Source organism: Bradyrhizobium ferriligni (assembly GCF_056837965.1).
The window spans coordinates 1-57,671 of sequence record NZ_JBXEJO010000033.1 but is presented as its reverse complement, the minus strand read 5'-3'; the positions used below and the strand labels follow the sequence as shown (position 1 = coordinate 57,671).

The 57,671-nt window shown below is 62.6% G+C and carries 42 protein-coding genes and 1 tRNA gene (1 of these 43 running past the window's edge); 24 read left to right on the top strand and 19 right to left on the bottom strand.

The features are described 5' to 3' along the window. Both AC1VNY_RS20595 and AC1VNY_RS20590 read left to right on the top strand, forming a co-directional pair. Positions 1–1,339 carry the 3' portion of a non-ribosomal peptide synthetase gene (locus AC1VNY_RS20595; protein ID WP_482406561.1) on the top strand. It extends 677 nt beyond the left edge of the window, so the window shows 1,339 of its 2,016 coding nt (coding positions 678–2,016); the start codon falls outside the window, past its left edge; the stop codon is at positions 1,337–1,339. A 67-nt stretch (positions 1,340–1,406) separates the two neighbouring features. After that, on the top strand, positions 1,407–2,585 hold the full coding sequence (locus tag AC1VNY_RS20590; protein WP_482406560.1) for an acyl-CoA dehydrogenase family protein: 1,179 nt from the start codon (positions 1,407–1,409) through the stop codon (positions 2,583–2,585). 180 nt (positions 2,586–2,765) lie between these two features. On the opposite strand, the gene asnB is transcribed toward AC1VNY_RS20590, so the two are convergent. Next, on the bottom strand, positions 2,766–4,505 hold the full coding sequence (gene asnB, locus AC1VNY_RS20585; RefSeq protein ID WP_482406559.1) for an asparagine synthase B: 1,740 nt from the start codon (positions 4,503–4,505) through the stop codon (positions 2,766–2,768). 278 nt (positions 4,506–4,783) lie between these two features. Beyond that, a complete protein-coding gene (locus tag AC1VNY_RS20580; RefSeq protein WP_482406558.1) occupies positions 4,784–6,163 on the bottom strand; it encodes a polysaccharide biosynthesis/export family protein in 1,380 nt (459 codons plus the stop codon). A 180-nt stretch (positions 6,164–6,343) separates the two neighbouring features. On the opposite strand from AC1VNY_RS20580, the gene AC1VNY_RS20575 reads away from it, so the two are divergent. From AC1VNY_RS20575 to AC1VNY_RS20560, 4 genes are all read left to right on the top strand, one after another. Beyond that, on the top strand, positions 6,344–7,825 hold the full coding sequence (locus AC1VNY_RS20575; RefSeq protein WP_482406557.1) for an undecaprenyl-phosphate glucose phosphotransferase: 1,482 nt from the start codon (positions 6,344–6,346) through the stop codon (positions 7,823–7,825). A gap of 122 nt (positions 7,826–7,947) precedes the next feature. After that, a complete protein-coding gene (locus AC1VNY_RS20570) occupies positions 7,948–9,111 on the top strand; it encodes a Wzz/FepE/Etk N-terminal domain-containing protein (protein ID WP_482406556.1) in 1,164 nt (387 codons plus the stop codon). 389 nt (positions 9,112–9,500) lie between these two features. After that, entirely contained in the window at positions 9,501–10,925 is a 1,425-nt protein-coding gene (locus tag AC1VNY_RS20565; protein WP_482406555.1) for an oligosaccharide flippase family protein, read from the top strand. Between the two features lie 17 nt (positions 10,926–10,942). Beyond that, positions 10,943–11,950, top strand: a complete 1,008-nt coding sequence (locus AC1VNY_RS20560; RefSeq protein ID WP_482406554.1) for an FkbM family methyltransferase — start codon at positions 10,943–10,945, stop codon at positions 11,948–11,950. Positions 11,951–12,065: 115 nt separating this feature from the next. Here the strand turns inward: AC1VNY_RS20560 and AC1VNY_RS20555 are convergent, their stop codons facing one another. Beyond that, positions 12,066–13,079 carry a polysaccharide deacetylase family protein gene (locus AC1VNY_RS20555; RefSeq protein WP_482406553.1) on the bottom strand — a complete coding sequence of 338 codons (1,014 nt, stop codon included), beginning with the start codon at positions 13,077–13,079 and terminating at the stop codon, positions 12,066–12,068. 336 nt (positions 13,080–13,415) lie between these two features. On the opposite strand from AC1VNY_RS20555, the gene AC1VNY_RS20550 reads away from it, so the two are divergent. The 8 genes from AC1VNY_RS20550 to AC1VNY_RS20515 all read left to right on the top strand — a co-directional run bounded on the left by AC1VNY_RS20550 (position 13,416) and on the right by AC1VNY_RS20515 (position 26,158). Next, a complete protein-coding gene (locus AC1VNY_RS20550; RefSeq protein ID WP_482406552.1) occupies positions 13,416–14,636 on the top strand; it encodes a glycosyltransferase family 4 protein in 1,221 nt (406 codons plus the stop codon). Positions 14,637–14,645: 9 nt separating this feature from the next. Continuing rightward, a complete protein-coding gene (locus tag AC1VNY_RS20545) occupies positions 14,646–15,779 on the top strand; it encodes a radical SAM protein (protein ID WP_038385697.1) in 1,134 nt (377 codons plus the stop codon). Between the two features lie 17 nt (positions 15,780–15,796). Further along, positions 15,797–16,978, top strand: coding sequence for a glycosyltransferase family 4 protein (locus AC1VNY_RS20540; protein ID WP_482406551.1), 1,182 nt, complete (start codon positions 15,797–15,799; stop codon positions 16,976–16,978). 183 nt (positions 16,979–17,161) lie between these two features. Then, positions 17,162–18,421 carry an O-antigen ligase family protein gene (locus tag AC1VNY_RS20535; RefSeq protein ID WP_482406550.1) on the top strand — a complete coding sequence of 420 codons (1,260 nt, stop codon included), beginning with the start codon at positions 17,162–17,164 and terminating at the stop codon, positions 18,419–18,421. A gap of 64 nt (positions 18,422–18,485) precedes the next feature. Continuing rightward, complete coding sequence (locus tag AC1VNY_RS20530; protein ID WP_482406549.1) at positions 18,486–19,700, top strand: glycoside hydrolase family 5 protein; 1,215 nt, start codon at positions 18,486–18,488, stop codon at positions 19,698–19,700. 371 nt (positions 19,701–20,071) lie between these two features. Then, a complete protein-coding gene (locus AC1VNY_RS20525; RefSeq protein ID WP_482406548.1) occupies positions 20,072–21,517 on the top strand; it encodes a hypothetical protein in 1,446 nt (481 codons plus the stop codon). A gap of 578 nt (positions 21,518–22,095) precedes the next feature. Next, the gene (locus AC1VNY_RS20520; RefSeq protein WP_482406547.1) at positions 22,096–24,744 is read left to right on the top strand and encodes a type I secretion system permease/ATPase; all 2,649 of its coding nucleotides are present in this window, start codon (positions 22,096–22,098) and stop codon (positions 24,742–24,744) included. Then, the gene (locus AC1VNY_RS20515) at positions 24,731–26,158 is read left to right on the top strand and encodes an HlyD family type I secretion periplasmic adaptor subunit (RefSeq protein WP_092079172.1); all 1,428 of its coding nucleotides are present in this window, start codon (positions 24,731–24,733) and stop codon (positions 26,156–26,158) included. The genes AC1VNY_RS20520 and AC1VNY_RS20515 overlap by 14 nt, the downstream gene beginning before the upstream one ends. A 124-nt stretch (positions 26,159–26,282) precedes the next feature. Here AC1VNY_RS20515 and AC1VNY_RS20510 read toward each other — a convergent pair whose 3' ends face one another. The 5 genes from AC1VNY_RS20510 to AC1VNY_RS20490 form a co-directional block, all read right to left on the bottom strand. Continuing rightward, positions 26,283–28,985 carry a coiled-coil domain-containing protein gene (locus tag AC1VNY_RS20510; RefSeq protein ID WP_482406546.1) on the bottom strand — a complete coding sequence of 901 codons (2,703 nt, stop codon included), beginning with the start codon at positions 28,983–28,985 and terminating at the stop codon, positions 26,283–26,285. A gap of 134 nt (positions 28,986–29,119) precedes the next feature. Continuing rightward, positions 29,120–29,734: a DsrE family protein gene (locus tag AC1VNY_RS20505; RefSeq protein WP_482406545.1), complete on the bottom strand. Its 615-nt coding sequence runs from the start codon at positions 29,732–29,734 to the stop codon at positions 29,120–29,122. Between the two features lie 37 nt (positions 29,735–29,771). Continuing rightward, the gene (locus AC1VNY_RS20500; RefSeq protein ID WP_038385703.1) at positions 29,772–30,401 is read right to left on the bottom strand and encodes a hypothetical protein; all 630 of its coding nucleotides are present in this window, start codon (positions 30,399–30,401) and stop codon (positions 29,772–29,774) included. Continuing rightward, on the bottom strand, positions 30,398–31,402 hold the full coding sequence (locus tag AC1VNY_RS20495) for a TAXI family TRAP transporter solute-binding subunit (RefSeq protein ID WP_482406544.1): 1,005 nt from the start codon (positions 31,400–31,402) through the stop codon (positions 30,398–30,400). Before AC1VNY_RS20495 ends, AC1VNY_RS20500 begins: the two co-directional genes overlap by 4 nt. A gap of 415 nt (positions 31,403–31,817) precedes the next feature. Continuing rightward, a tRNA-Ser gene (locus AC1VNY_RS20490) sits at positions 31,818–31,907 on the bottom strand. 707 nt (positions 31,908–32,614) lie between these two features. Between AC1VNY_RS20490 and AC1VNY_RS20485 the strand changes: the two genes are divergently transcribed. After that, the gene (locus AC1VNY_RS20485; protein ID WP_155258562.1) at positions 32,615–32,767 is read left to right on the top strand and encodes a hypothetical protein; all 153 of its coding nucleotides are present in this window, start codon (positions 32,615–32,617) and stop codon (positions 32,765–32,767) included. A gap of 33 nt (positions 32,768–32,800) precedes the next feature. Here the strand turns inward: AC1VNY_RS20485 and AC1VNY_RS20480 are convergent, their stop codons facing one another. The 4 genes from AC1VNY_RS20480 to AC1VNY_RS20465 form a co-directional block, all read right to left on the bottom strand. Beyond that, positions 32,801–32,956: a hypothetical protein gene (locus AC1VNY_RS20480; protein WP_482406543.1), complete on the bottom strand. Its 156-nt coding sequence runs from the start codon at positions 32,954–32,956 to the stop codon at positions 32,801–32,803. Between the two features lie 799 nt (positions 32,957–33,755). Next, positions 33,756–35,207 (bottom strand): trehalose-6-phosphate synthase, encoded by a 1,452-nt coding sequence (locus AC1VNY_RS20475; protein WP_482406542.1) that lies wholly within the window; start codon positions 35,205–35,207, stop codon positions 33,756–33,758. A gap of 202 nt (positions 35,208–35,409) precedes the next feature. Next, positions 35,410–36,243, bottom strand: coding sequence for a trehalose-phosphatase (gene otsB, locus AC1VNY_RS20470; protein WP_028341580.1), 834 nt, complete (start codon positions 36,241–36,243; stop codon positions 35,410–35,412). A gap of 3 nt (positions 36,244–36,246) precedes the next feature. Beyond that, positions 36,247–37,737 carry an MFS transporter gene (locus tag AC1VNY_RS20465; RefSeq protein WP_482406541.1) on the bottom strand — a complete coding sequence of 497 codons (1,491 nt, stop codon included), beginning with the start codon at positions 37,735–37,737 and terminating at the stop codon, positions 36,247–36,249. 184 nt (positions 37,738–37,921) lie between these two features. Here AC1VNY_RS20465 and AC1VNY_RS20460 point away from each other — a divergent pair, with 184 nt between their 5' ends. Next, positions 37,922–38,290 (top strand): DUF3175 domain-containing protein, encoded by a 369-nt coding sequence (locus tag AC1VNY_RS20460; protein WP_482406540.1) that lies wholly within the window; start codon positions 37,922–37,924, stop codon positions 38,288–38,290. 146 nt (positions 38,291–38,436) lie between these two features. Here the strand turns inward: AC1VNY_RS20460 and AC1VNY_RS20455 are convergent, their stop codons facing one another. Further along, positions 38,437–40,470, bottom strand: a complete 2,034-nt coding sequence (locus AC1VNY_RS20455; protein ID WP_482406587.1) for a methyl-accepting chemotaxis protein — start codon at positions 40,468–40,470, stop codon at positions 38,437–38,439. Positions 40,471–40,932: 462 nt separating this feature from the next. Between AC1VNY_RS20455 and AC1VNY_RS20450 the strand changes: the two genes are divergently transcribed. Beyond that, positions 40,933–42,105: an FIST N-terminal domain-containing protein gene (locus AC1VNY_RS20450; protein WP_482406539.1), complete on the top strand. Its 1,173-nt coding sequence runs from the start codon at positions 40,933–40,935 to the stop codon at positions 42,103–42,105. After that, positions 42,102–43,475 carry an ATP-binding response regulator gene (locus AC1VNY_RS20445; protein WP_482406538.1) on the top strand — a complete coding sequence of 458 codons (1,374 nt, stop codon included), beginning with the start codon at positions 42,102–42,104 and terminating at the stop codon, positions 43,473–43,475. Before AC1VNY_RS20450 ends, AC1VNY_RS20445 begins: the two co-directional genes overlap by 4 nt. Before the next feature lie 102 nt (positions 43,476–43,577). On the opposite strand, the gene AC1VNY_RS20440 is transcribed toward AC1VNY_RS20445, so the two are convergent. The 4 genes from AC1VNY_RS20440 to AC1VNY_RS20425 form a co-directional block, all read right to left on the bottom strand. Beyond that, complete coding sequence (locus AC1VNY_RS20440) at positions 43,578–44,318, bottom strand: LuxR C-terminal-related transcriptional regulator (protein WP_069278684.1); 741 nt, start codon at positions 44,316–44,318, stop codon at positions 43,578–43,580. Positions 44,319–44,439: 121 nt separating this feature from the next. Next, the gene (locus AC1VNY_RS20435) at positions 44,440–45,120 is read right to left on the bottom strand and encodes a response regulator (RefSeq protein WP_016843264.1); all 681 of its coding nucleotides are present in this window, start codon (positions 45,118–45,120) and stop codon (positions 44,440–44,442) included. A 135-nt stretch (positions 45,121–45,255) separates the two neighbouring features. Beyond that, positions 45,256–46,419 (bottom strand): c-type cytochrome, encoded by a 1,164-nt coding sequence (locus AC1VNY_RS20430; protein WP_482406537.1) that lies wholly within the window; start codon positions 46,417–46,419, stop codon positions 45,256–45,258. Between the two features lie 78 nt (positions 46,420–46,497). Further along, the gene (locus tag AC1VNY_RS20425; RefSeq protein ID WP_482406536.1) at positions 46,498–48,213 is read right to left on the bottom strand and encodes a PQQ-dependent methanol/ethanol family dehydrogenase; all 1,716 of its coding nucleotides are present in this window, start codon (positions 48,211–48,213) and stop codon (positions 46,498–46,500) included. Between the two features lie 404 nt (positions 48,214–48,617). Between AC1VNY_RS20425 and AC1VNY_RS20420 the strand changes: the two genes are divergently transcribed. The 4 genes from AC1VNY_RS20420 (at position 48,618) to AC1VNY_RS20405 (ending at position 53,692) form a co-directional block, all read left to right on the top strand. After that, entirely contained in the window at positions 48,618–49,103 is a 486-nt protein-coding gene (locus AC1VNY_RS20420) for a (2Fe-2S)-binding protein (protein WP_482406535.1), read from the top strand. Positions 49,104–49,193: 90 nt separating this feature from the next. Then, on the top strand, positions 49,194–51,533 hold the full coding sequence (locus tag AC1VNY_RS20415) for a xanthine dehydrogenase family protein molybdopterin-binding subunit (protein WP_038385733.1): 2,340 nt from the start codon (positions 49,194–49,196) through the stop codon (positions 51,531–51,533). 13 nt (positions 51,534–51,546) lie between these two features. Then, complete coding sequence (locus AC1VNY_RS20410; RefSeq protein ID WP_482406534.1) at positions 51,547–52,347, top strand: FAD binding domain-containing protein; 801 nt, start codon at positions 51,547–51,549, stop codon at positions 52,345–52,347. 232 nt (positions 52,348–52,579) lie between these two features. Then, positions 52,580–53,692, top strand: coding sequence for a CaiB/BaiF CoA transferase family protein (locus AC1VNY_RS20405; protein WP_482406533.1), 1,113 nt, complete (start codon positions 52,580–52,582; stop codon positions 53,690–53,692). A 166-nt stretch (positions 53,693–53,858) separates the two neighbouring features. Here AC1VNY_RS20405 and hppD read toward each other — a convergent pair whose 3' ends face one another. Next, complete coding sequence (gene hppD, locus AC1VNY_RS20400; RefSeq protein ID WP_482406532.1) at positions 53,859–54,977, bottom strand: 4-hydroxyphenylpyruvate dioxygenase; 1,119 nt, start codon at positions 54,975–54,977, stop codon at positions 53,859–53,861. Between the two features lie 123 nt (positions 54,978–55,100). On the opposite strand from hppD, the gene AC1VNY_RS20395 reads away from it, so the two are divergent. Continuing rightward, positions 55,101–55,577, top strand: a complete 477-nt coding sequence (locus tag AC1VNY_RS20395) for an Lrp/AsnC family transcriptional regulator (RefSeq protein WP_482406531.1) — start codon at positions 55,101–55,103, stop codon at positions 55,575–55,577. A gap of 81 nt (positions 55,578–55,658) precedes the next feature. Beyond that, positions 55,659–55,970, top strand: a complete 312-nt coding sequence (locus AC1VNY_RS20390; protein ID WP_482406530.1) for a DUF1272 domain-containing protein — start codon at positions 55,659–55,661, stop codon at positions 55,968–55,970. Positions 55,971–56,224: 254 nt separating this feature from the next. Here the strand turns inward: AC1VNY_RS20390 and fahA are convergent, their stop codons facing one another. Further along, a complete protein-coding gene (gene fahA, locus AC1VNY_RS20385) occupies positions 56,225–57,496 on the bottom strand; it encodes a fumarylacetoacetase (RefSeq protein ID WP_482406529.1) in 1,272 nt (423 codons plus the stop codon). Positions 57,497–57,671: the final 175 nt, after the last annotated feature.

The window sequence follows — 57,671 nt, the reverse complement described above, 5'->3', positions numbered from 1 at the left end:
TTCCGGCGAAAGTCTGGCATGGCCCCTTTTCTCATCCCTCGCATTTGACCTGACCGTCACAACGCTCTTTACGCCACTCATCACCGGCGGCCGCATCGTGGTCTATCTCGGCGATCCCGGAGTGCAGAGCATGGTCGCGCTCAAGGTGATCGACGACAATGCGGTGGATATCATCAAGCTGACGCCGGCGCATCTCGCGATGATCCGCGACCGCAATCTTGAGACCACAAGACTGCGCAAGTTCATCGTGGGCGGTGAGGACTTCAAGGCCGCGCTGGCTCGCGACATCACCAACGCTATTCCCCATCCTATCGAAATCTACAACGAGTATGGACCAACCGAAGCCACGGTGGGCTGCATGATTCACCGTTTCGACACCGACCGGGATCAATCCGCATCGGTGCCGATCGGCGTTCCGGCCGCGAATGCGGGAATCTACGTCCTCAGCAAGGAATATCAGCCCACCGGGCCCGGGATCATCGGTGAGATGTTCATTGCCGGCGACGGTCTCGCGAGAGGTTATTTCAATCGCCCTGATCTGACCGACGAACGTTTCCGCACGGTCGCCGATCCCCGAGATGGGCGCTCGAAGCTGCGGCTCTACAAGACGGGCGATCTCGCCCGCTGGAACTCGGAAGGACGCCTGGAATTTCTCGGCCGCGCCGATCATCAGGTGAAAGTCGGTGGCACCCGTATCGAGCTGGGCGAGATCGAAGCACGGCTGCTCAAGCACCCGGACGTTCAGGAATGCGCCGTCGTCGCCATCGCCACCCCGATGACGAAAGCGGCGACACAAAAAACGAACGGCCATCTCGAACCGTCGACGACCGAAGACGGCATCGCACGGCTTGTGGCCTACTATGTCTCGTCGAAACCTCCGACCGTGGCGGACCTGCGCGCGCACCTCGCCGAAGAACTCCTGGAGTCGATGATTCCGACGCACTACGTTCGCCTCGAGCGGATGCCGCTCACGTCCAATGGCAAGGTCGACCGCTCATCGCTTCCCGAGCCGACTGCGGAAAACATCCAGCCGGCGCAAGTCTTCGCCGCCCCCTCGACAGAGACCGAGAAGACCCTGGCCGCCCTATGGTGCCAACTCCTGAAACTCGAGTCGATCGGACGCCACGACAACTTCTTCGACCTCGGCGGGGAGTCGCTCCTGGTGGTGCGTGCGGTGTCGCGTATGCGAAAGATCTTCGGCGTCGACGTGCAGCTTCGCAACCTCTTTGAGCGCCCGACACTGGCCGAGCTGGCGGAAGTCATCGACGGCATGCGCTGGGTGGCCGGTTCCAATACCCCTTCCCTCTCGGAGGGACCGAGAGAGGAGGTCGAACTCTAGCCGGAAGGTCTCCGCCCGGTCCTGGGCGTCAGGACAGGAGCCTTTGAGTCAGCTCGTAGCAGATCGGATGAAGACGATGGACAAAGCTTGGATGTCGGCGCGAGAGCCGGAGCTGCCTTGGATGGCGGCGGAGTATGAGCTCTTACGGGACCAGGTCCGCCGGTTCGTCAAGGAGGAAATCAAGCCCCACGCGGATCAGTGGGAAGAGAACGGGTTCATTCCGCGTTCGATCCTGCGCCGCATGGGCGAACTCGGTTTCTTCGGCATCCGCTATCCGGCTGAGTATGGCGGCGCCGAAATGGACTCCGTCGCGTCAACGGTCTTCGCCGAGGAGCTCGGGCGCTCGACCTATGGCGGCGTCGCCGACGCGATGCTCGTCCATGCCGACATGGCTTCCTTGTATGTCTTTCACGACGGGACCAAAGCCCAGCGGGCCCGCTGGATGCCGGGCATTGTCAGCGGCGAGGTGATCACCGCGGTCGCCATCACGGAGCCGGATGCGGGCTCGGACGTGAAGGCCATCCGCACGCGCGCGGTTCGAGACGGCGACTCCTACGTGCTCGACGGCACGAAGCTCTACATCACGAACGGCGTCCACGCAGATCTCTACTGCGTCGCGGCCAAGACGGATCCCGCGGCAGGAACCAACGGGATCACGATGTTCCTCGTCGAGAAGGGGACGCCAGGTTTCAGCGTCGCGCGCGAACTGGACAAGCTCGGCTGGCGCTCCTCCGACACGGCGGAACTTGTCTTCGACGGTTGCCGTATCTCCGCAGAGAACGTGCTCGGCGCGGAGGGACAAGGCTTCTATTCAATCATGCGCAACTTGCAGAACGAGCGCCTCGTCCTCGCCGCCATGTCGATAGGGATGGCCGAGGCGGCGATCGATATGACCGTCACCTACGTGAAGACCCGCCGCGCATTCGGGGGCGTCCTTTGGGACATGCAGGCGATCCGTCAACGTCTCGCGATGCTCTCCGCGAAAGTGGAGGCAAGCCGTCAGTTTCTCTATGCCACCGCCTGGCGCATGGCGGCCGACGACGATTGCCTGCGCGAGACCTCGATGCTGAAGGCCATCTGCGGCGAACTCGTCAACGAGGTCGCGTATGATTGCGTGCAGTTCCACGGCGCCATGGGCGTCATGCGCGAGAGCGCGATCGAGCGCGTAGCGCGTGACGCCCGCGTCCTCTCCATCGCCGGCGGCGCGACGGAAGTGATGCTTGAGGTGGTCGCGTCGATGTCATGATCCTGATGCGGCGCTGACGACGTCGCTCTGGCGTTGGTTGCAGGAACGCTGAGTGCCGGCTCTTCGGGCGGCGGGCCGGGCTTGAATAGTCTCGGCATCCGGGCCGGTCGCGGCGACCGACGCAGCAAACGGCGCGCCGGATTCACCCACAACGGCAGGCGATCCGCTTCAAGGAGGATTTCACTCCGCCGCCGCAACCCGTTCGCTCGATGGGGCCTCCGAACTGCCGAGGCTTCCAGCTGATTGAACATGATCAATGGCTTGAACGTGTATCCCTTTCACTGCCCTTCCAGACGGGTCATTCATGCTCGCAAATTGCTGAGACCAGAGAAACGCGGTCGGCGTGGAGCATGCGATCGAAGGACCGACGGGGACAGTTAGGCAGGCTGTCGGGTTGTTGAAAATGCCATCAAAGATGGTCCTGTAGAAATATCCTTCCTTGGACGTCGGCGTTTGCCGCGGAAAGCGCTTGCTCGCCTCTGCGAGCATCTGATCCGAGACTTTATTCTCGGCTTGATGCTTCAAGCTCTCAATCCAGCTATACCCTACCCCGTCGGAAAACTGCTCCTTCTGACGCCACAAGATTGCTTGCGGCAACAGATCGGTAAATGCTTCCCGCAATATGCCCTTCTCGATTTTCTCGCCAGGGCACATTTTCTCGGCGGGGTTTATCGACATTGCGTAGTCCAGGAATTCCTTGTCCAGGAAGGGCACACGAGCTTCGACCCCCCAGGCCGCCATTGCCTTGTTCGCGCGACAGCAATCATACTTGCTGAGTGCAAAGATCTTCCGGACAGTCTCCTCATGGAATTCTTCTGCTGATGGTGCCATGTGGAAGTAGAGATAGCCGCCAAATACCTCGTCAGCGCCTTCTCCGGACAACACCATCTTGATGCCCATCGATTTTATCTTACGCGCCATGAGGTACATCGGCGTGCCGGCACGAATGGTGGTAACATCAAAGGTCTCCAGGTGCCGGATCACGTCCGGCAATGCGTCCAACCCTTCCTGCACGGTAAAGACAATTTCATGATGGACCGTGCCGACGTGAGCCGCCACGGCTCGCGCATGCTTCATGTCGGGTGAGTTTTCCAGGCCGACGGAGAACGAGTGCAGCCTCGGCCACCATGCTTCTTCGGTTTCTCCCGACTCGATCCGCTTGAAGCGGTGGCGCGCCGCGAGCGCCGCGATAAGCGAAGAGTCGAGCCCCCCGGAAATAAGCACCCCGTAAGGCACATCGCACATCATTTGCTGCTTGACCGCAGCTTCGAGCGACGTTCGGAGCTCCTGCAGGGACACCTTCCTCGTTGGAAGAGTATGCGCCCACTGTGGATCATACCACTTGACGAACTGTCCGGCCTTTCCGCTGTAATGATGTCCCGGAGGGAACTCCCGGATCGTCTCGCATACGCCATCGAGAGCCTTCATTTCGCTCGCAACGTAAGTCGTGCCGTCGCTGCCCCATCCGATGTAAAGCGGAACGATGCCGATGTGGTCTCGGGCGACGAAGAAATCGCCACTGCGCTCGTCGAAGAGGGCAAATGCAAAGATTCCACTCAGCATATTGCACACGGCAGGGCCGTACTCGTCGTAGAGATACAGGATAACTTCGCAGTCGGACTTCGTCTTCCAAGCGTGCGGCAGCTTCAGTGCCTCGCGCAAAGCGACATGATTGTAGATCTCTCCGTTCACGGCCAAAGCCCGACCAGCGGTGACGTCGAGAAGGGGTTGAGCGCCGTGCTCCACGTCGACAATGGAAAGGCGCTCGTGCGCGAGCACTGCGCCTTCGCTGGAGTAGATGCCGCTCCAGTCCGGCCCGCGGTGCCTGACCGTCTTGGCCATCTCGAGCGCCCGGCTGCGCACCGTCTCGATCGAATCCTTAAATCCAAAGATGCCAACGAAGCCGCACAAGGAGATCACCCCTTCTGTGAGTTCTAGATCGCAGAGAAGCGGAAGAGCGGATCGAGAACGGTCAAGGTCACAAAATATTCAAGGTTCAGATCAAGCGGAATTACCCTCTGCCTAAGCGGCGCCACCGTCGGATAGGCCATAAAATATGCGGATGAGCGGCATCAAACTCCATGGCTGCTCGTGTCTTCCAATTCCAGGTAGTCCCTGATGCGGGCTGACCGGTCGCTTCATCCGATCGGCGGGAGCGCAAATTCCCAGCCTCGCTGGGCCGATCGCTTCCGGCTTTGTCACCTGCTGTCGCGCCGCGAGTCTGCCGCGGTCACCTCAGACCGGCCTATCACGACCGGGGCATTTGAACTGCTCAGCTTTCGGGACGGCGCGTCGGGACCATCCTGGTATCGCAGCGAGACCTCGATGGTGTCGCCCGGCTGCAACTCGGCGTCCTCGTTCACGACAATCCGTTCCGGTCCTTTCTCGCTCTTTCTAATAATGACAATATCCGGCCTACTACCGGCGCCCCGTGCGAGCTGCGATCGAACCATCGAAGTGTACTGAAGCTTCTCGCCGACGCTCTGCAGTTTTTCGCGAATCTGATTGAGCTTTAAGCTGGTCTCTTGCAGCTCACGAAACAGATCAAGCTTCCGCTGATCGTCGAGCTTTGCCAACCGTCTGGCGTACTCGTCCTGCAATTTCTTGACCTGGAGCAATTGCGCAGAGGTCTGCAGCCTCCGGGTCGCCGACAGCAGAACCGCGCGACGGGCATCCGTCACGCGAGGGCTGATCAACGATCCCTTGCCGAACAGGTCGGTCGCTTTCTGAAGGTCCTCGACGTCGGACTGAAGTCCCTCTTCATCCTTCTTTTGCTGCTCTGATAGTACGCGGACCTCGTCGTCTCCCTGCCGAACGCTGCGCTGCAAGTACGCCTTTTCCTGCTGATAGTCACTCTGCTTCGTCTTCAGATATTCGGCTTCCGCATTGACGATTTCCGAAACCGCCGACCGGGCTATCGGCACGTCGGCAAGAGAAGCGCTTGGGTTGATCTGCGTCCCTTCCCCGAGTTCGCTCTTGATGCGCCACATCCGCGCCTGTTCCTTGGCGAGTTCTGTCCAGAGCGATCCATACTCGCTTCTCAGGTCGGCTGACTCGAGATACGGGTTATTCATCCTGATATGCATGATGTCGTAGCCACCCGCCATGGCGATGAGCTGGCGCGCGGTGCTCGCCGGACGATAAGGGTACTCGCCCGGCTTCGACACATCCCCATTGACGTAAACAGGCCTGTACTCCGCCACGATCGCCGTGACCTGATCTGCATCGATCACGACCACGACCTCGCGGCCGTCCACGGTCCTCTGTCGAAAGACCTTGCTCGTCAGCGCGGCCCCGACCTTTGCCCGAATTTCTTGCAACGGCAGGCCGGCGACCGGGACCATCCCAACCAGCGGCAACGAGATATTGCCATCGACCTGGACCGGAGCGCGCTGCCGCAGCTCCGGCACGCCGGCCACCGCCACCTCCAGAACGTCTCCGACGTTCACTCGATACTCGGCTTTCGCCTGAGCGGAAATCGTCAGGCCAACAGCCACCAGGCCCCATCTGACACAACGGCCTGATTGACCGCCACGGTTGTCAAGACGAAAGAAATTACGCAGCTTGGCGTTCGGCATGGCGTGCTCGATGGCTCGGTCTCACTGAATGATCGACAATCTAAACCCGCAGCGCCTCGGCTCAACTGACCATCGTAGTTACTCCCGGCTACCCATTTATTGCCAGTCCGCCTCCTGACCCGAATGCTATTGTTTTTGTCAGGGGGACGGACTGCTTGACGGACTGCTTGGGAGTAACCGGTGAGTTATGCGTCTTTCACCAATTCGCCGGCTCCTACCGAGCGTTCGGCGCATTCGGTCACTGGCCGCAAGGCAATTCCGGCTGACGTTGGCAAGAATCGATTGGCCGCCTTGCTGGTATTGGCGGCGGGCGCCGAGTTCCTCCTCGTAGCTGTTGGGGCTTTTGCCGCCGCCGTCCTCTATTACCGACTGGTCCTTCAGCTCGACTATCCGGACACTCCAAAATACATCCTGGAATCCATTCTGATTGCCACGTTGCAGCTGCTCGTATCCGTTGGGCTGCGGCAATATTCGCGGATCCAGACGCAGCCCCGGCACATCTTCATGTGGAGCGGCGTCAGCGCCGTCTTCTTCGTATTCTCCTTCTTCATCTCGACGATATTTCTTCTCAAGATCTCGGACGGCTACTCGCGCGCGACCGTGATGGCCCAGGCAGCAAGCGTCATCGTCATGGTGCTCTTCGCGCGGGCAATTTGCTTCTCGTTGCTGCAACCTGCCATCGCATCCGGACTGATCGACGCCAGGCGCGTCATCCTCATAGGTGAACCGAGCCACTGCCTGAATTTTTCCGGACGAGTGAGCGCCACCGGAATCCGGACCATTCGCTCGTTCGAGTTGCCGACCTTTCGCACTGGCGCTTCGGCACCGGAGGTGCGATCCCATGTCCGAGAACTGATCGCGGAGTGCCGGCCGCTACGAGCGGATGACATTGTCATTCTGACTTCGGAGCCGGATGTTCCGGCTGCCCTCGCGCTCGCCGGCGCCCTGTCAGAGCTCCCGGTTGACGTTCACGTCGTCCCGGTCGGTGCAATCGACCTCATGGCCGTGTCGCGCATCACGCAGTTCGGCAACATGGTGACGATGCGCATCTTCCAGTCTCCCCTGACGCCGTTCCACCGGGCAATCAAACGAGCCTTCGACATCGCGGCCGCAATTGTCGGACTTATCATCATCAGTCCCCTCTTCGTCATCCTTCCGCTCGCAATCAAGCTCGATTCCCCCGGGCCGGTGCTGTTTCGTCAGACGCGGCACGGCTACAACAACGAGACTATTCGCGTGCTGAAATTCAGATCGATGACCGTGATGGAGGACGGCGACAATTTCAAGCAGGTGACCAGGCACGATCCACGCGTGACCCGGTTGGGACGCTTCATGCGCCACAGCAATATCGATGAGCTTCCACAGCTCTTCAACGTGCTGGTCGGCGATATGTCACTCGTCGGACCTCGTCCGCACGCGACCTCGCAGAACGAGAGCTTCGCCCGGCTGATTTCGTCATTCTCCCGCCGCCACAACGTCAAGCCCGGCATTACCGGCTGGGCACAGGTCAACGGCTATCGCGGCGAAACCGACACCTTGGAGAAGATGCAACGTCGCGTCGAACACGACCTGTACTACATCGACAATTGGTCATTCCTTCTCGATCTCAAGATCATCGTCATGACCCTCTTCTCCAGAAAGGTCTATTGGAATGCCTGTTAGCGCGATGTCGATTGCTGCGTGCACGCCGTACAGCAAGACCGCAAGGGCATTGCAATCGATCCCGTTCCCGTTTGATCGGCGGAGGCTTCCGTAGGCCACCAGTAACTGCAGGTTCGAGACAAATGCTGCAAACCCACAGAACAGACAATTCGGCACCTCAGGACCCGATGCCGCCTGAATTCGGTTCGCCGGCCGAATTCGTAGCGGAGGGCCTCGCCTTTTTGCGCCGCCGCCTCTCGATCATACTGCTGACGTGTTTTCTGATGTTTGGCGCCGGCTTGCTCTATCTCGTTGTCACCGTTCCGACGTTTACGGCAACCGCGCAACTCATCGTCGACGCCAAGACGGCTTCTTCCAACGACACGGCGTCGGCAACGACGGCCGTCGAAAGTCAGGTCGCAATCCTGAAGTCCGAGAGCGTCGCTCGCGCGGCGATCGCGAAGCTCGGTTTGGCGGGGGATCGGGAATTCTCCAGCGGCGCCCTGCACCGTTTAAGTCGATCGGTATCACGGCTGCTCGGCTGGAGCAGACCGGACACGGACGTCGTCACGCGTGATGCGATGGAAGCATTCGCGCGCAAGCTCTCGGTGAAGCGCGCCGGTCTCACCTACATAGTCGATCTCGCCTTCAACTCCGGCGACCCCGATCGGGCAGCGCAGGTCCTGGACACCATCGTAGAGACCTACATTACGACGCAGATGGACGCGAAATACAAATGGGGTCTGCAAAACGAGAAATGGGTCAAGGATCGCGTCAACGAATTGAGCAGCCAGGCGTCGGCCGCCAAGAAGGCCGTAGCGAATTACAAGACTGGCATGGCGGCTCCCGCGAACACCGCCGCGGCAGGTCCACCCTCGTCGCAATCGACCGGAACGACGCAAGACGAACTCCGCGAACTGGAAGCCACGGCGGACGCCGCCGCCAAAACGTATGACAGTTTCCTCCGGATGTTGCGTTACATGGACGCCATGCAGCAGCAATCCGCGCCGGTGTTCGAGGCTCGTCTGCTCACCGGGGTGTCTCATCCCTACACGGCCAGCTCGCCAAACGCCCGATTGATACTTGGATCAGCGATCCTCGGCGGCATGCTTCTGGGGATTGGAATAGGATTGCTGCGCGACAGGTCTGACCGGGAACACGCGCCCGCGCGCAGGTCTGCAGGCACTGCATCCGGAGGAACTGCAGTGGTCCAGGGGCTCAAGGCCAGCGGCGTCAAGCCCCATTTCGATGGTTCGTTCAAGGTCGAGAAACAACACACGTACAAGGAGGCCAATCCTGACTTATAGCCGCATGAATTGGCTCCCGATCGCGATACGCAAGCTCGATTGAAATGCCCCCGTACGTCACCGTCGAACAGTGCGCGTCGGCGAACCGCCTTCATCGCGATGAAGGCAGCATGCTTCCCGCTGCGGCCACCGGAGTGGGTAATCCAGAAGGGCCAAACGCTCTCCGCAGCCGTGGGGTTATATTCGACCCTGCGACAATGTGTCGATTTGACAATGAGTCGCCTTTGAACGCTCAGCCTCCGCGCAGTCCGCTCCTCCGCCCACGAGGTGCGCCGAACCGGGAATTCCGGGCAAGAGCTCGATCACAATTACCGGGCGCCGCGTGGCGTCCACCAACGTTGGCTTGAGCAATGACGAGCTTTACCCGAGCGTCCGGCGGACCGGCGACCATGTTCAGCAATGTCTTCCGGCAGTCATGGCTGGCCTTGGCATACCGATGCTCGGGCGCCGTCGTCTCCTTCCTCTTCGGCGTAAGTTTTGCGCGGATGATGAACATAGAGGAATACGGTGCGCTCATGTCGTTGATGACGTTCGCGCTCGTCGCCTCCACGGTCGGCCTCGTCGGTCAGCAATTTCGCGTGTTGCGGGAAATACCAAGCATCGCCGCCCGGAAAGACTACCCGGAGATCGGCTCGATCGTCGCGAAGCGGGTTCGTGTGGCATGTCTGGGCAGCGTTGCCGTGACCGTAATCGCCCTCCTTCCGTTCGTCGCCGCTCACGGCCGCGACGGAATATTCGGAAGCTGGCAATATGCCACGAGCGTGCTGCTGATATTGCCGTTGTCCTTGATCGAAATGCAGAGCTCGCTAGGGCGCACGCTCGGCTCCGTCAATCTCGCACTCGTGTCGAAGGACGTGTTGTGGCGGTTTCTCATCATATTGTTGGGCGCCGTTCTCTTCGCGACGTATGGCCATCCGCTGCCGGCGCAAGACGTTCTGCTGATTGCAACTGCAATCCTGGTCGTGCTGATCGCCGCCCAGAACATTTACCTGCGGCATCTCGCGGAGGGATGTAAGGTTTTCACCATGGCGGTGAGGCGGTCCAATGACCGGCTTGGCGACGTCCTTTCCAGTTCGGGACCGTTTTGGGTAACCAGCGTCACCAGTATCATGGGCGGCACGGTCGACCTCGTCGTCATCTCGGTCATGGTCGGCCCGGAAGCCGCTGGATATTACTACGCTGCCAGCCGGATCGCGCTTCTTCTTGATTTCTTCCTGGCGACCTTCTGCATTCCCGCGGCGCCCCTTATCGCACGGCTGTTCGATGAGAATCGTCATGCGGAAATCACACGCGTCACGTCGGGAGCATCATTAGGTGCGTTTGTCGCTGTCCTCGGCTGCGTTGCGACGTTGGCACTTGGCGGCGACCTCGCGCTGATGGCGTTCGGAGAGACTTTCACCCGCGCCTACAGCGTCCTGATGGTCCTGGCAATCGGCATGCTGGTGTCGACATATTTCGGGATCGGCCCCATCGCCTTGAACATGACGGGACATCAGCGCGCCGCGATGCACATCGTGGTGACCACTTGGGCGGTGGGGATCCTGGCCATGATCGGCGCGACCTTGGCCTTCGGGACAACAGGAGCGGCGGTTGCCGGCGCCTGTGCAGGCATCGCAACCAGGGCGTGGACAGCGGCCTACATTTATTCGGCGGAAGGGATCGATATCACGGCCACCACGGCGCTCCTCGCGTTGGTCAGGCGCGCAACGGGGAGAGGCGCATCCGAACCGCGTACCGAGGCAATACAGCCGGAAGCCAGCGCCACCATTCTTGACCTGCAGCCTGTTCGCGGCAGTCGGGACACGCGTACATGAATTGGGGAGGTAGTTGAATGCGTTCGCTGTCATCCGAGGACGCGGCTGCTGCAATCGGACTTACGCACGGGAGGCGGCACCTGATGGACCGGGGTACATTCGAATACGAGGTGTCAGGGAGCCGGCTTTCCATGGGCCTGGTGAGGCTTCTGCACACCGTTGTTGCGCGGAGTACCGGGCGCGGCATGGGACTTGCCATGCGGGCGGTCAAGCCGCTTCTGCATTCCCAGCTGTCTTGCGTGCATTTCGCCGACGGCAGCCGCTTGTACTTCGAGCTGAACGACGTCTACTGGAATGCGTTCTTCATCGGCCAACCCGGCATGACCTACGAGCCGGACATAGCGACGCTTCTGCTGCGGCTGAAGGATACCGACTATACGTTCTTCGATTGCGGTGCCAACATCGGATACTGGTCCGTTCTCGTCACGTCGGAAATGCTGGGTCGCAAGCGCGCGATTGCCGTCGAGGCTTCACGGGAGACGCTTGCAATTCTCGAGCAGAACCGTGACGCGAATGATCAGCGCTTCGAGATCTGCCGCAGGGCATTGTTCGAGTACGACGGTCGCAGCCTGTTCTTCTCCGACGACGGACCTCATTCGGCCCGACACATCGTAACGTCGCAGAGCAGCCGTCCGTCACACACCGAGCCCGTCATGTCGATAACGATCGATGCGCTGGCAAGGGACCAGCAGTTGACCGACAGCGATCGGCTCGTCATCAAGCTCGACGTCGAGGGCCAGGAGGTCGCGGCCCTGAAGGGCGCCCGGCAGGTTCTGAAGCGCGACACGCTGATCATCTACGAAGATCATGGCCAGGATCGCAGCCACGCGACCACGAGGTATGTGTTCGAGGCACTCGGACTCCCAGTGTTTTCTCTTGCTGCAGACGGGGCGGTCACGAGAGTCAGTGACCTCGGCACACTGGATCGCCTGAAGGTGAACCCCAAAATCGGCTACAATTTCGCGACCTGCCCACCCGGCTCCGGCTTCCACCGCTGGATCTCAGGAATCGCCAGTCACGCATGATCGTGTGGAGCGCTGTCGGCGGCCGATCCCGGCGCACGAGATCGCCGGCCGCTCGACCCGCTTCGCGTGTAATTCGCGTGCACTCGGCTCTCCGACGCGATCGGAATGCACGATATCAATTGCTGCGACCGAACAGCATCTCCACCGCCGACTGGACGCCATTCATTCGCCCTTCGAACGGAATTCTGCCGTCGGATGGACCTCCGACCGCGATACGAGGAAGCCCAAAAGGATTCGGCTTGCGATCAGGTATCTGTCCATGCCGAGTTGTGACTGCGGTCGAAAAACCGACTTCCACCGCGAGATCTTGTTCTCGAGGACCGCATGCCCTGGAGTTGCCGTAGGGAAAAGCGACGTGCCGGACCGGGCGCTGAAGCAATGCCTCCAGATAGGTGCGATTACCCGCCATTTCGGCGCGCGCTGAAGCTGCACTCAGGCACGCGAGTGCCGGATGCGATTCCGTATGTCCGCCAATCGAAGCCAGCGGGTGTCGCGCCAGGGCCTGAAGCTCGCGCTCATTGATGAAATAGGTGTCGTTCAAGGCCTCCAGCGATAGATCGGCCTTGCTGAACGTAGGGGCGAGCATTTCGACTCGTTGGTAATCCTCATGGACCCAGTTGCTCACCTTCTCCAGGGCCGATGCTTTCTCGTCAAAATCGCGACAGCTGAATCGCATGTTCATTGCGTCGATCGCAAGACTGTCTCTCGAGCGGAACAGGTCGCGCAAGCCCAGCCACCACGGTTGCATCGTTCGCGTCACCGCACCCGTTGGAACATAGACGGTGAAGGGCGCGTTATTTCGCTCAAGGATTGGCAATGCAGTCGTGACGTTGTCCTTGTAGCCGTCGTCGAAGGTAAGCACCGCATAGCGGCGGGGTTGCGGATCCGCCGCCAGCCGCTCGAGACATGCATCGAGACTGACGATCTCCCATCCTTGCTGGCGCAGCCACTTCAGAGTGTATTCAAGGAAATCAGGCGATGCACCGGTCTTCAGCTCCGACTGCCAGTCCTGCTGAATCTCATGGAACATCAGGATAGCGGCCCTGCCGGCAAATGCCTTGCGCAAAGCAGGCGCAAATCCCGCCCAACTAGCCGCATGGAATATGGTTCGGCTGAGAAGTCGCTTCACGCGAAGCCACCACCGGACAGGCTGATTGCGTGCAAGCCGACCAAGCGGCTTCGGTGCTCATTTGATTGCGTGTGCGATCTCCCCATGCTCATCCTCAAATTGCCGTCGTGAATGCAGCAATGTTTCCGATGGGAAACAGCCCTCCATTTATCAACAAACCGCGTCGCTCTGGCAACCACGGCGCTGGTACTCACTACTGGGTACCCCAGATTTCATCGCCTCCACTCTGAATGCGCCGCCTGCATCGAACTGCTTTCACGGTAGCTTTTCGTCGAACACAGAGTGCACCGGCCACTGGTGATGCCGGCCTTTGTGATGTGCGTGTCGAGGGCTCTAATGAAAGTACTGCTCGCCAACAAGTTTCTGTTCAACAACGGTGGCGCAGAGGCAGTGCTGCTTCAGGAAAGAATGTTCCTGACGAGCAGCGGGGCAGACGTCATTGACTTCGCGATGCAGCACGAGCGGAACATCGAATCCCGCTACGCAAATCACTTCGTGTCTCGCCAGGAATACCGGACCGGCGGCCATCTCGCCAAGATCAAGAGCGCGCTCTCACTGATTCACTCGCGCGAAGCCGTGAGCAAGCTCGCATCCCTGATCGAGGAGACCCGGCCGGACTTGATGCATTGCCACAACATCTATCACCAGCTGACCCCGTCGATTGTCGGCGTCGCCAAGTCGCGCGGGATTCCGGTCGTGCTGACACTGCACGATTCGAAGCCGGTGTGCCCGGTGCACACCCGCATGCGAGAGGACCGGTTATGTTCGTCGTGTCTCGCCGGAGATTTCCATCACGTGCTGATGCACCGCTGCGCTGACGGCTCGATCGCACAGAGCGCCACGCTTTACATGGAAGCGGTCATTCAGCGCTGGTTCGGCAGCTACGAGAAGGTGGATCGCTTTCTCGCGCCGAGCCAGTTCATGCGGGAGTCGGTGTTGCCGCGGTTCGCTGCGGACCGGGTCCAGGTGCTCTACAATGGCGTGGATGTCACCGGCATTTCGGCGAGCGATCGGGACAAGGGATACGTGCTCTATTGCGGCCGGCTCGCGCCTGGAAAAGGTGCGGAGACGCTGTTGCGCGCCCACGAAGCAGCGGACTGCCGGTGGCCTCTCGTCATCGCAGGCTCCGGCCCGCTGGCGGATAGTTTGAAGGCGCAATTCACCCGGAACGTGCGTTTCGCGGGCCAGCTGTCCGGCGAAACTTTAAACGAGACGATCGCCGAGGCTTCCGTGGTGGTTGTGCCTTCGGAGTGGTGCGAGAACTGCCCGATGTCGGTGCTGGAGGCGATGGCCTATGGCAAGGCAGTCATAGCGACCCGCGTCGGCGGCATTCCGGAGCTGGTGGACGATCGCGTGACCGGGCTTTTGTTTGAGCCCGGCAATACGGACGAGCTTCGACGTCACCTCGATTGCCTGATGAGCGACGCCGCACGCCGTGCAGGCATGGGAGCAGCGGGAAGAAGTCGCGTCGAAGCGGACTTCTCTCTCGAGAAGCATAACACCGAACTGATGGCCGTCTACCGATCACTGGTGAGCGAGCGGCATTCATCGCATTGAGGATTGCAAATGGACCTCACCGTCATCTCCACGTTTCGTTGCAACTCGAGATGCCAGATGTGTTACATCTGGAAGAATCCGACCGATCCAAAGGAAGAGGTCACGCTCGAGACCCTGGCGAAGCTTCCTGGGGGGTTCGATAATCTCAATATCTCCGGCGGAGAACCGACTCTGCGGAAGGATCTGGCCGAGATGGTGGACCTGCTCCACCCCAAGGCCCGAATCATAGAGATCAGCTCGAACGGCCTGCATCCCGAGCGTCTCCTCCCCATCATCAAGAAGCACCCGAAGATCAAGGTTCGTTTCAGCCTCGAGGGTGACGCGACCACCAGCGACTGCATCCGCGGCGAGAAGGACGGCTATGCCACGAAGGTAGCCGGACTTCGCATGCTGCAGGAGGCAGGCGGGCAAGACCTGGGATTCGCCTTCGTCATCCAGGACGAGAATGTGGCTCAGCTCGTTCGAACCTATGAACTGGCGCGTTCGATGGGGTTCGAACTTGCGACCTCGACGCTGCACAACGCGTGGCAGTTCTACAAGAACGACAATTATTTCTACGAGCGCGTCGCGGTGGCCCGGCAGGTGGAAGGGCTTATCACTGCGATGCTCAAGAGCAACAAGCCGAAGAACTGGTTTCGCGCCTATCTGAATTTGGGCCTGATCGAAAAGATCCTCGGCCACCCGCGGTTGATACGCTGCAGCGCGGGGACGGATTTCGCATTCATCGACCCCTGGTCCGATGTGTGGGCCTGCAATGTGCGGTCAGACCTGCCGCTGGGCAACCTGGCGCGCCAGTCCTGGAGTGAGATCATGGCCAGCGACACGGCCAAGAACTCCGTCGCCAAGGTTCACGCTTGCCAACAAAACTGCTGGATGGTGACGACCGCGCGCACGGCAATGCGCTCAACGCTGATTCCGCAGGCACCGAAGATGGGGCCGCTCATCTGGGTGCTGAAGAACAAGCTGAAGGTCGAGCTCGGCCGGCCGATCTGTTTCGATCAATACATTGATTATTCCAACGTCGCGCCTACTCCGCGTGTCCAGCGAACGTCATTCCTCAACGAAAAGCAAAAGGCGCGATTGGTGCGCGGGAGAGAGACGGTCGACGCCCGATATCCGCTCAAGGAATTCATGAACAACTAATTTGACAGGAGGGTGCAGTGAGTGCGGATCATCTGGTACTGCGGGTGATCATGCTTGGCCTGCGTGGATTTCCCAATGTGCAGGGAGGAGTGGAAGTTCACGCAGAGCACCTCTGCCCTCATCTCAAGGAACTGGGCTGCGATGTCGAGGTGATCGTTCGCTCCTCGTATATGCCGCCTGATCGCGGCAACGAGTGGCAGGGTGTGCGTTACCAGCGGGTATGGTGCCCGAAGACCTCGGGTCTCGAGACGATCGTCCATTCGTTCCTCGGAGTGCTTGTCGCTGCATGGCAGCGGCCGGACGTGTTGCACATCCAGGCCATCGGGCCGGCCTTGATGGCGCCACTCGCGCGCTTGCTGGGATTGCATGTCGTCGTGACGCACCACGGCCCGGATTACGAACGGGAGAAGTGGGGCCGATTGGCCAGGATGGCCCTGCGCGCCGGCGAGGCATGGGGAATGCGATTCTCCGACGGCCGCATCGTCATCTCCCAGACCATCCGAAAGCTGGTGCGGGATAAGTACGGCCTGAATTCGGACCTCATTCCAAACGGCGTCACCTTGCCTGACGTGCCGGTAAGCACCTCGGTGCTGGAGAAGCTTGGGCTTACGCCGGGACGATACGTGCTGATGGTGGGCCGGCTGGTGCCGGAGAAGCGGCACACCGACCTGATTCAGGCCTTTGCCGATGCCAGGCTTACCGGATGGAAGCTCGTGTTCGTCGGCGCCTCCGAGCATCCAGACGCGTATACCGAAATGCTTGCGGCGCGCGCCGGGGCAACCGCTGGGGTGATCATGGCGGGCTTCCAGTGCGGCCTCGCACTGCGGGAGCTATACGCCCACGCGGGCATTTTCGTTTTGCCATCCTCGCACGAAGGCTTGCCGATCGCGCTGCTGGAAGCTCTGAGCTTCGGTTTGCCCGTGGTGGCCAGTGACATTCCTGCTCACCTGGAGATCGGATTGAATGACGCGCACTATTTTCATGTGGGAGATGTATCAGGGCTCGCGGACCGCCTGGCATCGTTTGCACACAATCCGTGGCCGTTGGAGCTGCGCGAGAAGACACGCAGCTGGTTGGCTGAACGGGAAGACTGGCGCTCTATCGCAGAGCGCACTCTCGGATGCTATCGCAAAGCAATCGAGCCTCGTCGAGGCGGTCCTCATGCGCGATCCCGGACGGCGCCGCCAAGCACCGCCTAGCGAGCTGCGCACGCGGCGTGCCGGCCAACGCGCCATGCCCGTCCCGCGGTTGAGGTATTGCCTCAAACCGATCGAACCAAAGCGACGTTCAAGATGAATACACTCCTACTGTATTTTCTTATCTATACGTTCTTTCGATCGATCTCCAACGGCCTCGACCGTCTGTCCGGGACGAGCTTTTCCATGATCCTGTCGCTCACCGTCATCGGGATCGGTGTTGTGGCTGCCTGGCACGCGCGACATGTCAGGATACATAAAAGACTGTTCGTACTCCTGATAGCCATGTCCGTCTTTGTTGCCGCTTGCATCCTGTCTTTTGTCACCAACGGCTTCGGAGCCGGCAAGATCGTCAACCAGTATACCGCCTTGTACGAGATGTTCAGGTACGTGCACCTGATCATGTTCGTCACACTACTTGCTGCCCTTTATCGTCATCCGGATTTTTGCCCGCGCCTCCATCGTGTTTACATGTGGCTGTTGTTCGTCATTTCCGCGGTGGGGCTTGGTCAATACCTGACCGGTCATGCAGAGCTCGTCACGCAATACGACAAGTTTGAACGGGTGGCGGGTCTTTCCTCGCACCCCGTACCTTACAGCCTGGAGATCGTGCTGACCTTTTTCGTTTGCGAGCTGTCGCGCCGGAAAATGCGGCTTCCTATTCAGCACTTTCACCTCGCGGTGTACTCGCTGTTTGTTGTTGCGCTGGTCCTTTCCGCTTCAAGGACCGGAGTCGCGCTGCTCGGGGTGGCCCTCAGCGTATACCTTTTTGTCCAGAGGCCTGCCCTGCTTCCCGCGTTCGCGGTAGCATTCGCGATCCTCATGTGGGCATCTCCATTTGGAGAGTTGTTCTCGGACCTAAAAACCGTTCCGGACTACATCATGAACGGCGAATATGTGGTGTGGGACTGGCAAACCGCAGTGACCTCGGTCCATTGGCGCATTCACCACTGGTACTATCTGTCCACACTCGGGTTGGAACGAGCATGGATCGGATATGGCCCCGGTCAAACCCCACTCTACAGTCCGTTCCTTCTGCAGGCACACAATCAATTCGTGGAGATATTCTTCGATACGGGCATGGTAGGCCTGATCTCCTTTGCCGCGTTTTGGTTCAGCCTTCCGGTGGCTGCAATGTCCGACCGGCGACGGCTCATCAACACATTCGGAAAAAAATCAGCGGAAGCCGGAATTCTGCACTTCTGGGTCGCCATCTTTGTCGGCGTGACGCTGGTTGCATTGCTCGATCAAAGCTTTAACCGGGAAACAGTGGCGTTCTCGCATTTGATCGTCACCGTTTTCATCGTCCTGTCCCAGCCGGAGGCGGTCACCGCACGAAGCCCCGGATGGTCCTTCCGCCACCTTTTGATGACCGCCGGTTCGCCGGCCGATGTAGCATTTGGAGAACGTAACCTTGCAGTCGCGGAAGAACGGCGCTCCACCTAGATCTCAACCTGGATTGAGCCGGCGTCACGCACTTCGGGCCGTCGCCTGCGCGGCTGCGTACGGCGTGACGCGATCGCCGGTCTTCGGACAGCCAACCGCCGAGCCGTCCCTTGATCGCCAGTCGGACGTCGCGTTCGCGTCGTCGCACGACCGTCTGCGCGGCATAAACATCCAGCAGCCCTTCGCGCATTGGCAGACGGGTGAGCCCTGGAACATCCGTAGGGGCTGGGACAGCTGGATGCCGAAACAGCGGCTCGAAAGAATTGCCGCCAGCGGAGTCGACTTCCTGCGCATCTGTGTCGATCCAGCGCCGCTACTCGCGTTCGAGACCAAGGCTGATTTGACCTCAGGCATCGAAACTGTCCTTCGATCGGTCGACGCCGTCCTTCAGGCCGGCATGAAGGTGCTATTCGACGTTCACGTCAGTACGGAGCACACGGACTGGAACATTCAGACGTTGACCGATGGAATCTCAGGTCCGCATTTTCTGCGTCTTGTCGAAGTGGAGACGAGCATCGCAGCGGCGTTGCAGGCGAGATATGATCCCCAGTCGGTCGCGCTGGAGCTGTTCAATGAACCGCCGCCGCCGTCGGATTTCAGCGCCAAGACGGCTTGGGCGGAGCAGCTCAAACATCTTTACGACGCGGTGCGATCAGCCGCTCCGAAACACACGCTGATCCTTTCAGGAATGAACTACGCGAGCATCGATGGTCTGCTCTCGATCGACGTAAACGCCTTCGACGCGAATACAATATTCGTGTTTCACTACTACGAGCCGTTCATCTTCACGCTTCAGGGCGTGAATGTGTCCTACAACAAGTATGTGCATCGCCTCCAATTTCCCCCACAACCCGGCGACCGCGTTCGGGTGATCGAGCGAGCGACGGGTCTGGCGAAATCGGACGAGGAAACCTCGTTGTTGCGAAAGACCTACCTTGTCGAGCAGTTGAGCAACAACGCAGGTCAGTATTTCGATGTCCCTCAGGGTATCGAGTTCATCCGTCGCAGAGTCGGCGAGGTCGCCGCCTGGTCCGACAAGAACAAGGTCGATCGCAAGCGCGTCATGTGCGGCGAGTTCGGATGTTTTGGCGACTTCGCCGGTCGCACCGGTGCCGCGTTATCGGATCGGGCGACGTGGTTGCAGTCGGTGCGTCAGGCCGTCGAGGAAAACGGATTTGGCTGGTGCGTTCACGACCTCGATGAGTCGTTTCGCATCACCAGCGACAACGGCGCATTTATCCCGGAGCTCCTGACAGCGCTCGGTCTGCGCAATCCATGAGACCGTAGGCTGAGCCAGGCGAGCCGACGCGGCCTTGCAGAAATCAAATGTGGCGCGAAACCGACCAACACGGCAAATTTCAGCGGAAAATCGCCTGTGTGGAGTGAATGTCGGTCAGGCTATACGTGTGTATAAATCACACTTTGAAAGTTTTTTTGCCATCTTTGATTATTAACCCACCGACTCAGCAGTCGGGGGGGCAACTTCCAAAAATCCCACTGCTTGAAATCTCCTCGCGGTTCGAGGCTGCAATTCTTTGGAATCGGAATCTGTTCGCGGCTGAAGTCGCGAGCATGCAATCTGTCGCACATCTCTGATGCGCGGCAGCGGAATTCCTCGTCCTTAAATTTGGTCTGCAATGGAGAACTAAAGTGGCGCTGACCGATGTCATCTATCAAAACACGCCTGGCAACAGCGAAGGGTTTCCGCTTGGGGTCCCCTCAAGCTATTCCTGGTACGGCGGGAGCACCGGCCATACAGGCAGCACCCCGCCCTCCAATTTCACCTCCGTCACGGGATGGGGACAGGTCTATCCCAAATCCGGGGCAACCAACGATTCCAATCCGGCCAACGTTCAGATCGCGGACTTCCAGACGTGGGTGCATCTGAAAACTGGCGGCTGGGTTCTCGTGCAAGATCAGGCGACGGACCCGATCGCCGGATCTCAGTTTCTCGCCGACTTTTCCGGAAACACGAACACTTCCTGGAGCGTGACCCGGCAGGCGGACGGCAGCGCGATGGGTGCTGCGCCCCTCAGTGGATACAACGACCATTTCTGGCCGGGCTCACGCGGCAGCTATTCGGCCGGAACGGTCGATGGGGTCTACGTCCAGGCCAATATGAGGACCACTGATCCGAACGAGCATCTCGTTGCCGATCTGGGAGCTGATTGGTGGTCGACCCCAACAGCCGCATACGTCGACGGATTCTCCAACAATCCCGGTGCCGGGATGAGCGATTGGGTCGAACTGACGACGAGCTACAAGACCCTTTACTTCACCTCGATGACGTCTGCGCAGTTGCAGGCCGATCTGCCGCCTCCGCTGAAGGGCACCTCTTCGCCGACGACGCCCACAACACCGACGACGCCTACGACGCCGACCGACCCGACGATACCGTCGCAGCCGACGACGCCGACCGACCCCACGACGCCGACAACCCCCACGACTCCGAGCGTGACTGCACCGGTGCTCGACGTCGCGGACAAGTCGCTCTGGGTGGCCGGAAGAGGCGGTCAGGTCGACCTGGGGACGACTCTTACAACGACCGACCCTAACGATAACCTCACCCTGAATATCATGGGACTGCCGCGATACGAGACGATCACGACCGGCGATGGCACGACGCTCAGGGGCAACAACATCACCCTGACGTCCGCGCAGGTCGACAGCGGACTGACGCTGACATCGTACTACAAGGGCAATGCTCATCCGGTCGCGAACCTCACGCTGACCGCGAGCGCTATGGATCCGACCACCGGCGCTGTGATGTCGTCGGACCCGCAGACGATCCGCGTGACGGATCCCCGGCCGTCCAGCTCGACTGGCGGAAACACCGGCAACTGGGCAAACCACGGCTTTGCGCAGTGGCAGCAGCAGATGGGCGTGAACACCGGCACCCTGGCGAACACGGCATCGCAGATGACCGGTTGGGGCGATCAAGGCACGCGAGCGTCCCAGGCAAGCCAGGGCTTTGCGCTGCTGAACCAGTATCTGGCCGGTAGCTCCGGTCGGGTCGACGGTGGTCAGATCGCGGCGGCCATGTCGAATGGGACCGGCTGGACGCACAACTCGTTCCTGAGCAAACCTCAAGGTTGATCCGGCAACTGCACCCGGGGGCTCTGCGCCCGGGTGCAGTACCCATCAACGTGTTGGGAATTGGAAACAGGCGGTCGATCGCGGACGGTAACCGCGAAGGGACTGTCACGCGCGGGTCTTTATCTCGGTTGGCTTTATCGCCCGCATCTGTTTCCGAGCGATCAAAACGCGTGCTGGCGCAACAGCTTCGGGTATGCGGCAAATTTGCGCGCAATTTACCGGTGCAAAAATCAAGATTTGAAACTTTTTTCGCCATTTTTGCGCATTAACGAACCGGTTCAGCAGTCGGGGGGCAGGTCTAAAATCCCACTGCTTTGAAATCTCCTCGCGGTTCGAGGCCCTAGTGCTTTGATGTTGCTTGCGCCTTTTTGGCTGCAAGCAAGCGGTATGTCGCATGCTCTGTCGATGCGCGGCATTGGAATTCCCAGTCTTTGGAAATGCATGAGAAGGAACACAAACGCGGCCGAGTAGCCGCGAAGGGTTGAGTAAGAATGGCGATCCAGAACGGAAATGCCCCCGCCGCAGATCTAGGGCTTCGCGCGCTAGCTCTGTTCCTACGCCTGCATGGCGTGAATACTGTGCCGGACCAGCTCCGCGATCGTTGCGGGAGCGACGAGATCGGCATTCGCGCGATGCTTCGCTGCGCGCGCGAATTCGGCGTCAAAGTCCGTTCGCGGACAATGGATTGGACCCGCCTTGCGGGTATCCAGCTGCCCGGAATCGCCTCGCTGCGTGACGGCGGATTTCTGCTGCTGGGCAAGATCGACGACCAGGTGGCGCTTGTGCTGCACCCGACCTCGCCGCATCCGAGCCGGATGACGCGCGCGGAATTCGAAGCGATCTGGGATGGCGGTTTGATCTGTGCTGGATCACAGAGCCTCGCACAGCGCGCACGTCATGCATTTTCCGACATCCGCACGCGCTCGTTTGACCTGGGCGCCGGCCTGATGCACCGCGCCGGCGAGAGCCTGATGCGTGCCCGCGACGGACTCACGAAGAGCTTCTCGGCGACGAGACCTGGCATCCTGATGCGCGGGCCCCGCGACGAAGCCGCAATCCATCCGGCAAACACAAACACCGAATCCCCGGCCGCCGGCGTCGAATCCGAGCATGACGATGAATCCGGGCTCATTGCGCTGGCGATCTTGCTGCGTTGCCATGGAATCGCTGCCGACCCCGGTCAAATTCGCCACCGCATCGGCTCAGCGCGCCTCGGCGTTACTGAAATCCTGCGCTGCGCCAAGGATTTCGGGCTCAAGGCAAAGGTGCAGAGGACGAGCTGGAACAGGCTTGCCGTCACCCCGCTGCCGGGAATTGCGGTGCTGCGCGACGGCAGCTTCCTGATCCTCGGCAAGGTTATCGACGACAAGCTTCTCGTTCAGCGCCCGCTGTCTCCGCGCCCCGAAGCAATCACCCAGGCCCAACTCGAGGCCATCTGGGACGGCGGCATCATCCTTATGGCCCGGCGCGCCAGCCTGACCGATCTCGCGCGGCGCTTCGATATCTCCTGGTTCGTCGGCGCCATGCAAAAGTATCGTCGCCTGCTCGGCGAGGTGCTGGCGGCGTCGTTCTTCCTTCAGATCTTCGCGGTTGTCTCACCGCTGTTCTTCCAGGTGGTGATCGACAAGGTGCTCGTGCATCGAAGCATGAGCACGCTCGACGTCCTGGTCGTCGGGCTTGTCGTACTGACCGTATTCGAGGCCGTCCTCGAGACGCTGCGCGTCTATCAGTTCGCGCATACGACAAACCGTATCGACGTCGAGCTCGGCGCCAGGCTGTTCCGTCACCTGTTGGCGCTGCCGATCGCCTATTTCCAGACCCGCCGCGTCGGCGATTCGGTGGCGCGCGTCCGTGAGCTCGAGAACATACGCCAGTTCCTGACCAGCTCGGCGCTCACGCTGGTGATCGATCTGCTGTTCACCGTCGTCTTCCTTGCGGTGATGTTCTATTACTCGACGACGTTGACGTGGATCGTGCTGGCGTCCTTTCCGCTCTACATCGGCATCTCCGCGGGAGCCGCGCCCCTGTTCCGTCGGCGCCTAGACGAGAAATTCAATCGCGGCTCCGAGAACCAGGCCTTCCTGGTCGAGAGCGTCACCGGTATCGAGACGCTGAAGGCCATGGCGGTCGAGCCGCAGATGCAGCGCCGCTGGGAGGAGCAGCTCGCCGGCTATGTATCCGCAAGCTTCCGCGTGCTCAGCCTGAACAACACGGCGAGCCAGGCGGTCCAGATGATCAACAAGCTGGTCATCGCCGCGACCCTTTACTTCGGCGCCCGCCTGGTGGTCAGCGGGGACCTGACTGTCGGCGAGCTCGTCGCGTTCAACATGCTGGCCGCGCGCGTCAGCGCGCCGGTTCTGCGGCTCGCACAGATCTGGCAGGACTTCCATCAAGCCCGCCTGTCGATTGATCGTCTCGGCGACATCCTCAACACCATTCCCGAGCCGAGCTTCACGCCGGCCCGCGCGGCGCTGCCGCCGATCCGCGGGCAGGTCACATTCGAGCACGCGACTTTCCGCTACCGAATCGACGGCCCCGAGGTGCTGCACGACGTGTCCTTCAGCGTCGAGCCAGGCCAGGTCATCGGCATCGTGGGTTCATCCGGCTCGGGCAAGAGCACCATCACCAAGCTGATCCAGCGTCTCTATGTCCCCGAGAGCGGACGCGTGCTGGTCGACGGCGTCGATCTCGCGATGGTCGATCTGAGCTGGCTGCGGCGCCAGATCGGTGTCGTGTTGCAGGAGAACGTACTGTTCAACTGCACGGTCCGCGACAACATCGCGCTGGCCGATCCGGCGATGCCGATGGAGCGCGTCATCGAAGCGGCGGAGCTAGCCGGCGCCCACGACTTCATCCTCGAACTGCCGGAGGGTTACGACACCGTCGTGGGCGAGCGCGGCAGCAGCCTGTCCGGCGGGCAGCGCCAGCGAATCGCAATCGCGCGCGCACTCATCACCGATCCACGCATCCTGATCCTGGACGAGGCGACCAGCGCGCTGGATTACGAAAGCGAGCGCGCGATCCAACAGAACATGAGGCGGATTTCCGCCGGACGGACCGTGTTCGTCATCGCCCATCGGCTGTCGACGGTGCGCAATGCAAGCCGGATCATCACCCTCGAGCATGGCCGCATCGTCGAGGACGGCAGCCATGACGAGTTGATCCGCACCAACGGCCGTTACGCCAACCTCCATTATCTGCAGGCCGGTATCCATGACGTCCGCTAGCCGCAATGTCGTCGCGTTCCCGAGACGCGAACCTCGCCGCCGCGAGCACGAAATCGCCTTTCTGCCGGCGGCGCTCGAGATCGCCGAATCGCCGCCGTCGCCGATCGGGCGCGCGATCGGGGCGTGCATCATCGCCGCGTTCTGCATCGCGCTGTTGTGGGCGACGCTCGGCAGCGTCGATATCGTCGCCAGCGCGACCGGCAAGATCGTGCCGGGCGGGCGCACCAAGTTGATCCAGCCGTTCGAGACGGGTGTGGTCCGCGCCATCCGCGTCCGCGACGGCCAGAGCGTCAAGGCCGGCGACGTCCTGATCGAGCTGGACCCGACAATGACGGAAGCCGACCAGGAGCGGCAGAAGAGCGATCTGCTTGCAGCCGAGCTGGACGTCGCGCGGCTGCGCGCCGCGCTGGCCGCAGACCCGCTCGCGGCCTTCCGGCCGCCGCAAAACGCAAGTGCGGCCGAAATCGAGATGCATCGCCAGTTCCTGATCAGCCAGCGCGCCGAGCAGAGCGCAAAGCTTTCCGAAATCGAGCGCCAGCAGGGGCAGAAGGAGGCGGAACGAGCGACCACATCGGCGAGCGTCGACAAGCTGGAGGCGACGATCCCGGTGCTGAAGGAGCGCGTCGACATCCGCAAGGGTCTCGTCGAGAAGGCATTGGCGTCGAAGGTCGTCTATCTCTCCGAATATCAGGAGCTGGTCGCCATGCAGCAGGACCTCGTCCTGCAGCAGAGCCGGCTGCGCGAAGCCGATGCGGCGATCGCGCTGCTGAAGGAGACCAAGGACAAGACTGCCGCGGAGTATCGCCGCGCGACCTATGATGCCCTTGCGAAGGCCGAGCAGAAGGCTGCGAGCGCCGCCCAGGAGGTGGTCAAGGCGGATCGGCGAACGAAGCTGCAGAGTTTGACTGCGCCGGTCGACGGCGTCGTGCAGCAGCTCGCCGTTCATACGGTGGGCGGCGTGGTGACGCCCGCTCAGGCGCTGGCCGTCGTGGTCCCGAGCGAGAGCCAGCTCGAGATCGAGGCCATGCTGTCGAACCGCGACATCGGCTTCGTGCATCCCGGCCAGAAGGCGGAGATCAAGGTCGATACGTTCAACTTCACCCGGTACGGGCTGCTTCATGGCGATGTGCTCAGCGTGTCGACGGATGCCATCACGCGCGAAAAGCAACAGGGCAACCCCAATGACCGGACATTGGGCGCGGCGCAGAGCAGCAGCGAGCCTAAAGGTCAGGAGCTGGAATATGCCGCGCGCGTTTCGCTCGACCGGACGCACATGCAAATCGAGGACAAGCTCGTCAAGCTCGGGCCGGGCATGGCGGTGACGGTCGAAATCAAGACCGGCACGCGCAGGATCATCAGCTATCTGCTTTCGCCGCTGGCACGGTACCGGCAGGAGGCCCTGCGCGAACGGTAAAGCGAAGCTGTTCGCCGGACGTTGCGGCCGGGCGAGGCGCCACTCGCGTGAGAGCGAAGCTGATCGCGGTGGTGCCCGTCGTTAGGACGATTGCGGTGAAATTGCCGGTGGATTGGCAGATGCGCTATCGGCGCAGCGCTTCCAGACGCGATTTCGCCTCATGGACTCCCGCGGCGTTGGCCTTGGCATAGAGGTCTTGCGCCCTGCGCTCGTCGCCGCGCGTGCCGTAAGTCCCCCACTTCGCAAGAATCAGGGGATCGTAGGTTTCTGCCAACGCGAAGCTCGCCTGGGCGCTGCCCATTTCCACGGCGCGCTCGAGGACAAGCCGCGCCGCGCCTATGTCGCCCTGACGCAGCAAGGAGCTCGCCCGCGCAACCAACCCTCCCGCTTCCGCAGCCTGCTCGGGAGCCGGCTGAGCAACCGCGCGAACAGGCGCCGCTCGTGTCTGTTCGGCGACTGGATTGGTGGCCACTTCGATCGACTTGTCGCGCGCGGTCGCACCGGTCGTCAACGCAGCACCGTGCGCGTTGCGATCCTCGACCTCATAGGCATGGATTGCGCTCCGCGACAGAGGGAGGTGCTGCGCCTGCACGTCGACCCTGGCGCGCAATTGCCTCAATTCGGCAGCGCTGGCTTCCGCTGCCTGCTTCTGCAGCACGATTTCCTCGCCTGCCTTTGCCACCCGCGCCGTCTGGGTCTCGCTGTCGCGATGCGCTGCCGCCAGATCTTGCTCCAGCCGCGCGGACCGCTCACGCTCCTTTTGCAGGTCCGCCGCGCTGCTCTTTCCGGCCGCTTGCAGCCGGGACGTTTCTTTGCCCGCTTCGGTCACGAGCACGGCCTTGCTCTCGATATCACGTCGCGCTGCCGCAAGATCCTGCTCCAGCCGGGCGGACCGCTCGCGCTCCTTTTGCAGGTCGGCCGCGCCGCTCTTCTCCACCGCCTTCAGCCGGGACGCTTCCTCGTCTGCTTTCGTCACCAGGGCCGTCTTGGTCGCGACATCGCGTCGCGCTGCCGCGAGATCCTGCTCCAGCCGGTCGGCCCGCGCCGCTTGCAGTGAGTTCTGCAACTCCGCCGCACCGCTTTCCCTTTCCCGCTTTAGTCGGGCGGCTTCCTCGCTCGCTTTCGCCGCCAGCGCGGTCTGCGTCTCGACATCGCTGCGGGCAGCCGCAAGATCCTGCTCCAGCCGCGCGAGTCGCTCACGTTCGTCCGGTGTGGATTTGTGAACCGAAGCTGCGCCGCTCACAGCCGCCTGCCTGAGCTCCGCCGCTTCTTCACCGGCTTTGCGGGCCTGCGCCTCGAAGGCGTAGATCGTGCTTCGCGTCTGGGAAAGCTCCTGTGCCAGCGCGTCGGCCTTGGCGCGCGATTCCCGCAGCTCGGCGGCCCCGGCCTCCACCGTCCGCTTCTGCCGCAGGGTTTCATCGGCCGCCTTTGCCGCCAGTGCGGTCTGGGCCTCGACATCACGCCGCGCGACCGCGAGATCCTGCTCCAGCCTTGCGGACCGCTCTCGCTCCTTTTGCAGGGAGCCCTGCGACTCGGCCGCTCCGCTTTCGCTTTGCTGCTTCAGTCGGGAAATCTCCTCGCCCGCTTTGGTCGCCAGCGTGGCCTGGGTCTCGACATTGCTGCGGGCAGCCGCAAGATCCCGCTCCAGCCGCGCGAACCGCTCACCTTCGTCGGGTGTAAATTTGCTGACCGAAGCCGTGCAGCTTGCAACCGCCTGCCTGAGCTCCGTCGCTTCGTCTCCGGATTTGCGGGCTTGGGCTTCGTATGCATAGATCGAGCTCCGCGACAGGGAGAGGTCTTGCGCCAGCGCCTCGGCTCGTTCGCGTGATTGCCTGAGCTCGGCAGCTCCGACGTCCGCTGCCTGCTTCTGCCGCTGAGCTTCTTGCTTTGTCGTTGTCGCCAACGCCATATGGGTCTCGACATCGTGCCGCGCTGCAGCCAAATCCTGCTCCAGCTGCGCGCTCCGCTCGCGCTCCCTTTGCAGGGACGACTGCAGCTCCGTAGCGCCGCTTTCACGCATCCCCTTCAGCCGGGAAACCTCCTCGCCTGCCTTCGCCGCCAGCGCAGTCTCGGTCTCGACGTTGCGGCGCGATGCCTCGAGATCCTGCTCGAGCCGCGCGGACCGTTCGCGCTCCCGTTGCAGATCGGCCACACCGCCTTCCGCCGCTGCTTTCAGCCGAGACGCTTCCTCACCCGCCCTTGTCGCCAGCACGGTCTGGGTTTCGACATCACGCCGCGCTGCCGCCAGATCCCGCTCCAGGTGCTCCGCCCGCTCACGCGTCTCTTGCAGGGAGTTCAGCAACTCCGCGCCGGCCTGCGCGGCTTGCTTCTCGTCGGCCGCCTTGTCCGTCAACGCGGCTCGGGCCTCGATATCGCGCCGCGCCGCGGCAAGACTCTGCTCCAGCGACTCGGCCCGATAGCGCTCCTGCTCGAGACGTTGCAGCAACTCGATGTCACGTCTGGCATTCGTCAGTTCACAGGAGAGCGACTCCGCCCAGTTGTATTCCCGTTTCGAAGCCTGCCCCGGGTCGCCGACTGTCGCTTGGGCAAGCTGCACCGGCCTGTCGTTGCCACCTCGACCCGGCGGCAAGGCTTCGGCAGCGCCGTTCCTTGCCGCTTCGATGAAACCGGGACTGCGGGCAGCCGCCGAATGCTGCGGTTGCGTCGATGGGCGCGCCGGATCCGGGGACGCCCGTGTTTCCGGCGCGCACGCCATCGCGAGCACGGCAGCAGTCGTCCACGACAGCGCGGACCGTCCCGTCTTGGGCAGCAGCCGGCGCGACGCATCTGCGATGTCGCGGCCGGCAACTGCTTTGTCCTTGAGCATAACCGGACCCATCCGCAATCACCTGTCGCGTGGCGACACGATCTGTTGAGGTGCGGTATTATGCGCCGTACCGCAGCGCGAAGCCTACAGCCCGCATGGAGGACCCACCCACCCCTTTCGGGTTAGGCCACAGGTCACGGCTTCACATAGGACCAGCCCTTCTCCTGCAGTTCCATCACGCGCACGACGCCTGACTTCACCACCTCCGCCTGGCGAACAATCGGGATGTCCTTATTCTCGGCCTTGTGCATTTTTTCCTGGGTATTGCCGCAGGCCTTGAACGAGACCTCCGGCGTGCTCAGCGCCATTTCCTCGAGACGGGCTTTCACCGGCGACGTATCGTCGCGCAGCATGTGCAGGCCGGGTCCGAAGGTGACCACCTCGATCTTCACCTTCTCGCCGAGATCCTTGTAGTATTGCGCAACGTTGACTGCGTTGTTGAGCGCGAGATTCATGGCTGCGGGATCGTTCGTGTTCACCTGCAGGATCAGGTTGTGCGACTTGGTGTTGGATGGAAGCCGGGCGTTCGCGTTGAGAGGAGATCGTTCCCCCTTGTGGGTGGTCGCCTTGCGCGAGACATGAACCCTTTGGACCTTTTTTGAAACGTGCCGATAGTCCGCAGTGGGATTCGTTGTTGTCGGTGTCCAATACCGTCCGCCGCCTTGCTCCGCCGCAGCGTATGAAGCGGACAGCAGCACCGTTGCAGCTCCGATGATGGTTACCTTCGCAATTTGCTGAAACACGCGCATGGATGCCTCTCCTGTTAAAGACACGTCATTCAAATCTCTAACCGTTGGGTTTTGCGGTCGGTTGTGGCCACCTGCACGCAGCGGTGATCTTCGCGCGCACCACATCCATCCCGCCCAACGGGAACACCGCATCCAGCGCCGGTCCGGTACGGGGTGCGAGGTGAATATTGAGACCTCCGCCGTCCGGAAGGGACTGCAGCAAGCGAATCACGTCGCCGCCGAACGCAACGCCGATCCCGGACGCAGGCACGGCTGCCGCGACCTGCTGCGGCGGACCGTCGTTGATACGGTAGGAAATTGCATATCCATCGCCGCGACCGGACACGCGGGATCCGGCAACGATCAGTTCGCTCCGCCCGCCATGGCAGCGAATCGAAAGCGTCATTCCGCTTTCGCCGGCACCGTCGCGCGATGACGTCGTAGCGGTGGCGACCGGTGAATAGTCGAGCGGTGAAGTCGTCAGGCTGACGACCCAGCTGCTAGCCTGGCTAGCCTGGGGCAGCGCTGACGCCCGCGGCGTCTTCTCGGAGCACTCCGGCCGTTCGGAGCGCTCCTTGGCGGAGCAATCGCGGAGCTGAGCGATCTGACGAAATCCTGCCGCCTGCGCCGAAGCAATACCGCTTGCGAGCAAAACACCAGCCACCGCGCAGGTCGCCGCGCGTCTCATTGCGATGGATTTGCGGCGGTGCGCGGCCCGCGATCGAGCCACGCCTGCGCTGCGGGGAAGCGCGTCAGGCCGGGAACGGTCGCGGCGAGATTGATCGTCTTCCACTTTTGGTCGAAGCCCGGCTGCTGCAGCTTGTCGATCCGCGAGAACAGATACTCCACGAAGCGCGCAAGGCGCTCATAGCGGTTCGATTTGGCCGGAAAGTTGAAAGCCACCAGAGCGGTCGGCACTGCGATTGTCGTGACGCGCTCGCCCTGCTTGATGAGATTGGGATACTCCGTGGCCTCGAGCGAGGCGGGAAGATAAAAGTCTTCGAACCTCCTGTCATAGGGAACAGGCAGAAACTTGAATCCCGGCTCCCAGCGGCCGCGCACGAAAGCATCCACCGGCTTCGAGGTGATGAAGACGACCGCGGCCATCTCGCCCTTGCGCATCTGCTCAAGCGCGACCTGATGAGGAATGAAGGTTTTTTCCACATCGAGGCCAAGGCGGCTGAAGATCAGCGGCCCCGAATAGGCCGCCGCAGTACCCAGATTATTGAAATTCACCTTCTTGCCGGCGAGATCGCTCAGGCTTTGGATCTCGGGACGAACGAAGATATGCAGTTCGGACGGAAACAGGTTCAGCACGAAAGCCAGCCGTTGCTGGATATCCGGCACCTGGCTTCTGTATTCCTCGAGCACGTCGGAATTGATGATGGCGGCATCGATGCCGCGCAAATACAGCAGTGAGTTCACATTCTCTGTCGGCCCGCGCGTCACGACCGGCAACACATGCAGCTTGTCGCCTTCGTCTACGACGCGGGCGATTTCCGCCGCGAGACGAATGGGCGCGCCCTCGAGCAGGCCCCCGGCGAGGCCGACCGTCCAGGCATTCATCGTCACCTGCGGCTTTTGCGGCGGTGGCTCACGTCGCAATTGACGCGATGCAGCAGGTTGCGCCTGCGCATCCACGTCGGGCAGCGGAACGGTCGTGAGCAGCGGAATCAGCAGCGCCAGCATGCGCAACGGCTGCAATTCACTTTTTGCGGTCTGTCCCATGGGATCTCCGCCCTCGCCGATCGGTCATTTTGTCGTAGTTTCATGCAGTTCATCGGCGCGCGCTATTTCTCCGCATGGGGGAGCCCCCTACCCCTTCCGGATTATCCACTGTGCCTGCCCCCGCGCCGCAGCGCGGGGGATCGACGTCTCGTACGGCTCTATCGCGGTTTGAAATTCGGCCGGCATCGGCGATGGCGTTTTGCCGCGCTGTTGTCGTTCTGCCGACGACGGGCGGCTTCGGTGCGGCGATTCTTCACATTCCGCCCCGACCAGGTCTTATGAACGACTTCTGTTGTTGCCCTGGCCGTTGGCGTGCATTCAGCACAACTTGCGAACGCAAGCGGGCGCAATCGTCGTTTGGCGTGCAAGGATCAAATGGCGGAGAGAGTGGGATTCGAACCCACGGTACGGTTTCCCGCACACACGCTTTCCAAGCGTGCGCCTTAAGCCACTCGGCCATCTCTCCGGGAGGCCCTCTCTTGAAGGGCTGAGGCGGATTTTGCAAGGGAGCGCGGGCCGGGAGCGCGAAATTTCCACAACAGATTGAAAACATTGGGTAAATTGATAGCGATGGCGGCCGCGCGCCGTCGCCTTGCGCGCGGCCGCGCGCGATTTTGGCCGGCGGTCGGTCAGGGACCGGCGCAAATCAATGGATGCATCCGATCAGCCCGCCTCTTCGTCATTCCGGAGGCTCGCCGCAGGTGCAAGCCCGGAATCTATGGGCCGCATCGCTCCTGGAAGAACGGATGCCGGATTCTCGCTTTCGCGAGCCCCGTCGCGAGAACGCGAAGTTATGACCACTGGCCGCGGGTGCTGTCCGTATTTAAGCCCCCGTGTCCTAAGTTGATTTTCGGAGTGTCCTAATTCGGATTAAGCGAATGGAAACGGTAGCTTGGCCGATGTTCTCGGTAGGACTACTGAGTCGCGCGGCGGATGTTCTACCCATAGCAATCGTTATGGTCCGCCAACAGTTCTTCCTCCACAGAGGAGAAGTGTTACCGGGGTTCTCCGTGGGTGAACGGAGTTCCAGTCACCCCCTTGCTGCCCGGGCGAACTCTACAGGAACGCATCCAATGCCGCCCCTGTTATCTCCGTATCACCGGCAACTACACCGCGCGTCGGTGACAGAGAGACCAGTTTGCGCTCCCGCCTTTCACGGATTGGGAGCGTGTCATGTGCGAAAAGTGTGTCGAACTGGACGGCAAGATCGAGCATTTGAAGGCGCTGTCCATGCATGTCACCGACGAGTTTACCTTGGCGGGGATGGCCCTTCTGACCAAACATTATGAAGATCAGAAGCGCGAATTGCACCCCGAACAGAAATAAGCCGCCTCAGTTGGCGGCCTTATCCAAATCAATCTACAACTCGACCGGTTCGTCCATATCGCCGTCGCCATCATAGATTTGCGAGACGTTCATTGCGAACGTCCGGAACCAGCGCACCCGTTGTGCAGCAGGCCAACCTTTTTCAGCGGCGGGAATCTTCTTGAGAAGAGCGATCAGCAAAGGGTCCAAATCAAGTGACGTTCCCTCTCCATTGCCTCCGCCGGTGCCGCCAGTCCCGCCACTAAATGGCTTCTCAAAGAAGCCGGATCACCACGCCGCAGCCGTGAGCCTGAGCATCGAATCGCTGCGACGTACGACGTGAATCCCGGTCGCGTGAATGAGGTGCTGAAAGGCTCTCGACATCGCGGCAGTCGAGAAGCGGCGCTATCTCGCAAGTCAGCTTGAACTACGAAGCCCGGCGCGAGCCGGGCTTTTTCTTGGCCCAAAGAAACGACCCCAGCGAGGGGCACGCTGAGGCCGCAACATAGGCAAATGCCGCGCCGGTCGAAGCGTTCTAATCCGACCCATGATGCCGGAAGAGATGCGAGCGATGGCAGAGCAGTGTGATGAGGCGGCCTTGAAGCTACTCACTCCCGAGCGTGCAATTGTCAGGAACGTCGCAGACCAATGGCGTATGCTGGCGGACCAATCCGAGATGCTACGTAAAGAGTGGCAATCAATCAGGTCTTCCAGCTAGACCGTTTTCCTGGCGATACCCCAAGGAAACGGCCCCAGCGCGTTGGAACAAACGCTGAGGCCGCCTTACCGCGCCGCCTGTAGAAGATTGCAGATTATGACAGCCGCGTCCCTCAAATATGTTTCGTTGTCTGTCCTAATTCCCCTCTGCGAGTGTCCTAACTAGGACAGCACCTGGCCGCGCAACACACTCAGTGTCGTCCCTGCTCCCTGCGCAATTGCGCACTAGGCAGGGAACGACAGCACGGCGGATGGGCGAACTAACGCACCCATCCTGCATCGTCATGATCGCTCAGTGATATCGCGCGGCAACATCCGCCGTGCGGCGCGGCCACAGGGTTGGTGGCTCGGGCAGCGCCGCGTTTCCCGCATTGTGCGTATCCTGCAGCGCCTCGATGAAATCGGCGAACCATTGCTGGATCGTGCCGCTGTTGAGCTTCTCCATCATCGCTTCCCAGCGCATCCGCCGCTCGGTCAGCGGCATCGCGAGCGCCGTCGCCAAGGTGCGCGCCATGCCGTCGATATCGTGCGGATTGACCAGCAGCGCGGCGTCGAGCTCGTTCGCCGCACCGGCGAATTTCGACAGCACCAGCACGCCGGGGTCCGCCGGGCTTTGCGCGGCGACATATTCCTTGGCGACAAGGTTCATGCCGTCCTGCAGCGGCGTCACGACGCCGACCTGCGCGGTGCGGTAAAGGCCTGCGAGCACGCCCTGGCCAAAGCCCTTGTTGAGGTAGCGGATCGGCGTCCAGTCGACCTCGCCATGCACGCCGTTGACGTCGGTGACGAGCTTCGCCACCTCGCTCTGCAGATTGCCGTAGGCTTCGATCGCGCCGCGCGAGGGCGTTGCGATCTGCAGCAGCGACACCGAACGCTTCAGGTTCGGATGCAGCGTCCACATCTTGTCGAACGCCTTGATGCGATTGACGAGGCCCTTGGAATAGTCGAGCCGGTCGACGCCGATCGCGAGCTTCTCGCCGTTGAGGCTGCGCCGCAGCCGCGTCACGTCGGGATGCGTCATCGCCTTGGTCGCCTGCTGCGCGAACTTGCCGGGATCGATGCCGATCGGAAACACCGCGGCCCGGGTGCGGCCGAACGGCGAATTGATCACGCCGTCGCGCAGCTCGAAGTCGAGATCGTGCTGCACATAGCTCAGGAAGTTCTCGCAGTCCTCATCGGTCTGGAAGCCGATCAGGTCATAGGACAGCATCGCCTCGATCAGCTCGCGATGATTGGGCACGCCCGCGATCACCGCGCGCGCCGGCCATGGCGTGTGCAGGAAGAAGCCGATCGGCTGCGTGACGCCGAGATCGCGCAGCTCGGCGCCGAGCGCGAGGAAATGATAATCCTGGACCCAGAACACGGAATCCGGCTTGCGGAAGCGCAACAACGCGCGCGCCATGAACGCGTTTACTTCGCGATAACTCGTGTAGTCCTCGCGGGACGCACGAATCAGATCGGCGCGCGAATGCATCGCGGGCCACAGCGCCGAATTGGCAAAGCCTTCGTAATAGCCGCCATAGTGCGCGGCCGGCAGATCGAGCATCGCCAATGCGCCCGCCCCGAGCGCTTCGACTTCTGCGAAAGGTTCCTTCAGGTTCCCGTCGCGGACGCGTCCACTGGAACCAACCCATATTGCCCCTGTCTTTTCCACCACCGGCAATAATGCCGCTGCCAGCCCCCCCGTCATGGGTTCATTGGGTTTTCCGCGCGAGACGCGGTTCGATACGACGACGAGGTTCACCAGGTCCCCTCCTGTTGGTCAACTCGCGTATTAACAACCATTCATCAAGATGGTTCCTGATCAAGGAATCTCCCAATTGAAACCAAATTCTGGCGAACACGCACGGAACTCGCGGGAACTCGCGAAAAGAAAATTGCGCGCGAGGTTGACGCCACGACGCAAAAGCACCGTATTCGATTCGGCTGCGATGAATGCGCTTCGGTTAGGACAGGCTGACGTCCCTATCGACGTCGAGCAGATGCGCGAGGAATTCGCGCACGTCGCTCGGTCCGTCGAAATGTCCGGCGACGCCGGTTGCACGACGGCCGACGGAGAACGCGAGACCGTCGAAATCAGGCATGATCGCGAACACGGTCTCGTCGGTGACGTCGTCGCCGATGAAGAACGGACGCCGTCCCTTGAACGGCTCATGCGTCATCAGCTCGAGCACGCCGGTCGCCTTGGTGAAGCCGGAATGCTTGATCTCGCAGACGCTCTTGCCGGGCAGCACCTCGATCGGCGCATTCGGCAGCTCGGCGCGGATCAGCGACACCGCCTCATAGATCGCCTTCTCCGCCTGCGGCGCCAGCCGATAGTGCAGCGCCAGCGAATAGCCCTTGTCCTCGAGCAGAATACCGGGGCTGAGCTTTGCGATCGCGGCAAGACGGCGCTTCAACTCCTTGTCGAGCGGCGGCGCGTGTGCGGCGACCGCCTCGCTGTCCGGCTGCAGCCGCATCTCGGCGCCGTGACCGCCGATCGCAGGAAACACTTCCGGCGCGAAGATCAGGTCGATGTCGTTGAGGGAGCGGCCGCTGACCAGCGCCAGTGCGCCGTGGGTGCGCTCATGCAGCTGCTTCAGCGTGGTCGACAGTTCCGGCGGCACCCAGACCTCGCGCGGCGTCGGCGCGAAATCGAGCAGGGTGCCGTCGATGTCGAGCAGCACCGCGGCCTGGCGGAGCGGCGGAATCAGCGACGCCTGCGTCGGCACGCTGTCCGTCTTGGCGTCAGGGGCGATGTCATCATCCATGGGCATCTCGGCCACGTCATGCTTCGTCATAGTCTACTCCACACATGCCAGTGGTCGCGCGACGGATTCGAGCGATTTCCGCTCGGCCGCGACGGCATAGCGCCATGCGACCACTGCGGCGACCATCATGAGCGCCGACCCCAAGAGGTAGCCGGCGAAGACGCTGTTGCGCGATCCGGTGTCGATCAGCACGCCGAACAACGCCGGCCCGATCACGCCGCCGATGCCGGTGCCGATGGCATAGAAGGCGGCGATCGCAAGCGCGCGGACCTCCAGCGGAAAGGTCTCGCTGACGGTAAGATAGGCGGCGCTGGCGGCCGGCGAGGCGAAGAAGAAGATCACCATCCAGGCGATGGTCTGGGTTTGCGCGCTGAGCACGCCGATCGAGAACAGGTAGCCGGACAGCGCCAGCAGCACCCCCGAGACGCCATAGGTCAGCGCGATCATGGTGCGGCGGCCGAGCGTGTCGAACAGGCGGCCGAGCAGCAGCGGCCCGAGGAAGTTGCCGGCGGCGAAGGGGAGGATGTACCAGCCGACATTGCTGGCGGCGACGCCGAAGAAATCGGTCAGGATCAGCGCGAAGGTGAAGAAGATTGCGTTGTAGAAGAACGCCTGCGCGGCCATTAGCGTGAGCCCGACCAGCGAGCGTTGCCGGTAAGTTGAGAACAGCGTCACCGCGACCTCGCGCAGCGGCGTGTGATCGCGCATCCGAAGCCTGATCTTCTCAAAGTCTGCGCTCGGCTGCTCGTGACCAAGCACGGAGGTCTCGATGTCGGCCACGATCTTGTGGGCCTCCTCGGGACGCCCGTGGATCATCAGCCAGCGCGGGCTCTCCGGAATCCACATCCGCATCAACAGCACGACGAGGCCGAGCACCGCGCCGGTGAAATAAGCGATCCGCCAGCCGTGATCGGGTGCAAGGAACGCAGGGTCGAGCAGGATGATGGCGCTCAGCGCACCGATCGCCGCACCGATCCAGAAGCTGCCGTTGATGACGAGATCGGTCCAGCCGCGATAGCGCGCCGGCACCAGTTCCTGGATGGTCGAATTGATCGCGGTATATTCGCCGCCGATGCCGGCACCGGTGAGAAAACGAAACAGCGCGTAGCTTGCGACATTCCACGACAGCGCGGTTGCGGCGGTCGCCGACAGATAAACCGCGAGTGTGATGAAGAACAGCTTCTTGCGCCCGATCCGGTCGGTGAGCCAGCCGAAGCCAAGCGCGCCGAGCACGGCGCCGGCAAGATAGGCGCTGCTGGCAAGCCCGACATCGGCATTGGAGAAGCTCATCGTCGGGCTGTCCTTCAGCGCACCCGCCAGCGCACCGGCCAGCGTCACTTCCAGCCCGTCGAGGATCCAGGTGATGCCGAGCGCCAGCACGACGCGGGTGTGAAAGCGGCTCCAGCTGAGATTGTCGAGCCGGACCGGAATCGAGGTCTCGATGATGCGGTCATCGTCCGGCGTGACCGGAGCCACGGCCTGTTGCGTCGTCGCGGAGTTCAACTGTGTCGGCTGCAGTGTCATCAGAATCGACCAATGAGAAAAGCCCCGGAACGATCTGTTCCAAGGTTCACTCACCCGGAATTGCGGCAAACGGAGTGCCCGCCACGCGACGTCAACGCCGCAGGCCGGCAAGGGTTCCCGCAATGCGGCATAGGAACCGCGATTGCGGCGAACTGTTCTCGGCTCAAAAGACACGGAGGCATCGATGGCCGCACACAAGCAAGCAAAACGCAAGACGGCAAGGAAATCACCGGCACGGTCCACGAGCACGACGCGTCGCAGGCGTGGCGCAAGCAAGACGACGGCGAACCGCTGGTCGCAGCGGGTGACGAAAGAGAGCGACGCGCTCGACCTCAAGCGCGGCGTGTTCAAGCTGACCAGCGCGAAGAAGATCGCATCATCGCTGAAGCAATCCGCCGAGCACAGCGCCCGTCGCAAGAGCGGCGCCTATCGTTCCGCACTGTCGATGCTGACCTTCTATATCAACCGCGCCGGCAAGACCCTCCCGAAGACCGAGCGGTCGCGGCTGGAGCGCGCCAAGGTCGAGTTGAAGCACCAGTTCGGACGGGACTGACGCTGTCGTCCTGGCGAAAGCCAGGACCCATACGCCGCGGCGCACGCAAAGGGCACGCGGCGAGTTGTGCTTTCACCAACAAACTGCGGTGGTTATGGGTCCCGGCCTGCGCCGGGACGACGATAGCTGATAGACCAGCGCGCGCCTTACGCCGCGCGGATATTCGCCATGAAGCGGTCGAGCTCTTCGCGCAGCCGCGAGCTCTCGACCGACAGGGAGCGGGCCGAGTTCAGCACCTCCTCGGAGGCAGCTCCGGTCTCGGTGGCGCCGCGATTGACCTGGGTGACGCTGGAGGCCGCTTCCTGTGTGCCCTGCGCGACGTTCTGCACGCTGCGCGCGATCTCCTGCGTGGCCGCGCTCTGCTGCTCGACCGAGCTTGCGATGTTGGTCGCGATCCCGGAGATCTGCCCGATGGTGCCGCCGATCTCCTTGATGGCGGCGACCGATTCCTGCGTCGCCGCCTGCATGCCCGAGATATGGGTGGAGATCTCGTCGGTGGCCCTGGCGGTCTGGCTCGCCAGCGACTTCACCTCGGCCGCAACCACCGCGAAGCCACGGCCGGCGTCGCCGGCGCGCGCGGCCTCTATGGTGGCGTTCAGCGCCAGCAGATTGGTCTGCTCGGCGATCGCGGTGATCAGCTTGACGACGTCGCCGATCTCCTGCGCGGCGCGCGAGAGCTTGCCGATCCGGGCGTCGGTCTGCTCGGCCTGACGCACGGCGGAATCCGCGATCTGGCTCGACTCCTTGGCGCGACGGCCGATCTCGTCGACGGACGCCGACAGCTCCTCGGTCGCGGAGGCGACCGACTGCATGTTGCTGGAGGCCTCCTCGGAGGCGCCGGCAACCTGGCTCGACAGGTTCTGCGTGGTCTCCGCCGTCCGCGTCAGTGTACCGGCCGCCGATTCGAGCTGCACGGCGGAGGCCGACACGTTGGAGACGATCGAGCCGACGGCGGATTCGAATTCGTCGGCGAAACGAATCAGCTCGTTGCGCCGCGCGGTCGCACCCGCCTTGTTCTGCGCTTCCTGGGTCGCGGCATCGCGTTCGGCCTTGGCGATCGCCTGAACCTTGAACTCCTCCACGGCGCCGGCCATCTCGCCGAGTTCGTCGCGGCGGCCGAGGCCCGGCAGCACGACGTCGAAATTGCCCGCCGCAAGCTCGCGCATTGCCGCACACATCGCCGCGATCGGTCGCGAAATACCCTTGCCCAGCAGGAACGCCCAGACCAGCCCGAGCACGAAGCTGCCGGCGGCAAGCATCAGGATCAGCTGCTCGGTCTCGCCGATCATGGTATGCGATTCGTTTTCAAGCCGCTTCTGGTCGGCGAGCAGATCGGACTTCATCGCCGCCGCGCCCTGGCTGATGGCGGCCGCGGACTCCGTCATCTCGACGGTCAGTTCGTCGATCGACTTCGCATTCGCGATCAGCTTGGCGAGCGCCTCGCGGTACTCTTCGAGCAGCGCGGTGATGTCCTTCACGCTCTGTGTGATCCGCTCGTTATTCGAGGTGATCGCCTTCACCAGATTGTCGGCGAATTTCAGCCGGGCGAGCGCGCTGGAAGCAACCGTCTTGTCGCCGTTGACGACGAAGGTATTGACGGCCCCGGTGATCGACTGGAGCTGGTCGGCCACCTTCTTGGCGCCGAACTGGATCGACTGCAGCTCGGAATCATCGGCATTGCTCGGCAGGTCGTCGAGCTTGTAGCGCATCGAGGTCGCGCTGCGGGTCAGCTTGTTCTGCGCGGTCTGTGCGCTGTCGTCCTTGATGCGGACGATCTCGGCAAAGATCTTGGTGAAGGCGCGGAATTCGCGCTCCAGCTTGGTGATCTGCTCGAGCCGGGCCGGATTGCTGGTGCCCTTCATCGACGCCATGATGGCGTCCTTCAGGCTGCCCTCGGCGGCGAGCGCGGCCTTGGCGTCGTCCTCCTTGCCGGTCGCGACGAAGTAGCGCGCCAGCGAACGGTAGGAGATCAATTCGCGATCGATGTTGCGGGCCAGATCGGCTTCCGCGACGCTCTGGCGATAGGAGCCGACGCTGGCGGAGACCCGCTCGAAGCCCATATAGGCAAAGCCCATGGTGGCTGCCGACAGCGCCAGCGTGACGGCAAAGCCGAGCATGATCTTGGCGCGAAATCTGAGGGTTGGGATCCTGATCGACAACGATCGCTTCAGCCCCGGCATTCCAACCCCCGTCTTCATTCTGAAAACCACGCGAGGTCCGGCAGCAACCCGCCCCAGACCCCGGAGCGCAAAACTAAGGCAGAATCGATAAGGCCCGGTAAATGGGCAGCGGCCGCCCGGTCCGGCGCGATACTACCTTGGTCGGGCTAGGAGGGTGGGTAAGGTGATTGACGCGCGGGTCCGGCCCGATAGTTTAGAACCGATCAAACCTGACCCTGCCCGGGTCAGGAGAACACATCGGGAGGTGTCCCATGTCATCGCGTCGACCGGCGCCATCGGCGCTTGCGACGAGCGTAGCTGCCGGCGCGGTCGCTCGGCCAATGGCATTTCCCCTCACGACCTGAAAGACACGGGCGAGCCGGAACGCGAGCCATCGCGGCATGGTCCGGATGCCTCACGACCCGCGCGGGTTCACCCGGCCGCGCCAAGAAAAGCAAAAAATTCTGGTCAGGGAGAGCGCCTTTGGCGAAGCAGAACGGTAGCGCCGCCGACAGTATAGTCGTGGTGCAGGCAAAGACCGACGGGCCGCGGGAAGCAGCCGACGAGATCGCGCGCCAATTGGCGGCGGCCGATCTCGCGATGCTCGTGGTGTTCGTGTCGCCGGTCTACGAGCCGCAGATATTCATTGCCGAACTGTCCAGCCGGATGCCCGACGTTCCGATCTTCGGCTGCACCACGGCCGGCGAATTGTCGCCTGGCGGTTGGGACGAGGACAGCGTCGTCGCGATGGGCTTCAACGCGGCCGATTTCGTCATCGCGGCCCGGCCGCTGTTCGACCTTTCGACGTTTCGGGTCGACCACGGGCGCTCGATGTGCACCGAACTGCAGAACGAATTCGCGCAACGCACCGAGCATTGCGATCACACCCATGATTCCTTCGGGCTGCTCTTCATCGACGGCATGTGCCAGCGTGAGGAGACCATCATGTCGGCGATCTATGCGTCGCTCGGCGACATCCCGGTGGTCGGCGGCTCCGCCGGCGACGGCCTGCGCTTCGAGAAGTCCTGGGTCTTCCATGGCGGCGAGGCCTTTACCGATGCTGCGGTCCTGATCCTGATCAGGACCCGGCTGCCGTTCCGCTTGTTCAAGTGCGACCACTTCGAACCTACCTCGACCAAGATGGTGGTGACCGAGGCCGACATCGAGCACCGCATCGTCAAGGAATTGAATGCCGAGCCGGCCGCGCTGGAATATTCCCGCGCCGTCGGCCTCAGCGACAGCAAGCTCGAATTGTTCTCGTTCGCCGCGCACCCGGTGCTGGTTCGCGTCGGCGGCGCCTATTACGCGCGGTCGATCCAGCGCACCAACCCGGACGGATCGCTGCAATTCTTCTGCGCCATCGACGAGGGCATGGTGCTCACGGTGGCGCGCGAGCGCGACCCGATCGACGTGACGAGCCGCCTGCTCAAGGAGCTGACCGAGGATCTCGGCGAGGTGTCGATGTTCATCGGCTTCGAATGCGTGCTGCGCCGGCTCGACGTCGAGCAGCGCCAGCTGTCGCGGGAGATGTCAGAGCTCTATCGCCGCAACAAAGTGATTGGCTTTCAAACCTATGGCGAGCAGTATCGCTCCATGCATGTCAACCAGACGCTGACCGGCATCGCCATCGGCAAGCGGGCACTCGCGCCGCAATGACGGATACCAAGACCACGCGAATTGCGGCGCTCGAACGCGAGGCCGAGAAGCTGCGCAAGATCAACGCGGCGCTGATGTCGCGCGTCGAACGCTCGACCGATCAGCAGCTCAACGCCTTCTCGCTGTTCGAGACCGCGATCGCGCTGGACCAGCAGGTGCGCGACCGCACCCAGCAGCTCAAGCACGCGTTGCAATCGCTGGAGAAAACCAATGGTCGCCTGCTGCAGGCCAAGCAGCAGGCCGAGGCAGCGAGCTCGCTGAAATCATCCGTGCTGGTCTCGGTCACGCACGATCTGTTGCAACCGCTGAATGCGGCGCGGCTGACGCTGTCCGCGCTGACCGAGATGGCAACCGAGTCCAAGAGCGTCGCGCTGACCGATCAGATCGATCGTTCGCTGGCGACGCTCGAGGACATGCTGCGGACGCTGCTCGACATCTCCAAGCTCGATGCGGGCGTGCTCAGGCCCGAATTCGGACCGGTCGCGATCGCCTCGCTGTTCGAGCCGCTGGAGCAGGAATTTGTCGCCACCGCCGCCAAGCGCAATCTCGGCTTCCGGATCATGCCGTCGTCCGCGGTGGTTCGCTCCGATCCGCTGATGCTGCGGCGGATCCTGCAAAACCTTGTCGCCAATGCGCTGCGCTACACCCAGCGCGGCAGCGTGCTGATGGGATGCCGGACCAGGGGCGATGACATCTGCATCGAGGTGCACGACACCGGGCCGGGCATTCCGGAAGCGCAGCGCGAGGCCATCTTCGTCGAGTTTCAGCGCGGCGAGACCAGCGCCGGCGACAAGGCCGGCATCGGGCTTGGTCTTTCGATCGTGCGCCGGTTTGCCGACCTGCTCGGGCATGACATCAGGCTGAGCTCGCGCGCCGGCAAGGGCTCGGTGTTCTCGGTCACCGTGCCCCGCACCCAGGATCCGGTTGCGATCCCGGTGCGCGAACAGGCCAGCGTCGACTATCGCTATGGCGGCATGGAGGGCGCCAAGATCCTGCTGATCGAGAACGACCTCTCGAGCGCCGAGGGGCTCGCCCATTTGCTGGAAAAATGGGGCTGCGACGTCGCGGTGACGATCTCCAAGACCGAGGCGCTCGAGCGCATCCACGCGCTGGACGGCATTCCCGATGCCATCATCGCCGATCTGCATCTCGACAATGGCGAGACCGGAATTCAGGCCGTCGACGTCATCCGCGGCGCGATCAACGCCAAGGTACCGGCGATCATCGTGACCGCCGACTACTCGGCCAAGGCCGCCTCCGACGTCTCGGCCTTCGGCCATGAACTATTGAAGAAGCCGATCAAGCCCGCCGAGATGCGCTCGCTGCTGTCATTCCTGCTGGCGGCGGAGCAGTCGGGCGCGCGGTTATGATCAAAGCGTTTTCGAGCGAAGTGGATACCGGTTCGCGTGAAGAAAACGCGTCAGACAAGAACTAAGAGCCCCGTTCCGATTCCATCGGAACGGATAAAGGCTCTAGTCGCCATGCGACGACGGCGAGGCCGTCACCGGCGCGTGGTCATGCTTGCCGAAGTCCAGCTTCGACAGCGCGATGATGGCCTCGGTCCGGCTACGCACGCCGAGCTTGCGCAGGATCTCCGAGACATGCACCTTCACGGTGGTGACCGAGATGTCGAGCTCATAGGCGATGTGCTTGTTCTGCAAGCCGCGGCAGATCATGTCGAGCACGCGAAGCTGCTGCGCGGTAAACTGGCCGAGCTGCTGCACCAGCTCGCGCGTCTCAGCCTGGGCCTTCCGCGCAGTGGCGGTATCGCGGAAGCGCGTCGGCAGGCACACCGCGCCTTCGAGGATGCCGCGCAACAACCGCGCCAGCTCGAGCTTCGGCGTCGACTTCGGGATGTAGCCGGAAATGCCAAGCGAGATCGCGCCGCCGACGATCCGGGGATCGTCATGCGCTGACACGATCACGAGCGCGCTGCGCGGCGCGGCGGCGCGCACCCGGTAGGCGCCGAGCAGGCCCGTGGTCCCGGGCATCGACAGATCGAGCAGGATCAAATCGAGGCCGTCGCGCGCGGCGATCACATCCAGCGCACCGTCGATCGAGGTCGCCTGCAGCACCTCGGCATCGGGAAATTCGGCCCCGATCACGCCGATCAGGGCGGCACGGAACAGCGGGTGATCCTCGACGATCAGCAATCGAGGCGCACCCGCCTTGCCGGGCGGCGGCTCGTCCGCCAGGGGCGCGGTCGTGGTCAATGCTGCGCCGTCCTCCCTAGGATGCTCTCATGACAGCCATTGTGCGCACGACGTTATCTCAAAGCCGGGTGGCAGCCTATAGGCAGGATATCCAATGCGCGCGCCTCGCAGTGCAGCACGGCTAGGGCGCCTTCTCCGCCTTTGCGCCCGAACAGGCCTCCGGGACCGGAAGCGGAATCTTGCCAAGCTCGATGATCGCCTTGTTGCGGCTGAACAGCTTCAGCTTGCGCAGGATCTCGGTCACATGCGCCTTCACGGTGGATTCCGCGAGCTTGAGCTCGGCGGCGATCTCGCGGTTCTGCAGGCCGCGGATGATCAGATGAAGTACGCGAATTTGCTGCGGCGTCAGCTTCTGGATGCGTTCGCGCAGCGTCCGCGCCGTCTCAGACTGTTCCAGCGCACCGACCGCGACGAAATCCCGCGGCGCCGAGACCGATCCGCTCAGCACCCGCGCGATCGCCTGCGAGAGCTCGCCGAGCGAGGTCGACTTCGGCAGATAGCCGACCGCGCCCATCTCGAGCGCCTCGCGGATGGTGTGCTTGTCCTCCTCGCTCGAGACGATCGCGATCGGCAGCCGCGGATAGCGATCCCTGATCTTCTGGAAGCCGGAGAAGCCGACCACGTCGGGCAGCAGCAGGTCGAGCAGCGCCAGGTCGATATTCGGCTCGCTGGCGAGGATGCCAAGGGCCCCCTTGATCGAGGTGGCCTCATAGATCCGGGCGTCGGGATGCGAGATGCGGATGGCATTGCCAAGCGCCTCCCCGAACAGGGGGTGATCGTCGATGATCAGGAACCCCATCATGAGGACCCTCGCACTGCTCAAGCCTCCGTTCCGATTGGATCGGAACGAGGCTCTCGACTCATGTTCTGACGCGTTTTCTTCACGCGAACCGGTATCCACTTCGCTCGAAAACGCTCCTCTTGCGGATCGCAGCTTCTAGTTCGATCCGCCGGTATCCTGCACGCTCTGCAGATAGACATATACGTTTCTGAGCTCGTCGTCGTTGAAGACGTCCTTCCAGGCCGGCATGCCCTTGGCCGGCCGCCCGTCATGGACCGTCTTCCAGAATGTCGATTCCATGTCGTCAGCATAGCGCTTCTTGAGCAGCCTGAGATCGATCTTTCGCTCGGCCTGCACCGCGTCCGGGCCGTGGCAATGCGCGCATGTTCCGTTGAAAACCTCCCGCCCCGCGGTGGCATCCCCCTTGGCGTCCGCTTTGGCATCGCCTGCGGTCGCGGCGGTCTGAACCGGCTTCTCGGCCGCGGCCGCCTGACCGACCGTGACGGACTCGCTGGCGCCGACGGACGACGTCGTCGCCCGGTCGGCCTCGCCGAACTTCACCGGCGCGCCGTTCGGCACGCCATATTTGGCAAACAGGGCGGAAATCTCCGGCTGCAGTGACGGCAGCACGCCGTCGACTTCATCGCGCAGCGCACCGGACGCCTTGGCGAAACCGATCGCGGTCGCCCAGAGCAGGCCGTCGCCCTCGGTCGACACAATCTGGTATTTGTCGCCGTAGCTGGTCTTGTTGAGCCAACCGGCCACCGGCGCCCAGATGAAGGCGATGTCGACCTTGCCCTGTTCGAGCGCCGTCATGCCCTCCTCCGGGCTGAGCACGGTGACCTTCTGGATGTCGTCGCGCAGCACGAGCAGGTTCTGCGGCGTCGATTGATACTGCACCGCAACCCGCAATCCCCTGAGGTCGTCGACGCCGGCAAGCTTGCGATCCTTGCCACCGACCAGCGCATAGCCCTCATGGGCGATCGGCTTCGAGAAGATCACCGCCGGCCCCATGAAGTCGTCGATCAAGGGCAGGCCGACCATGGCGTCGCACTGCTTGCTCAGCAGCGTCTCCCGCACGGTGCGCTTGCCGAAATAGGACTTGTACCAATTGGTGCTCACCGTCCGGCCGAGCTTTTGCGCCACCGCCTGGCCGATCTCGAGATAGAGGCCGGGCTTGCCCGGGTCGTCGCTCGAGAACGGCAGGTTGGTGGGGTCGGCGCAGAGCCGCAGCGGCGGCTTTGTCTCGTCGGCGCCGGCCGCCAGGGCCGGCACCATTAGCAGGGCGGAGAGCAGCACGGTCCGGATTGCACGTTCCAACCGCGTGTTGCGCGAGGGGGGGCGCAGTTCGTTTCGGGCGATGCAAGACACGGACAATGCTGCCTCCTGGACGATCGTTTACTGCAGGGCGAACACGAACAGCGAGCCGCCTTCGGGCGCCGCGGCGACCATCTTCTTGCCGATGTCACCGAGGAAGGCCGGCAGCGCCGCGGTGCGTCCGACCACGATCGCGACATACTGCTTGCCATCGACCGAATAGGTCACGGGACCTGCACCGATGCCGCTGCCGAGGTTCTTGCTCCACAACACCTTGCCGTTCTTGGCATCGATGGCGCGGAAGTCGCCGTGCAGATTGCCCGAGAACACCAAATTGCCACCGGTCGTCAGCGTGCCGCCATTGAAGGGCAGGTCTTCCTTGATGCTCCACACCTTCTTGTTGGCGATCGGATCCCAGGCCACGAGCTCGCCGAGGAAGCCGCCGGGGCCCGGCTTGGTCGGGAATTCGGCGCCGAGATAGAACACGCCGCGCTTGTAGTTCACGTCAGAGACCGACCAGTCCATGCAGACATTGTTGCTCGGGATGTAGACGAGGCCGGTCTGCGGGTTAAACGACATCGGCTGCCAGTTCTTGCCGCCGATCAGGTTCGGGCAGATGTCCTTGGCGGGATGGCCTGGGCCCGGACGCTTGTCCGGATCCTCTTCCGCCCGCATCGTGTTGATGTCCCACTTCTTGGCCCAGTTGGCGAAGACGTATTTTTCGGCGGAGATCACCTTGCCGGTCTCGCGGTTGGCCACGAAGAAGAAGCCGTTGCGGTCCGCCTTCATCAGCACGGGCGTCTCGGTGCCCTTGATCTTGAGGTCGGCGAGCAGCAGTTCATTGACGCCGTCGTAATCCCAGGCGTCGGCCGGCGTGCCCTGGATGTGCCACTTTATCTTGCCGGTATTGGGATCGATCGCCAGCGTCGAGGCCGTGTAGAGGTTGGTCAGCTTGCCGAAATTGCCGTCGCCGGTGGAGCGCACCGCGGTATTCCACGGCCCCGGATTGCTGGTACCCCAGTAGACCGTGTCGGATTTGGCATCGTAGGAGCCGACCAGCCAGGCAGCGCCGCCGCCATGCAGCCCGGTGTCGCCCTTCCAGGTGTCGCTACCGGGCTCGCCCGGTGCCGGCACCGTGTGGGTCTGCCAGAGCAGCTTGCCGTCCTTGAGCGAAAAGGCCTGCAATGCGCCGCGGACGCCATATTCGCCGCCGCCGAAGCCGGTGATGACCTTGTCGCGGACGATGAGCGGCGGCGAGGTGATGACCGAGCCCTGCTTGTAGTCGACGACCGTCGAGGTCCAGAGCTCCTTGCCGGTTTCGGCGTCGAGCGCGGTCAGCTTGCCGTCGAGCCGGCCGACGAAGATCTTGCCGTCGGCATAGGACACGCCGCGATTGTTGACGTCGCAGCAGGCGTATTGGAGCACGTCATCCGGAATGTCGGGCTGCCAGGTCCATTTGCGCGCGCCGGTCGCGGCATCGATCGCATAGACGTATTTCGGCCCCCACGAGGTCGACACATACAGCGTCTTGCCGATCACCACCGGCGACGATTCGTTGGAGCGGAGCGAAGCCAGCGACAGCGAGTAGACCAACTGCAGCTTGCCGGCGTTCTCGGAGTTGATCTGCTTCAACGGGCTGAAGCGCGTATTGCCGTAGTCGTGGCCGGCGATTGCCCATCCGTTCGGATCGGACGCCGCCTTCACGACGGAATCATTCGCTTTCGACGCACCAATGCCTGCCAGCACCATGGCGACCAGCGACACGCCGGCAAAGAAAATCCCGCTCCTCAGCTTCATTGGCTTCCTCCAATATGGTTTTGTTGCCGCGATGGATGCATCGCGCGCGCGGATCGCTACCGAATTTCATGAACCAGCGATCTTCTGCCGCTGCGTCGGCGATGAAAATGACAGCAACGCCTTTGCGTCGTTATAGGCGGAAGGTAGTAGCGATCGCGGCGACGATTTTGGCGTGCGGCGAGCACCGTCAGTTTGCCGAAAACCGCTTGCGCTGCCGGGCAATTTCGTCGCGCCGGAGTGCGCCGCCGGCTGCTTGCAAATTGCCCATTGAACGGCCGCCTGCTAGGATCAGAGCCACTGCCCGGCGCCTTCGTGACAGGGCCGCGACTACGACTTTGATCGCGGTTACGACCCACATGAAGCGTGGTCTACTGGGCCCATAACGAAGCTATTGGGAGAGACGCGTGTCTACAGTCAAACTGACGGTAAACGGCAAGGCGGTCTCGGTCGACGTTGAGGACCGAACCCTCCTCGTGCACCTGTTGCGCGAAAACCTGAACCTCACCGGCACCCATGTCGGCTGCGATACCAGCCAATGCGGCGCCTGCGTCGTCCATGTCGATGGACGGGCGGTCAAATCCTGCACCATGCTGGCCGGCCAGGCCGCGGGCTGCAACGTCACCACGATCGAAGGCCTCGCCAAGGGCGACGAGCTGCACCCGATGCAGACGGCGTTCCGCGACAATCACGGCCTGCAGTGCGGCTATTGCACCCCCGGCATGATCATGTCCGCGGTCGATATCGTGCACCGCCATGGCGGCAAGCTCGACGAGGAAACGGTTCGCCACGAGCTCGAAGGCAATATCTGCCGCTGCACCGGCTACCACAACATCGTCAAGGCGGTGCTCGACGCTGCCGGCCGCATGAAGGTTGCGCAGGCCGCCGAATAGCGCGCCACGCAGCGCGCATGATCAAGCTCACCACCGCCGGTCTCGATGGAAACGGCGGCAAATCGAATCTCCGGTCGGGAGGACTAGACAATGGGTGTTGAAGGAATTGGCGCACGTGTCGTGCGCAAGGAAGATCGCCGGTTTATCACCGGACAAGGACGTTACGTCGACGACGTCAAAATGGTCGGCATGAGCTACGCTCACTTCATTCGCAGCCCGCATGCACATGCCAAGGTCAAGGGCATCGATTCAGCCGAGGCCATGAAGATGCCCGGCGTGATCGCGGTGCTGACGGGACAGCAGATCGTCGACGACAAGGTCGGCAATTTGATCTGCGGCTGGGCCATCACCTCGAAGGACGGCTCACCGATGAAAATGGGCGCGTGGCCGGCGATGGCGCCGGAGACCGTGCGCTTTGTCGGACAGGCGGTCGCGGTCGTGATCGCCGAGACCAAGAACCAGGCCAGGGACGCCGCCGAAGCGGTCGTCGTCGACTACGAAGAGCTTCCCGCTGCGGCCGACATCAAGGCCGCGATCAAGCCGGGCGCGCCGCAGCTTCATCCCGAAGCCCCCGGCAACATCGTGTATGACTGGCATCTCGGCGACGAAGCCGCGGTCAAGGATGCGTTCAGCAAGGCCGCCAATGTGGTGACGCTCGACCTCACCAATAACCGCCTGGTGCCGAACGCGATGGAGCCGCGTGCGGCGATCGCGCATTACGACCAGGCCGAAGAGCACTACACGCTCTACACGACGTCGCAGAACCCGCACGTCGCCCGCCTCGTGCTGTCGGCGTTCTACAACATCGCGCCCGAGCACAAGCTGCGCGTGATCGCGCCCGACGTCGGCGGCGGCTTCGGCTCCAAGATCTACATCTATCCCGAAGAGATGGTGGCGCTGTGGGCCTCGAAGAAGGTGGGCCGCCCGGTGAAGTGGACCGGCGACCGTTCGGAAGCCTTCCTCACCGACGCGCATGGCCGAGACCATGTCTCGAAGGCTGAGTTGGCGTTCGACAAGGACAACAAGATCCTCGGCCTGCGGGTGAAGACCCACGCCAATTTCGGCGCCTATATGTCGCTGTTCTCCTCGGCGGTGCCGACCTATCTCTACGCGACGCTGCTGTCAGGCCAGTACGTGATTCCGGCGATCTATGCCGAGGTGATCGGCGTCTACACCAACACCACGCCGGTCGACGCCTACCGCGGCGCCGGCCGTCCCGAGGCGAGCTATCTGATCGAGCGCATGATGGAGACGGCGGCGCGGCAGTTGAAGGTCGATCCGACCGAGCTGCGCAAGAAGAACTTCATCACCCAGTTCCCGTATCAGACGCCTGTGATCATGGCGTATGACATCGGCGACTTCCACGCCTCGATCGATGCCGCGATGAAGGCGATCGACTATGCCGGCTTCCCGGCCCGCAAGGCCAAGGCCAAAGCCGACGGCAAGCTGCGCGGCATCGGCATCTCCTGCTACATCGAGGCCTGCGGCATCGCGCCGTCGAAGGCGGTCGGCAGTCTCGGCGCCGGCGTCGGCCTGTGGGAGTCGGCTGAGATCCGCGTCAACCCGGTCGGCACCATCGAGGTGCTCACCGGTTCGCATAGCCACGGCCAGGGCCACGAAACGACGTTCTGCCAGATCATCGCAGAGCGGCTCGGCGTGCCGATCAGCCAGGTCTCGATCGTCCATGGCGACACCGACAAGGTGCAGTTCGGCATGGGCACCTACGGCTCGCGCTCGCTCGCGGTCGGCGGTACGGCGATCGTGAAGGCGATGGAGAAGGTCGAGGCCAAGGCCAAGAAGATCGCGGCGCATGCGCTCGAGGCGTCCGAGAGCGACATCGTGATCGAGAACGGCGAGTTCAAGGTCACCGGCACCGACAAGTCGATCGCGCTGCCGATGGTCGCGCTCGCCGCCTACACCGCGCACAACCTGCCTGATGGCATGGAGCCCGGCCTGAAGGAGACGGCGTTCTACGATCCGACCAACTTCACCTTCCCGGCCGGCGCCTATATCTGCGAGCTCGAGGTCGATCCGGGCACCGGCAAGACCTCCTTCGTCGACTTCGTGGCAGCCGACGATTTCGGCCGGCTGATCAACCCGATGATCGTCGAAGGCCAGGTCCATGGCGGCCTTGCGCAGGGTATCGGCCAGGCACTGCTCGAAGGCGTGGTCTATGACGGCACCGGTCAGCTCATGACCGCGTCCTTCATGGACTACACCATGCCGCGCGCGGACGACCTGCCCTCGTTCCAGCTCTCCCACACCACGACGCTGTGTCCGGGCAATCCGCTCGGCGTCAAGGGCTGCGGCGAAGCCGGAGCGATTGGCGCCTCTGCCGCCGTGATCAACGCGATCACGGACGCCATCGGCAACAACAAGCTGGAAATGCCGGCGACGCCCGATCGCGTCTGGCACGCCATTCACGGTTGAGGGAGGAAGAGCCATGTATGAGACAAATTATCACCGCGCTTCCTCGGTCGCTGACGCCGCCGCAACCTTCGCCAAAGGCGCGGAATCAAAATTCCTCGCCGGCGGACAAACCTTGCTTCCGGTGATGAAGCAGCGTCTTGCCGCGCCTTCCGACGTGATCGACCTCTCCAAGGTGCAGGAGATGATCGGCATCGAGGTCTCGGGCGACACGGTCACCATCAAGGGTGCGACGCCGCATTACGATGTGGCGCAAAGCGACGCGGTGCAGAAGGCGATCCCGGCGCTCGCCAATCTGGCGTCGGAGATCGGCGATCCCGCCGTGCGCTACCGCGGCACCATCGGCGGTTCACTCGCCAACAACGACCCGGCGGCGGACTATCCGGCGGCGGTGCTGGCGCTCGGCGCGACGGTCAAGACCAACAAGCGGTCGATCGCGGCGGAGGACTTCTTCAAGGGCCTGTTCACGACGGCGCTCGAGGATGGCGAGATCATCACTGCGGTGTCGTTCCCCATTCCGGCCAAGGCGGGCTATGCGAAGTTTCCGAACCCGGCCTCGCGCTTCGCACTGACCGGCGTGTTCGTGGCCAGGACCAAGTCGGGTGACGTCCGCGTCGCCGCGACCGGTGCGTCGCAGAGCGGCGTCATGCGGGTGGCGCCGATCGAGCAGGCGCTGAAGGCGAACTGGGCGGCCTCGGCTCTCGACAGCGTGACGATCCCGGCGAGCGGCCTGCTCGCCGACATCCACGGCTCGGCAGACTATCGCGCGAACCTGATCAAGGTGATGGGGCAACGCGCGGTGACCGCTGCCGGCTGATAGCGCCTAAACACAAGTCCGGAACGGCGCGCAGCGATGCGCGCCGTTCGCGTTTTACCACCGCTCCAAGGCAAAAGACGCTTGCCACATCCCGCATTAGGCGAGACAATTTAGCTAATCAGCTAATTAAAAATACCGTCCCACGGACGGCTGGGAGAACGCATGAAGTTCGGCACCAAGCCAGCCGTGACATCTCAGCCGCCTAGCGCCCCGCAACCAACGGAATAACAACGTGCTCGATAAACCCGCCTCCCAGACCGCCGCTCGCACCTCGGGCCCGCTCGCCGGCTTCCGCATCGTCGAATTCGCCGGCATCGGCCCCGGCCCGTTCGCCTGCATGCTGCTCGCCGACATGGGCGCCGAGGTCATCACGCTCGATCGGGTCGGCGCGGGCAAGAATCTGAAGGCAGTCGCAACTCGCGGCCGCAAAGTCATCGAGCTCGACCTCAAGAACAAGGCGGCGATTGCCGAAGTGCTCGACCTGCTCGGCCATGCCGACGCGCTGATCGAGGGCTTTCGTCCCGGCGTGATGGAGCGCCTCGGCCTCGGCCCGGATGTCGTGCTCGCGCGCAATCCAAGACTGGTCTATGGCCGCATGACCGGCTGGGGCCAGGAAGGCCCGCTGGCCAATGCCGCCGGCCATGACATCAACTACATCTCGATCACGGGTGCGCTGGCTGCGATCGGCACCAAGGAGAAGCCGGTGCCGCCGCTCAACCTGGTCGGCGATTTCGGCGGCGGCGCGCTCTACCTCGTGGTCGGCGTGCTCGCCGCGCTGCTGGAAGCGCAGAAGTCCGGCAAGGGACAGGTTGTCGATACCGCGATGTGCGACGGCGCGGCGTCGCTGATGTCGATGTTCTACGACATGGCCGCGCAGGGCCGCTGGAGCGGCGGCCGCGACCAGAATTTCCTGGACGGCGGCGCGCATTTCTACGGCGTCTACGAATGCTCCTGCGGCAACTTCATCTCGATCGGCTCGATCGAGCCGCAGTTCTACGCGCTGCTGCGCAAGCATGCCGACCTGACCGACGCCGACTTCGACGCGCAGATGGACCGCAAGGCCTGGCCGGCGCTGAAGGAGAAGCTGACCCGGGTGTTCAAGAGCAAATCGCGCGCCGACTGGTGCACGATCATGGAAGGCACCGACATCTGCTTCGCGCCGATCCTGACCATGGAGGAAGCCCCGAAGCATCCGCACATGGCGGCGCGCCAGGTGTTCGTCGAACGCCACGGCGTCACCCAGCCCGCCCCCGCGCCGCGCTTCTCGCGTACGCCGTCGGCAATCCGCGAGCCAGAGCTCGCGAATATTGGCGACGTGACCAGCGCGTGGAAGGCGGGGAAATAATTCACCGTCGTCCCGGCGAAGGCCGGGACCCATTACCCCAAATGCCGGCTATTGTGCGACGTTGGGGCCGCTATCCCTTCTACAACTAGACTCGGTGGTTATGGGTCCCGGCCTTCGCCGGGACGACGACTGAGAGTTTTGAGCGAACGCGCTCCCCTCCAAGGGCCTACGCCGCGTGATCGACCTTGAGCACGCCGCGGCGGATCTGGTCTTCCTCGATCGATTCGAATAGCGCCTTGAAGTTGCCTTCGCCAAAACCGTCGTCGCCCTTGCGTTGGATGAACTCGAAGAAGATCGGCCCGATCGCGTTCGCCGAGAAGATCTGCAGCAGCACCTTGGTCTCGCCGCCGTCGACCACGCCCTCGCCGTCGATCAGGATGCCGTTGGTCCTGAGCCGCGCGACGTCCTCGCCATGCTTGGGCAGGCGCGCATCGATCCGCTCGAAATAGGTGTCGGGCGGCGACGGCATGAACGGCAGGCCGTCGCCACGCAACCTCTCGACTGTCGCGTGGATGTCGCGCGCACCGCAGGCGATGTGCTGGATGCCCTCGCCGCGATAGACGTTGAGATATTCCTCGATCTGACCGGAATCGCCGGCGTCCTCATTGATCGGAATCCGGATCTTGCCGTCCGGACTGGTCAGCGCGCGGGAGAACAGGCCGGACGCGCGGCCTTCGATGTCGAAGAAGCGGATCTGGCGGAAGTTGAACAGCTTTGCATAGAAGCCGGTCCAGACATCCATGCGGCCGCGATGGACGTTGTGGGTGAGGTGATCGACGTAATACAGGCCCGAGCCCGCCGGGCGTGGGTTGGCCGCGCCGAGCCACTCGAACTCGGCATCATAGGCCGACCCCTTGGCGCCGTAGCGGTCGACGAAATAGAGCAGGCTGCCGCCGATGCCCTTGATCGCGGGCACATCGAGCGTCTTCGCTGCGGACGCGACGTCCGCCGGCTCGGCGCCGAGCGCGATCGCGCGCTCATAGGCATGCTTGGCGTCGACGACGCGGAACGCCATCGACGGCGCGCAGGGGCCGTGCGCGGCGACGAAGTTGAAGCCGTGGCTACCCGGCTCCTCATTGACGAGATAGTTGATGTCGCCCTGGCGATAGACCGTGATTGCCTTGGTCCGGTGGCGGGCGACCGCGACAAAGCCCATCAGCTTGAAAAGCGCGTGCAGCTCCGCCGGATTCGGGTGGGCGTATTCGACGAACTCGAAGCCGTCGGTGCCCATCGGATTGTCGGCGCTGATTTCGGCCGGCGGCGCGTCGTGCGGAAACGGACCCATGGCGGTAACTCCCTGATATGTCTGGAGATCAGTTTCCGTCACTTCCTGCGCAACGTGCGTGCAAAATAGATCCCTTTTTGCTATTCTCGCGCACGATCCGTGCATCAAATTGACATTTTGCGCATGACTGAAGTCGACGCCTTCGACCTGAAAATGCTCGCCGCGCTGCAGGACGACGGCCGGCTGACCAACCAGCAGCTGGCCGATCTGGTCGGGCTGTCGGCATCGCAATGCTCGCGGCGGCGGATGCGGCTGGAGGAGGAGAAGGTCATCGCCGGCTACCACGCCGAGCTCGCCGGCGGGGCGCTCGGCTTCGGCCTGATCGCCTTCATCCACATCACGCTGGCGACCCACTCGCCCGACAACGCCAAGCGGTTTCGCGAGCTGGTCAACCGCGTCGACGATATCCAGGAGGCCTATGCGCTGACCGGGGATGCCGACTACGTGCTCAAGGTGACGCTGCGCGACCTCAAGAGCCTGTCCGACATCGTCAACAACGTGCTGATGCCGCACCAGAGCGTGGCCCACGTGCGCTCGTCGATCGTGCTCGACCGTCTGAAGGAGAGCACCAGGCTGCCGCTGAAGTCGCTACAGGCGTGATGGCTCGAATCGAGGGAAATCCGCCATTCGCTTTTGCGGCTTGGCTTGCGATCATTCCAGCAACGGCAAGAGAGACGAACCATGGCGCTGCAGCTGCGACCGAACTGCGAATATTGCGACAAGGACCTGCCACCCAGCGCTGTCGACGCGCGGATCTGCTCCTATGAATGCACGTTCTGTGCGGACTGCGCCGAGACCAAGCTCGGCAATGTCTGCCCGAACTGCGGCGGCGGTTTTGCGCCGCGGCCGATCCGCCCCGCCAAGCCGTGGCGGCCGGGCGTCTGCACGGTGAATCAGCCGCCATCGGACAAGCGGGTGCATCTGAAATACAGCCTTGAGGACGTCGCCGCGAATACGGCGCGGCTGAGGGATGTCAGGCCGGAGGAGCGGTGAGACTCACTCGTCATTGCGCGCGAAGCGAAGCAATCCATTCTCTCCATGACGCGGATGGATGGATTGCTTCGTCGCTTCGCTCCTCGCAATGACGGCCCCGCTGTCGGGCTCCTTCCCCCTGAAAGGGGGAAGGTGGGATGGGGGTCAGCCGCGGGCGCCGGCGCGCATGGTGAGAGCAGATCCCCACCCGGTTTGCTGCGCAAACCGACCTCCCCTTTTTCAAGGGGAGGTGAAGCCGCGGAATACGCGGAGAGCTACTCCGCCGCGACGATCGTGCCTTCGACCTCGCCGAAGCCGACGCGATAGCCGTCGCCCTGGCACCAGCCGCGCATGACGAGCGAATCGCCATCCTCAAGGAACGAGCGCGTGACGCCGCTGGCGAGCTCGACCGGCTCGGTGCCGTTCCAGCTGATTTCGAGCAGGCTGCCGCGCTGATGCTTTTCGGGGCCGGAGATCGTGCCGCTGCCTAAGAGATCGCCGACATTCATCGCGCAGCCGCTGGAAGCGTGGTGCACGAGCTGCTGCACCGACGACCAGTACATGTATTTGAAGTTGGTGCTGCAGATCGTCTTCGCCTCGTTCATCGCACCGGCGCGCAGCGCGACATCGAGCTGCATGTCGTAATTGTTCGGCTGGGTCTGCTTGAGGTACGCCAGCGGCTCCGGCTGCTGCGCCGGGCCCTGCATGCGAAACGGCTCCAGCGCCTCGCGCGTCACCACCCACGGGCTGATCGAGGTCGCGAACGCCTTGGCCTGGAACGGGCCGAGCGGCACGTATTCCCACTGCTGGATGTCACGCGCGCTCCAGTCGTTGAGGATGACGAAGCCGAAGATCATCTCCTCGGCCTGCTTCTCCGTGAGCATTTCGCCCATCGGCGAGGCCTGGCCGACCACCACGCCCATCTCGAGCTCGAAGTCGAGCCGCTTGCAGGCGCTGAAGCTCGGCACCTCCGCAGTCGGCGGCTTCAGCTGGCCGCGCGGACGCCGCACCTTGGTGCCTGACACGACGACAGTCGAGGCGCGGCCGTTATAGCCGATCGGCATATGCAGCCAGTTCGGCTGCAGCGCATTGTCCTTGCCGCGGAACATGACGCCGACATTGGTGGCGTGCTCCTTCGACGAATAGAAATCGGTGTAGCCCGAGACCGCAAACGGCATGTACAGCCTGACGTCAGCCATCGGCACCAGCGCCCGCGCCCGCAATTCCCTGTTGTCGCGCAGCTCCGGATGATCCGAGCGCAGCAGCTCGCTGATCCGTGCCCGCGTCGCCGACCACACTTTCGGCCCGAGCGCCATGAAGGCGTTGAGCGACGGCTGCGAGAACACGCCGAGCGGCCCGACATCGAGCCGCGAGTCCTGCTCGAGCTCCCAGAGGTCGAGCACATAATCGCCGATCGCTACGCCGACGCGCGGCGCAAGGCCATCCTTCGACGAGAACACGCCGTAAGGCAGGTTCTGGATCGGGAAGTCGGAGGTGGGTGCGACGTCGATGAAGGAGCGGAGCTTTGGGTCGTTGGGGTGGGTCATCGTTTTCTCGATGCAATAATGTGGTGCCACTTTAGCCACCTCCCCTGGAGGGGGAGGGTCGGCTCGCATGGAGCGAAGCGAAATGCGAGACGGGGTGGGGTGATCCCTCCACTCGGGTACCGCCTCAAAGGAGAGACTGTCACCCCACCCCGCCGCTCATTTCATTCGCGTCGAC

Bases quoted from the DNA above. Each gene is read 5' to 3' on its own strand.
- AC1VNY_RS20590 (WP_482406560.1), top strand. From the start codon at position 1,407: ATGAAGACGATGGACAAAGCTTGGATGTCGGCGCGAGAGCCGGAGCTG.
- AC1VNY_RS20580 (WP_482406558.1), bottom strand. From the start codon at position 6,163: ATGCCGAACGCCAAGCTGCGTAATTTCTTTCGTCTTGACAACCGTGGC.
- AC1VNY_RS20570 (WP_482406556.1), top strand. From the start codon at position 7,948: ATGCTGCAAACCCACAGAACAGACAATTCGGCACCTCAGGACCCGATG.
- AC1VNY_RS20565 (WP_482406555.1), top strand. From the start codon at position 9,501: ATGTTCAGCAATGTCTTCCGGCAGTCATGGCTGGCCTTGGCATACCGA.
- AC1VNY_RS20560 (WP_482406554.1), top strand. From the start codon at position 10,943: ATGCGTTCGCTGTCATCCGAGGACGCGGCTGCTGCAATCGGACTTACG.
- AC1VNY_RS20550 (WP_482406552.1), top strand. From the start codon at position 13,416: ATGAAAGTACTGCTCGCCAACAAGTTTCTGTTCAACAACGGTGGCGCA.
- AC1VNY_RS20545 (WP_038385697.1), top strand. From the start codon at position 14,646: ATGGACCTCACCGTCATCTCCACGTTTCGTTGCAACTCGAGATGCCAG.
- AC1VNY_RS20535 (WP_482406550.1), top strand. From the start codon at position 17,162: ATGATCCTGTCGCTCACCGTCATCGGGATCGGTGTTGTGGCTGCCTGG.
- AC1VNY_RS20515 (WP_092079172.1), top strand. From the start codon at position 24,731: ATGACGTCCGCTAGCCGCAATGTCGTCGCGTTCCCGAGACGCGAACCT.
- AC1VNY_RS20510 (WP_482406546.1), bottom strand. From the start codon at position 28,985: ATGCTCAAGGACAAAGCAGTTGCCGGCCGCGACATCGCAGATGCGTCG.
- AC1VNY_RS20505 (WP_482406545.1), bottom strand. From the start codon at position 29,734: ATGCGCGTGTTTCAGCAAATTGCGAAGGTAACCATCATCGGAGCTGCA.
- AC1VNY_RS20500 (WP_038385703.1), bottom strand. From the start codon at position 30,401: ATGAGACGCGCGGCGACCTGCGCGGTGGCTGGTGTTTTGCTCGCAAGC.
- AC1VNY_RS20495 (WP_482406544.1), bottom strand. From the start codon at position 31,402: ATGCTGGCGCTGCTGATTCCGCTGCTCACGACCGTTCCGCTGCCCGAC.
- AC1VNY_RS20485 (WP_155258562.1), top strand. From the start codon at position 32,615: ATGTGCGAAAAGTGTGTCGAACTGGACGGCAAGATCGAGCATTTGAAG.
- otsB (WP_028341580.1), bottom strand. From the start codon at position 36,243: ATGACGAAGCATGACGTGGCCGAGATGCCCATGGATGATGACATCGCC.
- AC1VNY_RS20465 (WP_482406541.1), bottom strand. From the start codon at position 37,737: ATGACACTGCAGCCGACACAGTTGAACTCCGCGACGACGCAACAGGCC.
- AC1VNY_RS20460 (WP_482406540.1), top strand. From the start codon at position 37,922: ATGGCCGCACACAAGCAAGCAAAACGCAAGACGGCAAGGAAATCACCG.
- AC1VNY_RS20455 (WP_482406587.1), bottom strand. From the start codon at position 40,470: ATGCCGGGGCTGAAGCGATCGTTGTCGATCAGGATCCCAACCCTCAGA.
- AC1VNY_RS20445 (WP_482406538.1), top strand. From the start codon at position 42,102: ATGACGGATACCAAGACCACGCGAATTGCGGCGCTCGAACGCGAGGCC.
- AC1VNY_RS20435 (WP_016843264.1), bottom strand. From the start codon at position 45,120: ATGATGGGGTTCCTGATCATCGACGATCACCCCCTGTTCGGGGAGGCG.
- AC1VNY_RS20425 (WP_482406536.1), bottom strand. From the start codon at position 48,213: ATGAAGCTGAGGAGCGGGATTTTCTTTGCCGGCGTGTCGCTGGTCGCC.
- AC1VNY_RS20415 (WP_038385733.1), top strand. From the start codon at position 49,194: ATGGGTGTTGAAGGAATTGGCGCACGTGTCGTGCGCAAGGAAGATCGC.
- AC1VNY_RS20410 (WP_482406534.1), top strand. From the start codon at position 51,547: ATGTATGAGACAAATTATCACCGCGCTTCCTCGGTCGCTGACGCCGCC.
- hppD (WP_482406532.1), bottom strand. From the start codon at position 54,977: ATGGGTCCGTTTCCGCACGACGCGCCGCCGGCCGAAATCAGCGCCGAC.
- AC1VNY_RS20395 (WP_482406531.1), top strand. From the start codon at position 55,101: ATGACTGAAGTCGACGCCTTCGACCTGAAAATGCTCGCCGCGCTGCAG.
- AC1VNY_RS20390 (WP_482406530.1), top strand. From the start codon at position 55,659: ATGGCGCTGCAGCTGCGACCGAACTGCGAATATTGCGACAAGGACCTG.
- fahA (WP_482406529.1), bottom strand. From the start codon at position 57,496: ATGACCCACCCCAACGACCCAAAGCTCCGCTCCTTCATCGACGTCGCA.